Origin of the sequence: Diaminobutyricimonas sp. LJ205, from assembly GCF_009755725.1 — a bacterium.
GTDB lineage: Bacteria > Actinomycetota > Actinomycetes > Actinomycetales > Microbacteriaceae > Ruicaihuangia.
On the sequence record NZ_CP046619.1, the window covers coordinates 2278616 to 2336286 of the forward strand.

49 protein-coding genes and 1 tRNA gene (2 of these 50 running past the window's edge) are annotated in these 57671 nt (G+C 67.1%); 14 read left to right on the forward strand and 36 right to left on the reverse strand.

The window, feature by feature from the left end; translation table 11 throughout:
- The 6 genes from GO591_RS11100 to GO591_RS11125 form a co-directional block, all read right to left on the reverse strand.
- Window positions 1-369: the 5' end (the start) of a dipeptide/oligopeptide/nickel ABC transporter permease/ATP-binding protein gene (locus GO591_RS11100; RefSeq protein ID WP_157156873.1), read on the reverse strand. It extends 1431 nt beyond the left edge of the window; 369 of the gene's 1800 nt are visible here — the first part of the coding sequence; its start codon is at window positions 367-369; the stop codon falls past the left edge of the window.
- On the reverse strand, window positions 366-1307 hold the full coding sequence (locus GO591_RS11105; protein WP_157156874.1) for an ABC transporter permease: 942 nt from the start codon (window positions 1305-1307) through the stop codon (window positions 366-368). Before GO591_RS11105 ends, GO591_RS11100 begins: the two co-directional genes overlap by 4 nt.
- 88 nt (window positions 1308-1395) lie before the next feature.
- Complete coding sequence (locus tag GO591_RS11110; RefSeq protein ID WP_157156875.1) at window positions 1396-2934, reverse strand: ABC transporter substrate-binding protein; 1539 nt, start codon at window positions 2932-2934, stop codon at window positions 1396-1398.
- A gap of 65 nt (window positions 2935-2999) precedes the next feature.
- Window positions 3000-4172, reverse strand: coding sequence for a Gfo/Idh/MocA family protein (locus tag GO591_RS11115; protein ID WP_157156876.1), 1173 nt, complete (start codon window positions 4170-4172; stop codon window positions 3000-3002).
- Complete coding sequence (locus GO591_RS11120; RefSeq protein WP_157156877.1) at window positions 4169-5347, reverse strand: Gfo/Idh/MocA family protein; 1179 nt, start codon at window positions 5345-5347, stop codon at window positions 4169-4171. Before GO591_RS11120 ends, GO591_RS11115 begins: the two co-directional genes overlap by 4 nt.
- A 39-nt stretch (window positions 5348-5386) precedes the next feature.
- The gene (locus GO591_RS11125) at window positions 5387-6238 is read right to left on the reverse strand and encodes a sugar phosphate isomerase/epimerase family protein (protein ID WP_157156878.1); all 852 of its coding nucleotides are present in this window, start codon (window positions 6236-6238) and stop codon (window positions 5387-5389) included.
- Between the two features lie 227 nt (window positions 6239-6465).
- On the opposite strand from GO591_RS11125, the gene GO591_RS11130 reads away from it, so the two are divergent.
- From GO591_RS11130 to gndA, 3 genes are all read left to right on the forward strand, one after another.
- A complete protein-coding gene (locus tag GO591_RS11130; RefSeq protein ID WP_157156879.1) occupies window positions 6466-8202 on the forward strand; it encodes a glycoside hydrolase family 3 protein in 1737 nt (578 codons plus the stop codon).
- Between the two features lie 39 nt (window positions 8203-8241).
- The gene (locus GO591_RS11135) at window positions 8242-8958 is read left to right on the forward strand and encodes a FadR/GntR family transcriptional regulator (protein WP_157156880.1); all 717 of its coding nucleotides are present in this window, start codon (window positions 8242-8244) and stop codon (window positions 8956-8958) included.
- Window positions 8959-9024: 66 nt separating this feature from the next.
- A complete protein-coding gene (gndA, locus tag GO591_RS11140) occupies window positions 9025-10482 on the forward strand; it encodes an NADP-dependent phosphogluconate dehydrogenase (RefSeq protein ID WP_255446907.1) in 1458 nt (485 codons plus the stop codon).
- 98 nt (window positions 10483-10580) lie between these two features.
- Here the strand turns inward: gndA and GO591_RS11145 are convergent, their stop codons facing one another.
- Window positions 10581-11897: an FAD-binding oxidoreductase gene (locus GO591_RS11145; protein ID WP_157156881.1), complete on the reverse strand. Its 1317-nt coding sequence runs from the start codon at window positions 11895-11897 to the stop codon at window positions 10581-10583.
- A 55-nt stretch (window positions 11898-11952) separates the two neighbouring features.
- On the reverse strand, window positions 11953-13176 hold the full coding sequence (locus GO591_RS11150) for an APC family permease (RefSeq protein WP_198295462.1): 1224 nt from the start codon (window positions 13174-13176) through the stop codon (window positions 11953-11955).
- A gap of 63 nt (window positions 13177-13239) precedes the next feature.
- Between GO591_RS11150 and eda the strand changes: the two genes are divergently transcribed.
- Both eda and GO591_RS11160 read left to right on the forward strand, forming a co-directional pair.
- A complete protein-coding gene (gene eda, locus GO591_RS11155) occupies window positions 13240-13863 on the forward strand; it encodes a bifunctional 4-hydroxy-2-oxoglutarate aldolase/2-dehydro-3-deoxy-phosphogluconate aldolase (RefSeq protein ID WP_157156882.1) in 624 nt (207 codons plus the stop codon).
- Window positions 13860-14204 carry a hypothetical protein gene (locus tag GO591_RS11160; RefSeq protein WP_157156883.1) on the forward strand — a complete coding sequence of 115 codons (345 nt, stop codon included), beginning with the start codon at window positions 13860-13862 and terminating at the stop codon, window positions 14202-14204. Before eda ends, GO591_RS11160 begins: the two co-directional genes overlap by 4 nt.
- A 52-nt stretch (window positions 14205-14256) precedes the next feature.
- On the opposite strand, the gene GO591_RS11165 is transcribed toward GO591_RS11160, so the two are convergent.
- From GO591_RS11165 to GO591_RS11180, 4 genes are all read right to left on the reverse strand, one after another.
- Complete coding sequence (locus GO591_RS11165; RefSeq protein ID WP_157156884.1) at window positions 14257-15912, reverse strand: catalase; 1656 nt, start codon at window positions 15910-15912, stop codon at window positions 14257-14259.
- A gap of 113 nt (window positions 15913-16025) precedes the next feature.
- Window positions 16026-17003, reverse strand: coding sequence for a ribose-phosphate diphosphokinase (locus GO591_RS11170; RefSeq protein ID WP_157156885.1), 978 nt, complete (start codon window positions 17001-17003; stop codon window positions 16026-16028).
- A gap of 35 nt (window positions 17004-17038) precedes the next feature.
- Window positions 17039-18469, reverse strand: coding sequence for a bifunctional UDP-N-acetylglucosamine diphosphorylase/glucosamine-1-phosphate N-acetyltransferase GlmU (gene glmU / locus GO591_RS11175; protein WP_157156886.1), 1431 nt, complete (start codon window positions 18467-18469; stop codon window positions 17039-17041).
- Window positions 18470-18491: 22 nt separating this feature from the next.
- Window positions 18492-18563, reverse strand: a tRNA-Gln gene (locus tag GO591_RS11180).
- Between the two features lie 446 nt (window positions 18564-19009).
- Between GO591_RS11180 and GO591_RS11185 the strand changes: the two genes are divergently transcribed.
- Window positions 19010-19516 (forward strand): MarR family winged helix-turn-helix transcriptional regulator, encoded by a 507-nt coding sequence (locus tag GO591_RS11185; protein ID WP_157156887.1) that lies wholly within the window; start codon window positions 19010-19012, stop codon window positions 19514-19516.
- A gap of 2 nt (window positions 19517-19518) precedes the next feature.
- Entirely contained in the window at window positions 19519-20235 is a 717-nt protein-coding gene (locus tag GO591_RS11190; RefSeq protein WP_157156888.1) for a tetratricopeptide repeat protein, read from the forward strand.
- Between the two features lie 78 nt (window positions 20236-20313).
- Here GO591_RS11190 and GO591_RS11195 read toward each other — a convergent pair whose 3' ends face one another.
- The 16 genes from GO591_RS11195 to GO591_RS11270 all read right to left on the reverse strand — a co-directional run bounded on the left by GO591_RS11195 (window position 20314) and on the right by GO591_RS11270 (window position 42196).
- Window positions 20314-21102: a phosphate ABC transporter ATP-binding protein gene (locus GO591_RS11195; protein ID WP_157157898.1), complete on the reverse strand. Its 789-nt coding sequence runs from the start codon at window positions 21100-21102 to the stop codon at window positions 20314-20316.
- Window positions 21103-21372: 270 nt separating this feature from the next.
- On the reverse strand, window positions 21373-22203 hold the full coding sequence (locus GO591_RS11200) for a sortase (RefSeq protein WP_232466156.1): 831 nt from the start codon (window positions 22201-22203) through the stop codon (window positions 21373-21375).
- A 212-nt stretch (window positions 22204-22415) separates the two neighbouring features.
- Window positions 22416-23213 (reverse strand): hypothetical protein, encoded by a 798-nt coding sequence (locus tag GO591_RS11205; RefSeq protein WP_157156889.1) that lies wholly within the window; start codon window positions 23211-23213, stop codon window positions 22416-22418.
- Window positions 23210-24310, reverse strand: coding sequence for a COG1470 family protein (locus GO591_RS11210; protein WP_157156890.1), 1101 nt, complete (start codon window positions 24308-24310; stop codon window positions 23210-23212). The genes GO591_RS11205 and GO591_RS11210 overlap by 4 nt, the downstream gene beginning before the upstream one ends.
- A 192-nt stretch (window positions 24311-24502) precedes the next feature.
- Window positions 24503-26173, reverse strand: coding sequence for a hypothetical protein (locus GO591_RS11215; protein ID WP_157156891.1), 1671 nt, complete (start codon window positions 26171-26173; stop codon window positions 24503-24505).
- 50 nt (window positions 26174-26223) lie between these two features.
- Window positions 26224-27306: a hypothetical protein gene (locus tag GO591_RS11220; RefSeq protein ID WP_157156892.1), complete on the reverse strand. Its 1083-nt coding sequence runs from the start codon at window positions 27304-27306 to the stop codon at window positions 26224-26226.
- A gap of 209 nt (window positions 27307-27515) precedes the next feature.
- Window positions 27516-30080, reverse strand: a complete 2565-nt coding sequence (locus GO591_RS11225) for a hypothetical protein (protein ID WP_157156893.1) — start codon at window positions 30078-30080, stop codon at window positions 27516-27518.
- Between the two features lie 38 nt (window positions 30081-30118).
- Complete coding sequence (gene pstS / locus GO591_RS11230) at window positions 30119-31765, reverse strand: phosphate ABC transporter substrate-binding protein PstS (protein ID WP_157156894.1); 1647 nt, start codon at window positions 31763-31765, stop codon at window positions 30119-30121.
- Window positions 31762-33027, reverse strand: coding sequence for a phosphate ABC transporter permease PstA (gene pstA, locus GO591_RS11235; protein ID WP_232466157.1), 1266 nt, complete (start codon window positions 33025-33027; stop codon window positions 31762-31764). Before pstA ends, pstS begins: the two co-directional genes overlap by 4 nt.
- Window positions 33027-34046 carry a phosphate ABC transporter permease subunit PstC gene (gene pstC, locus GO591_RS11240; protein WP_157156895.1) on the reverse strand — a complete coding sequence of 340 codons (1020 nt, stop codon included), beginning with the start codon at window positions 34044-34046 and terminating at the stop codon, window positions 33027-33029. Before pstC ends, pstA begins: the two co-directional genes overlap by 1 nt.
- A gap of 113 nt (window positions 34047-34159) precedes the next feature.
- A complete protein-coding gene (locus tag GO591_RS11245) occupies window positions 34160-35935 on the reverse strand; it encodes a protein kinase domain-containing protein (RefSeq protein WP_157156896.1) in 1776 nt (591 codons plus the stop codon).
- Window positions 35936-35943: 8 nt separating this feature from the next.
- Window positions 35944-36420: a hypothetical protein gene (locus GO591_RS11250; RefSeq protein WP_157156897.1), complete on the reverse strand. Its 477-nt coding sequence runs from the start codon at window positions 36418-36420 to the stop codon at window positions 35944-35946.
- A gap of 206 nt (window positions 36421-36626) precedes the next feature.
- A complete protein-coding gene (locus GO591_RS11255) occupies window positions 36627-38441 on the reverse strand; it encodes an ABC-F family ATP-binding cassette domain-containing protein (protein WP_157156898.1) in 1815 nt (604 codons plus the stop codon).
- 58 nt (window positions 38442-38499) lie between these two features.
- Window positions 38500-39492: an aldo/keto reductase gene (locus GO591_RS11260; protein WP_157156899.1), complete on the reverse strand. Its 993-nt coding sequence runs from the start codon at window positions 39490-39492 to the stop codon at window positions 38500-38502.
- Window positions 39492-40733 carry an acyl-CoA dehydrogenase family protein gene (locus tag GO591_RS11265; RefSeq protein WP_157156900.1) on the reverse strand — a complete coding sequence of 414 codons (1242 nt, stop codon included), beginning with the start codon at window positions 40731-40733 and terminating at the stop codon, window positions 39492-39494. Before GO591_RS11265 ends, GO591_RS11260 begins: the two co-directional genes overlap by 1 nt.
- Window positions 40730-42196 (reverse strand): LLM class flavin-dependent oxidoreductase, encoded by a 1467-nt coding sequence (locus tag GO591_RS11270; protein ID WP_157156901.1) that lies wholly within the window; start codon window positions 42194-42196, stop codon window positions 40730-40732. The genes GO591_RS11265 and GO591_RS11270 overlap by 4 nt, the downstream gene beginning before the upstream one ends.
- A 158-nt stretch (window positions 42197-42354) precedes the next feature.
- Between GO591_RS11270 and GO591_RS11275 the strand changes: the two genes are divergently transcribed.
- The 4 genes from GO591_RS11275 (at window position 42355) to GO591_RS11290 (ending at window position 46055) form a co-directional block, all read left to right on the forward strand.
- Window positions 42355-43311, forward strand: coding sequence for a MetQ/NlpA family ABC transporter substrate-binding protein (locus GO591_RS11275; protein ID WP_157156902.1), 957 nt, complete (start codon window positions 42355-42357; stop codon window positions 43309-43311).
- 155 nt (window positions 43312-43466) lie between these two features.
- The gene (locus GO591_RS11280) at window positions 43467-44510 is read left to right on the forward strand and encodes a methionine ABC transporter ATP-binding protein (protein ID WP_157156903.1); all 1044 of its coding nucleotides are present in this window, start codon (window positions 43467-43469) and stop codon (window positions 44508-44510) included.
- Window positions 44507-45175, forward strand: coding sequence for a methionine ABC transporter permease (locus GO591_RS11285; protein ID WP_157156904.1), 669 nt, complete (start codon window positions 44507-44509; stop codon window positions 45173-45175). The genes GO591_RS11280 and GO591_RS11285 overlap by 4 nt, the downstream gene beginning before the upstream one ends.
- A gap of 109 nt (window positions 45176-45284) precedes the next feature.
- A complete protein-coding gene (locus GO591_RS11290; protein WP_157156905.1) occupies window positions 45285-46055 on the forward strand; it encodes a hypothetical protein in 771 nt (256 codons plus the stop codon).
- A gap of 137 nt (window positions 46056-46192) precedes the next feature.
- Here GO591_RS11290 and GO591_RS11295 read toward each other — a convergent pair whose 3' ends face one another.
- The 7 genes from GO591_RS11295 to rsmI form a co-directional block, all read right to left on the reverse strand.
- Entirely contained in the window at window positions 46193-47044 is an 852-nt protein-coding gene (locus GO591_RS11295; RefSeq protein WP_157156906.1) for a hypothetical protein, read from the reverse strand.
- 748 nt (window positions 47045-47792) lie between these two features.
- A complete protein-coding gene (locus GO591_RS11300) occupies window positions 47793-48728 on the reverse strand; it encodes a 4-(cytidine 5'-diphospho)-2-C-methyl-D-erythritol kinase (protein WP_157156907.1) in 936 nt (311 codons plus the stop codon).
- A 27-nt stretch (window positions 48729-48755) separates the two neighbouring features.
- A complete protein-coding gene (locus GO591_RS11305; RefSeq protein WP_157156908.1) occupies window positions 48756-49295 on the reverse strand; it encodes a hypothetical protein in 540 nt (179 codons plus the stop codon).
- Window positions 49296-49333: 38 nt separating this feature from the next.
- Window positions 49334-50173 carry a 16S rRNA (adenine(1518)-N(6)/adenine(1519)-N(6))-dimethyltransferase RsmA gene (gene rsmA / locus GO591_RS11310; protein WP_157156909.1) on the reverse strand — a complete coding sequence of 280 codons (840 nt, stop codon included), beginning with the start codon at window positions 50171-50173 and terminating at the stop codon, window positions 49334-49336.
- Window positions 50170-51066 (reverse strand): TatD family hydrolase, encoded by an 897-nt coding sequence (locus GO591_RS11315; RefSeq protein WP_157156910.1) that lies wholly within the window; start codon window positions 51064-51066, stop codon window positions 50170-50172. Before GO591_RS11315 ends, rsmA begins: the two co-directional genes overlap by 4 nt.
- Window positions 51067-51126: 60 nt before the next feature.
- Entirely contained in the window at window positions 51127-52701 is a 1575-nt protein-coding gene (gene metG, locus GO591_RS11320; RefSeq protein ID WP_157156911.1) for a methionine--tRNA ligase, read from the reverse strand.
- A 174-nt stretch (window positions 52702-52875) separates the two neighbouring features.
- Window positions 52876-53685, reverse strand: coding sequence for a 16S rRNA (cytidine(1402)-2'-O)-methyltransferase (gene rsmI / locus GO591_RS11325; RefSeq protein ID WP_157156912.1), 810 nt, complete (start codon window positions 53683-53685; stop codon window positions 52876-52878).
- A gap of 71 nt (window positions 53686-53756) precedes the next feature.
- Between rsmI and GO591_RS11330 the strand changes: the two genes are divergently transcribed.
- The 3 genes from GO591_RS11330 to GO591_RS11340 all read left to right on the forward strand — a co-directional run bounded on the left by GO591_RS11330 (window position 53757) and on the right by GO591_RS11340 (window position 57310).
- Entirely contained in the window at window positions 53757-55328 is a 1572-nt protein-coding gene (locus GO591_RS11330; RefSeq protein ID WP_157156913.1) for a dolichyl-phosphate-mannose--protein mannosyltransferase, read from the forward strand.
- A 75-nt stretch (window positions 55329-55403) separates the two neighbouring features.
- The gene (locus GO591_RS11335; protein WP_157156914.1) at window positions 55404-56717 is read left to right on the forward strand and encodes an O-acetylhomoserine aminocarboxypropyltransferase/cysteine synthase family protein; all 1314 of its coding nucleotides are present in this window, start codon (window positions 55404-55406) and stop codon (window positions 56715-56717) included.
- Window positions 56714-57310 carry a CoA-binding protein gene (locus GO591_RS11340; RefSeq protein ID WP_157156915.1) on the forward strand — a complete coding sequence of 199 codons (597 nt, stop codon included), beginning with the start codon at window positions 56714-56716 and terminating at the stop codon, window positions 57308-57310. Before GO591_RS11335 ends, GO591_RS11340 begins: the two co-directional genes overlap by 4 nt.
- Window positions 57311-57322: 12 nt before the next feature.
- On the opposite strand, the gene GO591_RS11345 is transcribed toward GO591_RS11340, so the two are convergent.
- Window positions 57323-57671, reverse strand: partial view of an RNA polymerase sigma-70 factor gene (locus GO591_RS11345; protein WP_157156916.1) — the 3' portion only. Its footprint extends 575 nt past the window's final position; 349 of the gene's 924 nt are visible here — the last part of the coding sequence; the start codon falls outside the window, past its right edge; the stop codon is at window positions 57323-57325.

Below are 57671 nucleotides of genomic sequence, written 5' to 3' on the forward strand. Positions count from 1 at the left end.
GGAGTCGAAGCTGCCGCCGTAGTACCCGGCGATGAGGCCGGCGGGCAAGCCAATGGCGATGGCAACCGCGGCGCACAACAGTGCGGACAACAGTGTCAGCTGCGTGCCGAAGAGCAGCCGGCTGAACACGTCACGACCGGCGCTGTCAGTACCCAGCAGGTTCTCGCTGCTCGGCTCGCCCAACGTGTTCGTGATGTTGGCGAAGTTCTGGTCGAACGGCGCGAGCATCGGGCCGAACACCGCCGCGAGCAGCATGATGCCAAGCACCACGACCGCGACGATGCCAAGGGGGTTCTTCAGAATCCGCTTGAAGATTGAGGATCGGATGACGACGCCGGACTGGCCGGGGATGTCGATTGGTTCGCTCATGAGACACGCACCTTGGGGTTGAGCCAGCCGTTGACGATGTCGACGACGAGGTTGACGATGATCACGATCACCACGGTGTAGAGCACGACGCCCATCACGATCGGGATGTCGCCGATGGTGGTTGCGTTGACCGCGAGGGCGCCCATGCCCGGCAGGGCGAAGATCTGCTCGAGGATGACAACGCCGCCGAGCAGGCCGACGAACTGCAGGCTGAGCACGGTGAGGCCGGCGGGGGCGGCACTGCGCAGCACGTGCTTGAACAAGATCTCCCGTTCGCCGATGCCGCGACTGCGCAGGGTTCGCACGTAGTCGCGCTCGAGTTGCTTGAGCACAGCGCTGCGGATCTGCTGGGCGCTCGAGGTGACGTAGTTGATGACGATGGCGATCACGGGCAGCGTCATCGACGCGATCCACGCATCGGCACCGACTCCTGGTCCGATGCTGGAGATCGCGGGGAACCACCCGAGCTGGATGGCGAAGATCGAGACGAGGATGATGGCGAGCACGAAGCCGGGGATCGCGTCTCCGATGACCGCTGCCACCTGCACGGTCCGGTCGATCCAGCCGCGCTTCACCGCGGCGGCCATGCCGAGCAGGGTGGCCACGATCGCAACGAGCACGATCGAGACGATCATCAGCGTGAGGGTGACCGGGAGTCGGTTGGTCAGCGCTTGCGCGACGGTCTCGGAGCCGAACCAGGAACGGCCGAGGTCTCCGGTGATCGCGCTTCCGGCCCAGCCGAAGAAGCGCGCGAAGAGGGGCTGGTCGAGGCCGAGTTCGGCTTCTTTCAAGGCGATCTGTTCTTCGGTCGCCAGGTCGCCGAGGATGTTACGGGCGATGTTGGTGCCGGAGAAGAACAGCAGCGTGTAGGTGAGGAAGCTGATTGCGACCAGCATGACGACGCCCGATGCGAGGCGTCTTGAGACGAAAGTGACCACGGCTGCTCCGTTGCATGTGGGTGGATCTGGGTGGGATCCGGGTGACGGATGCTTGGCTCGCATCCGTCACCCGGACGGTGTTACTTCGTTACTTCGCCGGGGCGATGTTGTAGATCGACGGAACCGCCTGCTGGCTGGTCGGCGTCGACGTGATCTTCGTCGGGTCGATCAGCACGAGCTGGTCCAGCCGGTAGATCGGCGCGAACCAGGCGTTCTCGACGACGTACTTGTTGACCTCCTGCGCCAGTTCAGCTGAGTCCTCGCCGCCGAAGCGCACGGCCTCGATCAGTTCCTCCAGCTCAGGCGTGGTGGTCTTGAAGGCGTTGTAGAACGCGGCCTCACCGATGATGCCCTTGATGTTGACCCAGGGGTCGGCCTGCATCTGGAAGAAGTAGACCATCGCGTACTTGCCGGAGACCAGTTCGGACTGCAGGTTTGCCGGCGGGATCGTCTCGAGCTTCAGGGTGATTCCGACGTCAGCGAACTGCTGCACGAGCATTGCGGACTGGGCCTCGATGCCGGTGAAGACCGGGAGCGTGATCTCGAGCCCGCTCTCGTAGCCGGCCTCCTTGAGCAGTGCCTTCGCCTTCTTGGGGTCGTACGGGTACTCCTCGTCGAGTTCGTCGACGTAGGCGCCGCTCTTCGGGCCGAACACCTGGGTGGTCGCGGTGCCGCGTCCAAGCTGGATCTCCTCGAGCATGGTCTCGCGGTCGATCGCGAAGTTGATCGCCTGGCGCACGCGGACATCGCCGAGCGCCGGGTTCAGCTTGCCATCGCGGTCGAGCAGGAAGAGCCCGGTCCAGTCGGCCTGGTTGGCGGAGAGTTCCTTGCCCGCACCTTCGGCCTGAGCCACGTTGCGCTGGTCAAGCAGCGTGATGTCGACCTGGCCGGAGATGAGCGCGTTGAGGCGCGCGGTCGCGTCGGTGAGCACCTTGAAGACGATCTTGTCGAACTTCTGCAGGTCGGGGTTCCAGTAGTCCTCACGCGCGGTGAAGGTGTACTGCGAGCCCGGGGTGGTGCCAGCCGGGTCGATCACGTACGGCCCGGAACCAACCGGTGTCTGCTTGATCTCTTCGGTTCCGAGGGATTCGGGGCTGCCCATGAATCCGGCCGCCTGGCTGAGGAAATAGGTGAATGACGGGTCCGGTTCGGCCAGGTTGATCGTCACGGTGTCGGCGTCGACGACTTCGACCGACTCGAGCGACGACAGTTGCGCCGCCTGGCGGCCGTTTGCGCCCTTGAAGTGCTCAAGGTTCGCCTTGACCGCTTCGGCGTTGAATTCGGCGCCGTCGCTGAAGGTGACGTCGGTGCGAAGGTCGACGGTCAGCGCGGTGGAGTCCTCGTTGTACTCCCACTCGGTGGCGAGCATCGGGCTCAACTTGCCGTCGGGCTCGCGGAGGATGAGGGTGTCGTACGGTGCCTGGTAAGGCTGCAGCAGGTGGCCTACGTGCGCCTGCCCGGGATCCCATGAGGCGACGTCCTGCACCGCTCCGATGGTGAGGGTGCCACCTCGGGGCGCCTCCGTGTTCCCGGTGTTCTCCGCCGGCGCCGAGGCGGCGCAGCCGGCGAGCACCAGGCTCGCGCCGACTACGAGTGCCGCAGCCTTCGTGTAATGGCCAAACTTCATTGTCAGGGTCCTTACTGTGTGGTGATAGGGGGAAGGGTGGTGGTGCAAACCGGGCACGCCCGGGGTCAGTGGGCCGCCCCGGGGACGGCATGGTCGGCTCCGGTTTCGAGCGTGAGTTCGTCGTACGCGCCGCCGAGCACATCCGCGAAGCGCACCGGCTTCCCGGTGGTCTGGGAGACGTAGACCGCGTGCACGAGCGCCAGCGCGTCGGTTGCCTGCGCCACAGTGACGCCAGGCTCGCGACCGGTGAGGATGGCGTCGATGATGTCCTCGTACTGCCGGAGGTGGCCAGGGAACAGGTCGTCCTGCGGCGGGGCGCCGGGCAGGTCGTGTTCCGGTACTTCGAGCGCCGCCTGGTTGCCGAGCCTGCCGAACCCGCGCGGCTCGCCCTCGACGTGCGCGTCATCGGCATGGAAGAACTCGAGCCTGCCGTCCTGCAGGAACGCCGATCCGGTCGAGCCGTGCACCTGCAGGCGCGTGGCGTTCTCGGGGAAGGCATTGGTGGTGGCGAGGAGGGTCGCGAGCGCCCCGTTCTCGAAACGGATGACGGCAGCCGCGACATCCTCGACCTCGATCCGCTCGTGAGCGAGCCGTCCGCTGTAGCCGAAGACGTCGACCGGAGTTCCGAGCAGGTGCAGCAGCAGGTCGACGGTGTGGACGCCCTGGTTCATCAGGGCACCGCCGCCGTCGAACTCCCAGGTTCCCCGCCAGTCGCCGGAGTCGTAGTAGTCCTGCCCGCGCCACCACGCCACGGTTGCGGTCGCCGAGGTGACTCGGCCGAAGCGGCCGGAGTCGATGGCGTTCTTCACCGCGACGATCGCCGGTGCGAACCGGTTCTGGCTGATTACGGTGACCAGTTTTCCCTGCCGCCGGGCGTCGTCGGCGAGTTCAGCGATGCGGCGCGCACGGGACAGGTGCACGTCCACCGGCTTCTCGATGACGACATGCTTGCCCGCGAGGACCGCCTGCTCGGCGATGGCGACGTGGGATCCGCTCGGCGTCGTCACCACGACGACGTCGACGGCCGGGTCAGCGAGTGCTCCGGCGACGCCCACGTACAGGGTGGGACGCTCGCTCTCGAGTTCGGTCTCCACGAAGTCGGCGAGCGCCACGGCGCTGGCCGAGGCGTGATCGGCGATGCCGAGCAGCTTGAGCGCGGGGTGGGCGACGATCACCCGGGCGTGCACCTTGGCGATCATGCCCGCCCCGACGAGCACGACACCCAGTGGTGTGGTCATCCGACCTTCTCCGTTCGCTCTTCGAACTTGCCCTCGTCGCGGATGCGCTTGTTCAACTCGGCGAGGAACTCGTCCTCGTCGAAGTCGAGGGGCACCTCTTTGCCGGTCCAGCTGGACAGGTGGATGGCGTTCGCGAGTCGCACGCCGTTGATTCCGTCGGAGCCGGGGGCCAGCAGCGGGGTTCCGTCGAGGATGTTGGCGGCGAAGTTCTCGAGCACGCCGGAGTGCTGGGATCCCCACACCGAGTCGAACTCGATGGTCTCCTGCTCGTACAGGTCGGCGGCGTTCAGCTGACCGGTGAACAGCTTCTTCACGTCGTCCATGGTCATGTCGGCGCTCAACTCGCGCTCGGGCTTCTTCAGCCGGGTGACGGTCGCGGTCTTGCTGTTCTCGACGACGATCTTGCCGGCGTCGCCGAGGATCTCGAACCGGTCCGTGCCGACCAGGTCGTGGGTGGCGGTGACGAAGACGCCGGTCGCCCCGTTCCCGTAGTCGGCGACTGCGGTGACCTCGTCCTCCACGGCGATGTCGCGCCGGAAGCCATAGGAGACCTTGGAGTACACCGACTTCGGCACGCCGCAGATCCACTGCCACAGGTCGAGCTGGTGCGGTGCCTGGTTGACCAGGACGCCGCCGCCCTCGCCGCCCCAGGTGGCGCGCCACTCGCTCTGGTCGTAGTAACCCTGCGGGCGCCACCAGGTGGTGATGATCCAGTTGGTGCGGAGAATGTTGCCGATCTCGCCGTTCTCGACGATTTCCTTCAGCCGCTTGTACAGCGGGTTGTTGCGCTGGTTGAACATGATCCCGAAGGTCAGCTCGGGCTTTGCGGCTGCGAACTCGTTCAGTTCCTTGACGTGCTTGGTGTAGACACCCGCGGGCTTCTCGACCAGGGCGTGGACGTCGCGCTGCAGGGCTGCGATTCCCATTTCAGGGTGCAGGTAGTGCGGTACGCAGGTGACGACCGCGTCGACATCTCCGGATTCAAGCATGGCGACGTAGTCCTCGTAGAAGGGAACGTCGGGATAGGTCTCGGCCGCGACGCTCGCCTTGGCCGGGTCGATGTCGGCAATCGCGCCGATCACCATGTTCGGCACCATGCCGTCGGCGATGAACTTGGCGTACGTGCCACCCTGAGCGCCGAGGCCGATGATTCCGAGGCGGACCTTGTCTGTCATTGCGTGCGTTTCCGTTCCTGCTGGTTCGTGAATGGTTGGCTACTTGGTGGTGACGCCGATGCGGCCGACCAGGCCGGCGAAGGCGCGGGCCGCCTCGCCGAAGGCGGCGGGTCCGGAGAAGCCGCCGAGTTCGTGCGCGCTGGCGAGATGCGGTTCAAGCGAGGCGAATCCGGTGTAGCCGTCGTCGCGGAGCGCGGTCAGGGTGTCGAGCACCTGGCCGTCGCCCTGGCCGGCCGGAACGACCTCGCCGGTCGCGGCAATCGCGTCCTTGACCTGCAGGTAATCGAGGTAGGGCCGCAGCATCCGGTAGCCGTCATCATGCGGATGCGCGACGCCGACCTGAACGAAGTTGGCGCTGTCCCAGGCCAGCCGCAGCGCGGACGAGCCGACCGACTCGACCAGGTCGAGCACCCGCTCCGGGGTGTCGCCGTAGATGTCCTTCTCGTTCTCGTGGAGCAGCGTGACGCCCTCGCGCTCGGCTTCATCGGCGAGCAGGCGCATGCGGGTGAGCACGTCGTCTCGGATCGACTCGACGGGCACGCCCTCGCCGCGGAAGAACGAGAAGATGCGGATGTTCGGGGTTTCGAGGGCGTGGGCGACGCGGATGATCCGGCGCAGACGCTGCACCTCCAGGTCGGCGTCGAGGGAAACATCCACCTTGCCGATCGGCGAGGCGACCGCGGATGCCGTCATCTTCTGTTCGCGAAGCAGGGCGACGAGCTGGGCGAGCTGGTCGTCGTCGAGGTCGACGACATTCACTCCCCAGGCGCTGCGCACCTCGATGTTGCTGGCGCCGAGTGCTTTGAGCACGGCGATCTGAATGCGGGGATCGGGATCGATCTCATCGCCGAAGCCTGAGAGAGTCCAGGAAACCGGTTGCTGGGTGGCCACGAAGTAACTGTGCCTTCCGTCGTTCGCGTCGTTGGGAACCCTGCCTGAGCGAACTCACGGAGGGCTTGGCGGCAACCTTACGCACACGACACCGTGTATCGCAACCGCTTGCCAATAACTTTTGGCAATCGGTTGACAGCCTCTCGGGAAAGGGTGTCAGTATGGAATGACACCGGGGTCGCAGACCTTGGAACCTGCTTGCCCCCGAACGACAGGAAGTGCGCCCGATGGTCGATCTCACCGCCTCCCCCTTCAACCTCGATGCCGACGGTGTTCGGTGGGTGCGCGACACCATCGACTCGCTCACGCTCGAGGAGAAGATCGGGCAGCTATTCATCAACCTGAACACGTCATTCGCGCCCGAGTACCTCGACCGCATCGTCGGCACCTACGGGGTGGGCGGCATCCGCTACATGGGAGCCGGATCCACCGCGGTGCAGGAGCACATCCGCTACGCGCAGTCCAAGGCGAAGGTGCCGCTGCTCGTCGCGTCGAACCCCGAGATGGGCGGCTTCGGCTCCATCGACGACGGCACCCTGGTGGCCACGCACCTCAGCGCCGGCTCGCACCCGGACAAGTCCATCGCCCGCGACATGGGTCGGGTGGCCGGCCGGGAGACCGCCGCGCTCGGCTGCAACTGGGCGTTCGCGCCAATCGTGGACATCCACTACAACTGGCGCAACACGGTGATCAGCACCCGCTCCTTCGGCAACACCCCCGACGTGGTCATCGAGCGGGCCAAGGAGTACTTCGACGGCCTGAGCGAGTCGAACTCGGTCGCCGCGATGAAGCACTTCCCGGGCGACGGCATCGACGAGCGCGACCAGCACGTGGTCACCACCTACAACACGATGGACTACGACGAGTGGTCCGCGACCTTCGGTCGCGTCTACCGCGAGCTCATCGACCACGGCGTGCAATCGATAATGATCGGCCACATCGGCGCCCCCGAGCTGTCCAGGCACTTCCGGCCGGGAATGACCGACGCCGAGGTGATGCCGGCCACCCTCGCCCCCGAGTTGCTGCAGGACCTGCTGCGCGACGAGCTCGGCTTCAACGGCCTCATCCTGACCGACGCGTCGATGATGGTCGGCATGACCCAGGCGATGCGACGCCGCGACGCGGTCCCGGCTTCGATCGCCGCCGGCTGCGACATGTTCCTGTTCTTCCGCGATCCCGAAGAGGACCTGCGCTACATGCTGGACGGCTACCGTTCCGGGGTGATCACCGATGAGCGCCTGCAGGAAGCGCTCGAGCGCATCCTCGGCCTGAAGGCAACGCTCGGCCTGCACACCACGCCGCGCGAGCAGCTGGTGCCCGGGCCGGAGGCGCTCCAGGTGATCGGCAGCGCCGAGCACCACGCCATCGCCGCCGACATCGCCGACAAGACCGTCACGCTGGTCAAGGACACCCAGGGCAACTTACCGCTGGATCCGGCGAAGCACCGCCGCATCCGCTTGTATGGCGTGTCCGGCCAGGCGGACTTCACCGGCGTCGACCCGAGCGGCTTCCTCGACATCGCCAGGGAAGAACTCGAGGCCGTGGGCTTTGACGTGCACGTCTTCAAGAACGCCCTGCAGCGCGCCGCTGAGGGCGAGGAGCACGTGTACTTCCACACCGTGATGGGTGAAGAGGCGAACGAGAAGTACTCGGAGCAGTACGACGCCGCGATCGTGTTCGCGAACGTCGCGGGCTTCGCCCAGGAGGCGAGCATCCGCATCAAGTGGTCGACGCCGATGGCCGCGGAGATCCCCTGGTATGTGACCGAGGTGCCGACCGTGTTCGTGTCACTGTTCCAGCCGAACCACCTGATCGACGTGCCGATGGTGAAGACGATGGTGCACGCGCACGCCCCGAGTCGCGAGGCGATTCACGCAACCGTCGAGAAGCTGATCGGGAAATCGCAGTTCACGGGCACGTTCAACGAGAACGTCTGGTGCGACACCTTCGGCACTCAGCTCTAAACACTTTTATAGTGGCGGCAGTGCGAGTACCGTTCGGTCATGGCGACCAGCCTTCATTCCCGAGTGGTCGACGAAATCGGCAGACCCATCGTCGATGGGGATACTCCAGCGGGCGCAATCATGCTCGCCGACACGATCGAGAAACGGTTGCTGGTCAGCCGATCGGTGGTGCGCGAAGCGGTGCGGGTGCTGCAGTCGATGGGTTTGGTCGAATCGATCAAGCACCTCGGCATCCGGGTGCTGCCGCAGTCTCGCTGGAACTTCTACGATCCGCTGCTGATCCGCTGGCGGCTGGATGGCACGAACCGTGCCGCCCAGATTCGGTCACTCACCGAAGTGCGCTGCGGTGCGGAGCCGCTCGCCGCCGAGATGGCGGCCAGATATTGCCCGCCGGCGATGGCGAACGAATTGTGCGCGCTGGCCGAGAAGCTGCGCGAAGCGGCAGGCGAGGGCGACATGGATCGCTTTGTGGAGCTCGATTTGCAGTTCCACAGCACCCTGTTTCGGGCATCCGGCAACGAGCTGTTCTCGATGCTTCAAAAGCCGGTGGCAGAGATTTTGGAACGGCGGGTCGAATTGGGGCTCATTCCGGAGAACCCGCTCGATGAATCACTCCAGAAGCATCTGGCAGCCGCCACCGCCATCCGGGACCGAGATCCAGAGCGGGCGCGAGCCGCGATGGCGACGGTGATGCAGCGCGCGATGGACGATCTCGCGCCGATGTGGGAACAAACCCCGCGCGTCTTCACCCTCTGAAACCACCCTTCCCCGGCGGCTACCCTTGATGGTGGTCTGCCATCGACAATCCAAGGAGCAACATACGTGTCCGAAACTGGCGCAGAACAGGCAAACATCGGCGTAGTGGGACTGGCGGTGATGGGCTCGAACCTCGCCCGTAACCTCGCCAGCCGCGAGGGGAACACGGTCGCCGTGTTCAACCGCAGCTACGCCAAAACCGAGACCCTGGTCACCGAGCACCCCGAGGCGGGCTTCATCCCGGCTCAGACCTACGACGAATTCGCCGCATCGCTCTCGAAGCCGCGCACCGCGATCATCATGGTGCAGGCGGGACGAGGCACGGATGCCGTGATCGACGAACTGGTCAAGGTCTTTGAGCCCGGCGACATCATCGTCGACGGCGGCAACGCCCTGTTCACCGACACCATCCGCCGCGAGAAGGCCGTCCGCGAGACGGGCATCAACTTCGTCGGTGCGGGCATCTCCGGCGGCGAAGAGGGCGCGCTGAACGGCCCGTCGATCATGCCCGGCGGCAGCGCCGAGGCGTGGCAGACGCTCGGCCCGATCCTCAAGTCGATCGCCGCGATCGCCGAGGGCGAGCCCTGCGTGACCCACGTCGGCACCGACGGCGCGGGACACTTCGTGAAGATGATCCACAACGGCATCGAGTACGCCGACATGCAGCTGATCGCCGAGGCCTACGACCTGATCCGTCGCGGCACCGGCAAGAGCCCGGCCGAGATCGCCGAGATCTTCGCCGAGTGGAACAAGGGCGAGCTCGAGAGCTACCTGATCGAGATCACCGCCGAGGTGCTGCGCCAGACGGATGCCTCCACCGGCAAGCCGCTCGTCGACGTGATCCTCGACCAGGCCGGCGCCAAGGGCACCGGCGCCTGGACCGTGCAGTCGGCGCTCGACCTCGGCATCCCGGTCTCCGGCATCGCCGAAGCGGTGTTCGCCCGCTCGCTGTCCTCCAAGCCGGCGCAGCGTGCCGCCGCGACCGCCCTGCCCGGACCGTCGACCGCGTTCACCGTCGCCGACGCGGACGCCTTCGTCGAGGACGTGCGCCAGGCGCTGTACGCCTCGAAGATCATCGCCTACTCGCAGGGCTTCGACGCCATCGTGGCCGGCGCCGAGGAGTACGGCTGGGACATCAAGAAGGGCGAGATCGCGAAGATCTGGCGCGCCGGCTGCATCATCCGGGCGCAGTTCCTGAACCGCATCGCCGAGGCCTACGCCGCCGACCCCGAGCTGGTCGCCCTGGTCACCGCGCCGTACTTCACCGAGGCCGTGTCCTCGGCGCAGGACGCCTGGCGTCGTGTCGTGATCGCGGCAACCCAGGCGGGCATCCCGTCGCCGGCGTTCTCGTCGTCGCTCGCGTACTACGACGGCCTGCGTGCCGACCGATTGCCGGCCGCGCTCGTGCAAGGTCAGCGCGACTTCTTCGGCGCGCACACCTACAAGCGCGTCGACCGTGACGGCACCTTCCACACCCTGTGGTCGGGCGACCGCAGCGAGATCCAGGCGGTCGACACCCACTAGTACCCGCTGGTCGAGCTCGTCGAGACCCGCCGAGCCTACGCAAATGGGGGTTATGCAGCCGCATAACCCCCATTTGCGTAGTGTCGCGGGGTGAGAAGTCAGGCGGGTTGCACGTTGTGGTTGCGTGAGAACAGGTTCTGCGGGTCCCACTCGCGCTTCACGGCCGCCAGCCGGCTGTAAATCTCGGGCGGGTAGACCTTCTCGGCGACTGAGGGCTCGGTCGAAGTCGAGAAGTTGCCGTACATCCCGTGCCCGCGCGCTTCGATCGCCTCCCACTGCTGCTCGACAACCTCACGGTTCGGCCCGGGCATGCCGGGGATCTCGAACACCGCGGCCATCGCGAAGAACTCCGCGTCGCGCGCGGGGAAGACTGAGTCGGACTGGGCAACGTCGGCGTACGCTCCCCCGAGGGTGCGCAGGAACAGCACCGACATCGGATACTCCTCACGGAAGCTCGCCAGATCGTCGATCAGGGCATCGTCCAGGTCGCTGGTCAGGATGTTGCCGCCGATGAAGCTTGGCATCGGAGCCCCCGGCTCCGCCGCCGGAGTCTCGAGCAGGATGTCCCGGTAGGGCTTCACCCCGATCTCCGCGACGCTCACGCCATCCAGTTCGATGAGCGGAGCCAGCAGCCGGCCCGCGTGCTCGACGTCGTCACCGATCACGCAGACGCTGACCGTCGCCCCCGCCGGCGCGCTCGGATCCATCGGCGGCACGTCCATGTAGGTGGCGGTGACCTCGCGCGGTGCCGCCCGCATCAGGTCCCGCAAACGGCGCAGCACTGCCCGCTTGTCGCCGTCGAGTGCGAGGGTCGTCCAGACGATCGCGGGAAGCGGATGGGCGGCGAAGTCGAACCGGGTGACGATGCCGAAGTTGCCACCGCCGCCACGCAGGGCCCAGAACAGCTCCGGATGCGACTGCGCCGACACCTCGAGCACCTCACCGTCGGCGGTGACCAGCTGCACGCCGACCAGCTGGTCGGCGGCAAGGCCCCAGGCGCGCACCATCCAGCCGATGCCGCCGCCGAGCGTGAGCCCGCCGACGCCGACCGACGCAGTGTCTCCGGAGCTGATGCCCAGCCGCTGTTCGGCGAGCGTGCTCACGACGGCACCCCAGGTGGCGCCGCCTCCGAGGTGCACGATGGTGCCGTCGAGTTCGATCTGATCGAGGGGGCTGAGGTCGACCAGCACCCCGCCGGGAATGCTCTGCCACGCGCTGTGACCGCCACCGCGGACGGCGACCGGCAGCCCGGCATCAACCGCGTGCCTGACTGCTGCCGAGACATCCGAAACCGATCTCGCCCGCACGATGACGTCAGGCTCGGAAGGTCCCGCATGTGAGTGCCGGGCAGTCTCCCATTCGTCGTCTCCCGGCGTGATGACTTGAGCAACCGATCGCAGTTCGTCCAGAATCATGCGCGCTAGGTTACGCCGCGAGCGATTCGATGTCTGCCCCCTTCTTCGACGGCGATCAACTGCGCGGCGAACGGGCGCGCAGCGACAACGCACGGGCCACGACCCCGAGCAGCAGCACCCCCGCGGCACCCACGATCGCCTGCCACGGCAGGGTGAACGCAAGCACGAAGCATCCGATGATCCCGGCCACCTGAACCGCGCGCGGCAGCCAGGCGCCCTCGGTCTGCCTGAGCGCGGACAGGTGCGCGATGGCGTAGTAGACCAGCACCGCGCAACTCGAGAACGCGACCAGCCGGGCGGGCTCCAGCACGATCACTCCGACGATGGCGATCACCGCGACCGTGACCTCGGCCACGATCGGCGCGTGCGTGCGCTGGGAGACCCGCGCGAGCGGCCCGGGCAGGTCGCGCTGGCCGGCCATGGCCAGGCTAGTGCGGCTGAGGCCGGCGAGGATTCCCATCAGCGAGCCCAGGCAGGCAAGCGCCGCGAGCAGCCGCACCGGAACCTCCCAGCCGCTTCCGACAAGGTCGGCGAGCGGGGAGTCGGATGCCGCGAGCTGTTCCGCTCCGAGGACGCTGAGGCTCAGCCATCCGACGATTCCGTAGACCACCAGCGCAATGGCCAGCGCGCCGATGATCGCCCGCGGCAGGGTGCGCCGCGGGTCGCGCACCTCTTCGCCGAGGGTGGCCATGCGTGCGTACCCGGCGAAGGCGAAGAAGATCAGGCCTGCCGACTGCAGTACGCCGTACCAGCCGGCATCCAGGTCCGGCAGGGCCGGGGTCGGAACCGAGCCCTGCCCGAGAACGCTCACCACGATGAACGCCAGGCCGGCCAGCACGATCGTGACGATGACGGTGCTCACCCGGGCGGTGCTGCGGATGCCGGCCGCGTTCAGGGTGGCGAACAGCACGATCGCGGCCACCGCGACCGCCCTGGCGTACTCCGGCCAGAGGTAGCTGCCGGCGATCAGCGCGATCGCTCCGGCCGACGCGGTCTTTCCTGCCAGGAACAGCCAGCCGGCGGCGAAGCCCCACCACGGCCCGAGTTCGGCGCGGCCATAGGCGTAGGTGCCGCCGGAGACCGGATGCCGCATCGCCAGCTGTGCTGAGCTGAGTGCGTTCAGCGTGGCGATAACGCCGGCGAGGACGAGCCCGATCAGCAGGCCGTTGCCTGCGACCTCCGCCGCCGGAGCCCAGACGAAGAAGACGCCGGCTCCCATCATCGAGGCGAGCCCGATGGCGATCGCGTGGCCGGTACCGAGGTGACGCTGAAGTTGCACGCCCAAACGCTAGCGAAGCCGGGTGAACACCGCGGACTGCAGCCCCCGGTTTAGGGTTGAGGGGTGGACTCGCTCACCGAACTCGCCCGTATCGGAATCGTCCCGGTGGTGACCGTGGACGACGCGGCCACCGCACCGGACCTGGCCGCCGCCCTCGCCGCCGGCGGCATCGGCGCCGCCGAGATCGCACTGCGCACTCCGGACGGGCTCGAGGCGATCAAACGCGCCGCGGACGTGCCCGGCGTGATCGTCGGCGCCGGCACGGTACTCACGCCCGAGCAGGTCGACCAAGCCGTCGATGTCGGCGCCCGGTTCATCGTCAGCCCGGGGCTGAATCCCGCCGTCGTCGAACGTGCGCAGGAACTGCTGGTGCCGGTGCTGCCCGGGGTGGCGACGGCGTCCGAGGTGCAGGCGGCGCTCCGGCTGGGCGTCAACCAGTTGAAGCTGTTCCCGGCTTCCGTGCTCGGCGGCACCAGGCTGCTCGACGCGCTGCGCGGGCCGTTCCCGGATGTCTCGTTCCTGCCGAGCGGCGGAGTGAGTATCCAGAACGCGGTGGAGTATGCGCGGCATCCGTCCGTCTTCGCCATCGGCGGCAGCTGGATGGTCGAGCGCAGCCTGATCGCCGGCGGCCGGTTCGATGAGGTGACCCGGCTCTCGGCCGAGGCCGTCGCCCTCATCCGCGGGTGAGCATGCAGCCGGAGCTCGACGGGTACGAGCCGCATCAGCCCCGCCGTCGTCGCCCCTGGGTGATGCGCGGGATTGTCATTCTCGCGCTCGCGGCGCTCGTGCTCCCCGGCATCCTGATCACCGCCGGGACCGCGTCGCGTACGGCGCACGCCGCCTGTGCCGCGTATGTCGGTTCGCTCGGCGTTGCCGACTACGACGTGCGCTTCGAGTGGTTCACCGCCGCCGGCACCGGCTGGCACTGCTTCGCGGTGCAGGGCGATCGGGAAGTCCTCGTCTGGCAGATGGGACTGATCCCGGGCGCCCCGCCATCGCAGCCGTTGAAGCGTCCGCAGGAGACCTAGGGTCTCGACAGGCTCGACCAGCGGATGGGCCTGGGCTCGACCCGCGGATCGGCTAGGCCGCCGCGAGCACCCGCTGGTTCGGCACGCAGTGGGTCATCGTCAGCCCCTGCACGTCGCGCGGACCGTTGCTGCCGAGGTTCTCCAGCCGACGCTTGTCCTCGTCGGTGAGGGTCTGGCCCGGCAGCGGCGGGAGCGAGCGGATCTCGTCGACCCGGATGCCGAGGCCTTCACCCACCCGGGCGCCGAGGTCGTCGTCGGCCAGGTAGAAATGCCACAGCATCCGCTCCTGGACCGCACGCGTGGCCTGGGAGATCAGGGTGACGAAGTTGAGCACGAGATCGTCTTGCTCCCACGTCTCCATGAGCTGGAACCGCTGGCCGGGCTGCAGGTAGTCGTTGGTGCGCGGGATGCGCGCCCGGGTGAGCCGGCCGTGCAGCTCGGGGCCCTCGATGTCTTCGGTGCGGTAGTGGTCCTCGCGGAGTCCGCCCGTGATCGACGGCTCGTAGTTGACGTGCGGGTTCTGCCCCTCGCCGAGGTCGAGCAGATGCGACATCTGCCCGCCGCGCTGGTTGGTGGACACCCTCGCCTTCGGCGAGTTCACCGGCAGTTGCAGGTAGTTCGGGCCGACCCGGTAGCGCTGGGTGTCGCTGTAGCTGAAGGTGCGGCCGACCAGCATCTTGTCATCGGAGAAGTCCAGCCCGTCGACCAGCACGCCGGTGCCGAACGCGATCTGCTCGTTCTCGTTGTGGTGGTCGGAGACGTTCCGGTTCAACGTCATGGTGCCGATCAGCTTGGGCTCGAAATCCTGTTCCGGCCAGGTCTTGGTGTCATCCAGCGGATCCCAGTCGAGTTCCGGATGCTCGTCGTCGCTCATCATCTGCACGTACAGGTCCCACTGCGGGTAGTCGCCGTTCTCGATCGCCTCGAACAGGTCCTTCGAGGCATGCCCGGTCTCGGTTGCCTGAATCCGGGCAGCGTCGGCCGCAGTCATGCTCTTCACGCCCTGCCGAGGCTGCCAGTGGTACTTCACGAGCACGGTCTCGCCGGCGGCGTTGCACCATTTGTAGGTGTTCACCCCGAAGCCCTGCATGTGCCGGTAGTCGGCGGGGATGCCGCGCGGGCTGAACAGGTTGACGAGCATGTGCATCGACTCGGGGGTCTGCGACATGAAGTCGAAGATGCGGCCGGGCTCTTGGCGGAAGGTGACAGGGTCTGGCTTCAGCGAGTGGATGACATCCGGGAACTTGATCGCATCGCGGATGAAGAATACGCCCAGGTTGTTGCCGACCAGGTCCCAGTTGCCGTCTTCGGTGTAGAACTTCACCGCGAACCCGCGTGGGTCGCGGGCGGTCTCGGCGGAGTCGCGGCCGCCGATCACGGTCGAGAAGCGGATGGCGAGATCCGTCTTCTTGCCTGCCTCCTGGAAGAGCCGTGCGCGCGTGTACTTGGCAATCGGTTCGTCGCCCCATTTGCCGGTCGCCTCGAACTCGCCGTAGGCGACGAAGCCGCGCGCGTGCACGACGCGTTCCGGGATGCGTTCGCGGTCGAAGTGGCTGATCTTCTCGAGGAACTGGTAGTTCTCCAGCGTTGCCGGGCCGCGGGGTCCGACCGTGCGCTGGTTCTGGTTGTCGTAGACCGGATGTCCCTGCCTGTTGGTCAGGATGGCGCGGTCTTCACCGGTGGCGTAGTCGCCCTGCTCGTCGGGCATGGTCTTGCTCCCTTGCCGTGTCGGTGGCGCCGAGGATGATCGGCTCCATCAAGCAGTCCAACAAGGCGGAAGGGAGGTGTCAACGCTCCGGCCGCTGGGAAGTTCCCGAAAGGTTAGGCGGCGCCGTCGAACATCGAGGTCACCGAACCGTCTTCGAACACCTCGCGGATCGCGCGGGCGATCAGCGGCGCGATCGGCAGCACGGTAAGGCGATCCCAATGCTTCTCCTCTGGCACGCGCAGGGTGTCGGTGACGACGACCTCGTCGATGAAGTCGCTCTGCAGCAGCTCCGTGGCCGGGTCACTGAACACGGCGTGCGTGGCGGCCACGACGACACCGGTGGCACCGGCGTTCTTCAGTGCCTCCGCGGCCTTGACGATGGTGCGGCCGGTGTCGATCAGGTCGTCGACGAGCAGGCAGACGCGTCCCTCGACCTGGCCGACGATCTCATGCACCGAAACCTGGTTCGGCACCAGCGGGTCGCGGCGCTTGTGGATGATGGCGAGCGGGGCGCCAAGCTTGTCGCTCCAGATGTCGGCGACGCGCACCCGACCCATGTCGGGCGACACCACGGTCAGGTTCGACGGGTCGAGCTTGGCCTTGAAGTGCTTGAGCAGCACCGGCATGGCGAACAGGTGGTCGACTGGACCGTCGAAGAAGCCCTGGATCTGCGCGGCGTGCAGGTCGACGCTCATGATGCGGTCCGCGCCGGCGGCCTTGAACAGGTCGGCGACCAGGCGGGCGGAGATCGGCTCGCGGCCGCGACCCTTCTTGTCCTGCCGGGCGTACGGGTAGAACGGTGCGACGACGGTGATGCGCTTGGCCGAGGCACGCTTGAGAGCGTCGACCATGATCAGCTGCTCCATGATCGCCTCGTTGATCGGTGCGCCGTGCGACTGGATCACGAACGCGTCGCAGCCGCGAACGCTTTCGTCGTAGCGGGCGTAGATCTCGCCGTTGGCGAATGTGCGGGCATCCGTCGGCACCAGCTCTGATCCGAGTTCACTCGCGATGTCCTCTGCGAGCTGCGGATGGGCGCGGCCGCTGACGAGGACGAGTCTCTTCTCACCGCTGACTTTGATGCCGGACACGTATCCCGCTTCCTGCCGGTTGTCCGGCGATTTGGTTAGGAGTCACCCCGTGCGGCTGCCGCGGCCCGGGCCGCGGCGGTTCCCGCACGATTGGCCTCGACCCAGCCAGTCATGTTGCGCTGTGGAGCCACGTTGATCGCCAGGTCCCCCGCGCCGACGTCTTTGCGGACGACGGTGCCGGCGCCCGTATAGGCTCCGTCGGCAATTCTAACCGGGGCGACGAAGACGTTGTGCGACCCGGTGCGCACGTGCGAACCGACGCTCGTGCGGTGCTTGTTCACGCCGTCGTAGTTGGCGGTGATGGTGCCCGCGCCGATGTTCGAGCCCACGCCGACCTCGGTGTCGCCGATGTAGCTGAGGTGGGGCACCTTGCTGCCGACGCCGATTCGGGTGTTCTTGGTCTCCACGAAGGTGCCGATCTTGCCGTCGGCGTCCAGGTAGGTGCCGGGGCGCAGGTATGCGAACGGGCCAACGGATGCCCCGGCGCCGATCACGGCGAGGGTGGCGTCGGTGCGCTTGACGGTGGCGTTCTCGCCGATCTCGCAGTCCACCAGGGTGGTGTCCGGGCCGATGGTGGCGCCGCGTTCGATCACCGTGGCACCCTTGATCTGGGTGCCGGGCAGGATTTCGACATCCTCAGCCAGCTTCGCCTTCAGGTCGATCCAGGTTGATGCCGGGTCGACAACGGTGACCCCGGCGCGTTGCCAGCCGCGCACGATCATCCGGTTCAGGCGCAGCGCCGCGTCGCCGAGCTGCACCCGGTCGTTGATGCCCTCGACCAGCCAGGCTTCGCTGACCGGCACCGCGGTGATCGGGTCGCCGTCGCCGCGGAGCAGGCCGACGACGTCGGTGAGGTACTTCTCGGCCTGGGCGTTGTCGGTGCCGATTCGCGGCAGCGTGCGGCGCAGCGCCGCGGTGGCGAAGACGTAGGTGCCGGAGTTGATCTCGGTGACGGAGAGTTCGTCGTCCGAGGCATCCTTCTGCTCGACGATGCGATCGAGCGCGCCGTCCGCGGTGCGGATCACGCGGCCGTACCCGGTGGCGTCGTCGAGGATCGCCGAGAGCAGGGTCGCGGATGCCGCGGCCTGCCGGTGTGCCTCGATCAGTCCGGCGACCGTGGCGGCGTCGAGGAGGGGCACGTCCCCGCTGACCACGACCACGTCACCCTCGAACTGGTCGGGCAGTGCGGTGAGGCCGAGTTCGACGGCCCGTCCGGTGCCGGGGACCTCGTCCTGGTCGACGATCACGGTTTCCGGGCTGAGCTCGGTGATGGTGGTGGCGACTGCCTCGCGCTCGTGCCGCACCACGGCGACGACGTGCGCCGGGTCGAGTTCGCGCACGGTGGCAAGCACGTGGCCCACCAGCGGAACACCGGCCAGCTCGTGCAGGATCTTCGGCTTGGCCGACTTCATGCGGGTGCCCTGGCCGGCAGCGAGGACAATGATGGCGAGGTTGGTGTCGGTCACTGGTTCTCCCTCATACGACAAGCTCCGCCCCCAGGACTCGAACCTGGACCTAACAGCTCCAAAGGCTGTCGTGCTGCCATTACACCAAGGCGGATCGCGCGGATTCGCGCGCGTCAAGTCTGCCAGATGCTGGTGTGTGCGCTTGTCCGCCGGCTGGTCGAGCTTGTCCCCCGTTGGTCTCCCGCTGGTCGAGCCTGTCTCCCGCTGGTCGAGCCTGTCTCCCGCTGGTCGAGCCTGTCGAGACCCGCACACAGTCTCGGGAAGCGCGACCAGCGGTTCGTCCAGACCGGCAAGCGACCGACTCGCCAAAGTATGCCTATGCTTCCGCGCGTGATGGGCGCATTTTGGCGAGTCGATCCCAAGCGGAGTGGTGCGAGGCATCCGCTCCCCCACCGACTCGCCAAGTAATGCCCATGCCTCCACGCGGGATAGGCGTTTTTCGGCGAGTCGATGCCGGCAGCGTTCCCCGTCAGGGAGTCTCGCGCCCAAACGGCAGTCTCGCGGATGCTCGTTGGCGTCTCGGCGCACGATAATGGTGGGATGCCCGCTCACGATGAGGTCGACCGGATCGTCGACGCCTGGTTGCGCGAGCGCCCGGATCTCGACTTTTCCCCGCTCAGGGTGCTCAGCCGAGTCGCCCGGCTCTCGAAGCACCTGGACCGCGCGCGCCGTGCCGCGTTCGGCGAGTCCGGCCTGGACTCGTGGGAGTTCGACGTGCTCTCCGCGCTGCGGCGGGCGGGCAGCCCGTACCGGCTCAGCCCGAAGGCGCTGCTGCAGCAGACTCTGGTCTCCAGCGGCACCATGACGAACCGCATCGACCGCCTCGTCGAACGTGGGCTGGTTGAGCGTCGCACCGATCCGAACGATGGTCGTGGCATCCTCGTCGAAATGACTCCGCTCGGCCGTGACCTGGCCGACAAGGCGATCAGCACCCTGCTGGTCTCGGAGCGGGAGCTGCTCGACGGTCTCTCCCCCGCCGACCAGGAGCGTCTGGCCGGCCTGCTGCGCAAGCTCAGCCTCGACTTCGACGAGCCCGACGCGGAGTAGTCATGCTCGACCAGGCCACGCTCGACGCCCTCTGGGACTTCGACGATCCGGCCGGGTCGGAACGTCGGTTCGCGGATGCCGCGGCCTTCGCCGCAGCGGAGGATCGCGCCGAACTGCTCACCCAGCAGGCCCGTGCGCTCGGCCTGCAGAAACAGTTCGGCGAGGCCGACGCGCTGCTTGACACCGTCGAGGGCGTTTCGAGCGCTGCGCGCACCCGCGTGTTGCTCGAGCGTGGACGCATCCGGAACAGCGCAATGGAACCGGATGCCGCGGTTTCCCTGTTCCGTGCGGCGGTGGATGCGGCCTGCGCTGCGCACCTGACCTTCCTGGCGATCGACGGCTACCACATGCTCGCGATTGCGGATCCGGAGCGAGCCGAGCAGCGGACGCGCGCGGGCCTTGCTGATCTGCGGCATGCGACGGACGACCGCACCCGACGCTGGGCGGTGGCGCTGCACAACATCCTCGGCTGGCACCGGCATGACGCCGGTCGGTTCGAGGAAGCCCTCAGCGAGTTCCAGCTCGCCCTTGAGGCTGCCGAGCAATACGGCACGCACGATCAGGTGATCTTCGCGCGATGGGCTGTCGGGCGCTGCCTGCGATCGCTCGGCCGGACGGACGAGGCGATAGAAGTTCAGCGGCAGCTCCTCCGCGAGCGGCCGGATGATCCGGATGTCGCGGAGGAACTCTCGTTGCTCAAGGGATCGGAACCCGGGTAGGCACGGCTCCGAACTCCATCCCGCTGATTGAGCCGATCCCGCTAATCGAGAGCAGCCGCTGGTCGAGCTTGCCGAGACCTACCCGAACCGCCCGTTCACGTAGTCGTACGTGCGCGGGTCGATTGGGTCGCCGAACATCGCCTCAGTGTCACCGTGCTCGACGATCGCTCCCGGTGTGCCTTGCGCTGCGAGGAAGAACGCGCACTGCTGCGACACTCGTTGAGCCTGTTGCATGTTGTGCGTGACAATGACGATCGTCACCTCCTGCGCGAGCTCGAGCATGGTCTCTTCGATCACGCGGGTCGAGGTCGGGTCAAGCGCGGAACAGGGCTCATCCATCAACAGCACCCGCGGCTTGACCGCCAGCGAGCGGGCGATGCACAGGCGCTGCTGCTGACCGCCGGAAAGTCCGGCCCCCGGGGCGCGCAGCCGGTCCTTGACCTCTTTCCACAGCCCGGCCTTGGTGAGGCAGGATTCGACCAGCTCGTCCTTCTCGTCGCGCGATGCGCGCGTGCCGGTCAGCTTCAGCCCGGCGATCACATTGTCGTAGATCGACTGGGCCGGGAACGGGTTCGGCTTCTGGAACACCATCCCGATGTCCTTGCGCGCATCGACCAGCTTGCGGGTCGGATCGTAGATGTCGACACTGTCCAGCAGCACCTCGCCGGCCAGCGACGCCGACGGCACCAGCTCGTGCATGCGGTTCAGGATGCGCAGGAAGGTCGACTTGCCGCAGCCGGAGGGGCCGATCAGCGACGTGATCACGCCGGCCTCCATGGTCAGCGACACCCGGTCGAGCACCTGGTGGTCACCGAACCACGCGGAGATGTTACGACCTTCGAGGCTCGCCAGGGGTTCCGGTGTCATTTCACTAGGGGCGGATGCCTCGGCACGACGTCCTCCGCGGAACCAACCGCGTGCGCCGCGGTCCGTCTCGGAGTGAGGCGCCGTTGCGAGGCCGGAAGTGACGGGCGACGTGTAGATGGGCTGCGCCGACGCGTCCACCGTCGGCAGGGCGGTTGGAGTCATGGTCGGCGTCGGTTCGACCAGCGGAACCGGAGGAAGCACCTCGGTCACAGTGGTGGCGCCGGGGGCTGGCTCGTAACGCGGCTCGTTCTCATTCATGGGTTGAGTCCTTTACAGCAGATTCGGGAGAAGTCTGACCAGCTCGCCCGTGACCCACAGTCCGGCGAGCACGGTGAGGGGGACGAAGACGATCCAGGTGCGCCGCGGACCGACCGTGCGGAAGGCCCAGACTGCGGCGATCTCGACGACGAGAAGGAACTGCAGCGTGAACACGAGTGCCCAGACCCGTGAGATGTCACCGCTCAGTGCGTCGTCTGCTTCTGAGAGGGTCACGAAATTCGTCAGTCGGGCACCCGCGGGTTGTGCTTCGCTGGTGAGCCGCGCGTCGACGCGGGCGACTCCGGATGGTGCGAACGGCAATCCGCGGGCGGTGACAAGCGTCACCCGGCTTTCGCCTGGCTTGATCTGGGGCGGCGCAGGGTCACCGGCATACCGCAAACCGAGCACCTCAAAGGTGTGTTCGCCCTGGCCGGTGATGATCGTGAACTCGTCACCGGGAGCCAGTTCCTGGATCCGGGCGAACGGCGCACCGTACGCCGCGGCTCGTCCGTGGATGACGCTCACGCCGGCCTGCCCCGGCAACACGGTGTCGCGCCGATGGCCAGGTCCGGCCTGCGTGGTTTCGGAATCGGTTCCCTCGACCACGATCTCGGTGACGCCGAGCTGGGGGATCTCGATCCGCGCAACCGGAGCGCCGTCGGGCAGCAGCACATTGTGCACGTCGCCTTCGCTGACCGGCGCTACGCCTTCCTCGAGCTGCTCACGGAATTTGTCAGTGAGCTGCTGCTGCCACACCAGATGCCTCACCTGACCGACCAGGGCGATGTTCACGACAACCGTCAGCAGCAGGGCGGCGATCAGGACCAGGATGCCGCGGATCAAACGCCTCCGCGGCGATAGCACCACGGGCCGGCGTGTTGGCTTCGGCATCCGCCGGGGCGGTTGCGGTGGCCTCTCCCCCTTGGGAGGACGCGGCGGCTTCGGTGGCTGGGGAAAGGACGCGCGCGGCGGCCGGCCGAGGTTCGCCCGGGCCTGTCGCCGGGTTTCGGCTTGGCCGGTGTGCATGTCACTCCGTCTGTCATTGCGCAGGAGGCTCATGCGTGGCCCCCCAGCGGCCTCAGCCGAGCGGGGCCGTGCGGGGTTGCGCCGAATGCCCACCACACCAGTCCGCCGAGAGCGCCGACGCCTCCCGCGACCGACATCCCGAACAGCGGCGGGAAGAAGACGAGCGTGTCGCGCGTGAATGACGACAGCTTGGTCTTCTCGACCTGCGCCGGTGGCGTGAGCTGCACGTGCCCGGTGAGCATGGCATGCTGGGCCAGCCCTGCGAACGTGACACTCACCCGGCGGGTTTCATCGGGCTCGAGGTCGTCCACGCGAACGTGCCGTTCCTCGGCGATGCGGGCACCGAGTGCGTTAGTGATCCAGAACCGAGCGCGCGAATTGAACTGGGTCGATGAGGTGTTCCGCAGCGTGAAGGTGAGCTGTACGGTTCCGTTCTCCGGTGCGAACGACGGCTCGCCAACCGCAGTCAGCCCGCTCACCCAGAGGATGCCGCCCAGGTCGGACGGATCGTCACCGAGGGCCTCGTCTGCCTCGCCCGGGTTGGTCATTGTCTCCTGCTCGACCACCGGCGAGGGCTGGTTCTTCTTGTCCTGCCCGGGCGGCGTGATCGGCCGGTTCGGCGGGCTAGGAGGAGTGGTCGGAGGCGCGGACCCGCTCGGTGTGGGGGTCGGCGTCGTGCCGTCGTCGACCACGACAGACAGGTTGCCATTCACTTCGTCGTCCGCGCGGGCCGAACCGCTGCTGAGAGCGACCCCGAGCACCGCGACAACGAGCACCGCGGCCGTGCCGGCGGCGCACCGGGCAACGACCGGATGCGCCGTGGTCACGTGGTGCTCTCGCCTGCGCCGGCGCCGACCGGTTCCTTGGCCTGCTCAGCTTCGGCCTTGCGTCGTGCTTCGTCCTCGGTGTGCTTGATCCATTCGGCGGCGCGTCGAGCATCCACGCTCTGGCGCCAGCGGCGGAAGACGAACGCGAGCGCGACTAGGCCGAGTACGATAACCAGCACCCATGGAAGGGCGATCAGCACTGTGTCGCGCGAGGTTTCGGCGACGGGCATGTACCTACTTGGGTCGGAACCATCGACGAATGGCTTGAGGGTTACGCCGGGGTTCAGATAGCCCCACGCGGCGACGGCAGGAATCTCGGTCTCGACGGTGCGCGTGAACCCGGGCAACAGCTCAGGGATGCTCTCTCCCTTTGGAGCCGATGCTGGTGCACCAAACCAGGTGCGTACGTCCAGCGACACGTTTGAGGCGAGCGCGATGTTGCCACTGTTCTTGACCGTGTAATTGACGCGGACGGCACCGTTGAATGGGTTCCACCAATCCCCGACGTACGAGCTCTCGATGCCGCTCACAGTAAGCGCGGGCTGCAACTGCCCCGAAACCCTGGCGTACACGCGGGTGCCGACGCGCCGGTCGACCTCGACCTGATCGCCGCCGGTGACCACCGAGGCGACGAGTCCGCCGACATGGTCGCCCGGCGTCGCCTCGCCTGGGAGTTCGAGGCTGAACCGCAGCAGCCGGGTCTGACCGGGAGTGAGCGCGAACTCGATACGGTTCGCACCGTTTTCGAAACGCACCCACTGGCCAATGGCCTTCGGCTGGTCGTCTGTTGGCAGCAGTGCGAACTCGCCGTCCTCAGCGTTGAACGCGTCGGTGCCCGCGATAGTGAAGCTCTGCTCAGTGGAACCGGTGTTCGCGACGAGCAGGTGGTCATCGATCCGCTGGCCGGGATCGACCTTGTAGCTGAACGCTGTTCGTCCGTCCGGGGCGCCGTCGGCATTCGCGGGACGGGCGGAGACGCCGATCTTGTCCTCGGCGTAGGCGGGTGCAGCGCCTAGCGCGACCGCGGCAGCGATGAGCAGAGCGGCGAGCGCGACAAGGGCTGCGCGACCGCGCGTGAGTTCGGGTGAAGTGGGCACGTCCAATTTCCGCATTCATCGGTAACCGACGGGCTGCTCATACTTTGCCGGCACCTTAACGACGACTGGACGCGGCCGCCCAGCCTGTCCCGATGACTACAGTCGTGCTCTAACGACAGTGCGGGAGGCCGCGAACGACCTCCCGCACCGGGTGTACGTTTTGCTGTCGAGCGGACTACCCGACCAGAAGCACTACTTCTGGAGAAGGGTCAGGGTCAGCTTCGAGGTGTAGGTGCCCTTCTTGGCCGACGCGGGAACCGCGAAGGTCAGGCCGGCGTCGAACTGGACGCCTGCTTCGAGGGTGGATACACCGGCAGGACCCTCGGCGAACAGGGCGGAGCCTGCACCCTTACCGGCGACCTGCGCCGGCGCCAGCGTGACCGTTACACCGTCGGGCAGAGTGCCGACCTGCTTGGGCGCGATTCCCAGGGCAGAATTGGCAATGGTGTCGCTCGCCGGAGTGTTGACGAAGTCCTCGACATCGGCAGTCAGGGTCCACCCAGACAGGTTCGTGTCCCGGTCGTCAATCACGGTGAAGGCGCCGAGGTCAACCTCGGTGGTGGTGGTGCCGCGCTTTGTTGCACCGAGGTTTGCAGCAGCGTTAACGCCCTCGAGCGCGAACTTGTCGCTGGTGAGGGCCTCGGCCGTCAGCGTTGCGGCGCCCTTGGTGGTCGAGGACAGCGCGAAGGTACCCCACGCAACAATGTTGTCGCCGTTGTCGTACAGCGCGATCGTGTGGTCGCCGATGCTGAGGGCCGAGACATCCACGTCGACGTCACCGTTTGCGTCGGTGGTGACGTTGCCGAGTTGGGTGGGGGTCGACCAAGCGACGGCGCGGAACGTCTGGTTGGCGTTCACGAGCCCAGCGGGGATGGTGACGACCGTGGAGCCCTCTGTCGGGTTGGCAACGGTCACATTGTTCGGGTCGGTTCCGGTCGGCTCGACGTCCACGTAGTCCTTCGCGGTTGCCCAGCTGAGGACAGTCTCGCCCTCGGCGATCGCGACGCGCTCGCCGTCGGCGATCGCCGCCGTCTGGATGGTCTTCTCGCCGTTCGCGTCGAGCACCACGTCGGTGAGCACCTTGCGGTCGTCCACAGTCGGACCCTCGGCCCACACATCGACGGTCTTGCCAGCGTTACCAACGCCCGCGTTGATCTCGATGTTGCCGTTGCGGAGCTTGTACTCCGAGGTGCCGGTGAAGGCCGTGAAGTCGGGAGACCACGCGGGAGCCTGCACGAGCATGAATGGGCTGATCGTGTAGTCACCCGTGCCCTTGGTGATATTGATCTGGCGGTACACCGCACCCACGGTGGTGACACCGGCGTTCGTGGTGTAGGCGATGCCGTACCAGTACGAACCACCCGCCGCGACGACGTCGCCGATGCCCGTGGTGAAGCTGTCGAGCGTGAAGTCCGGCTGCGCGGTACCCCCGTTGGGGCCGGCCGCGGAGTCGGCCGCGTAGGCCTTCCAGGTGTTGAGGCCGCCCGCAACCGCCGCTGGCGTGCGATCAGAGATGAAGCGCCAGACCTGGTCGAACTGGGCACTACCAGTTACCGGACGGATGTCACTCGGGTTGGTCTCTGCGTTGTAGTCGGTCGGGCTGGCGGCTGCCATGTACCATTCGTCGCTCTTGAAGACGCGATTCGGGTCGAGGTCGGCGCGCTCGGCGTTCTCGTCGTAGAGGAAGAATCCACCCATAGAGCCGGGCTGCGCAGATTCGGCCGGCTGCGGATGGACGGGGAAGCCCGGCTGCGGGTTGACCGGGTCACCGGGGGCAGCGCTCGCCATCGACGTTCCGCCAGCCACGAGGGCAAGGCTGAGCAAACCGGCCGCGGCCGAGCTCCATTTCTTGCGATTATTCATCAGTTTTCCTTCTTCTTAAGAATGAGTTCTAAGGGATGGTGTTTGGACCGTTACTGGAGTGCAGCCCGGAAGGGCGTCGTGTTTGACGGGGGAAGGAATCCGAACTTCTTCTTTACCGACCCGGCTTGGCTAATGAGAGTGGTCGATGTGTTGCCCAGCTTCGAGGTCGCGGTGCTCACTAGGTTGGCGAGATCGGCGCTGTACTTCGCGTCACCAACGGTCACACGGGCGTTCTCGACGACGAGATAGGTGTCGCGACCCCAGTGTGAGTCGTCGTAGTACGCCTTGTTCGGTTCGGTCGAGCCGCCCACGCCGGAGGTCGGTGAGACACCGATCGGCGAGCCAATCTTGACGCCCGCACCAATGCGGTTGATGCCAGCGCCGGTGTTCTGCGCAACCCACTGCGCCGCCGACATCGCCGTCACACCGTTAGTGGGGAAGAGCGTGCCATCGGACAGCTTCTGGGTGTCGTGCTCCTGACCAACCTTCACGCAGGCGCCGAGAGTCTGCTCGGTCACACCGATCTTGCCAAGGAAGTCCTTGCGCGTGCCGGAGCCGGCCTGCGGAATCACGGGCACAGCGGTGGTCGTCCCGATGGTGGTCGTAGTGCACTCGAACAGTGACTTCAGCTGCGCCTCGGTGATGTGCTCGAAGGCTACATCCGTGCTCTTGTACGCGTACGAGAGTGCGTCGCGGCCGAACGGGATGTAGCGAAGCGCACCGTTGGTGACCTCGGTTGCCCCCGACGAGGACCGGGCGATGTCGACCTGGTTGAGGATCTTCACCGTCGGCGATCCGGGACTGCCCGCCTTGTAGTCTCCGTTGTCGATGGACCGGCTCAGCGCCTTGACGCCGTCGCCGGAGCCGTTCGGGCGACCGAACAGCGGACCGCCCGTCTTGGTCTGGATGAGCACGGATCCCGTTGCGTCGTACGAGGCGACGTTGTTCTTGCCCGCGGTGGAGCGCACGCTGGAACCGGTGACACTGGTGCCATTGGTGAGTGCGTTCACGACGTCCTGCAGCGTGTCGGAACCAACGATGACATAGCTCGGCGACACAGGCTCGGCGTACGCCGGAGCGACGGTTGCCAGCAGCGATGCGGTCACGCCGAAGGCGGCAGCCGCTGCTACCATTTTCTTCTTGTTCACAGTTTCCTTTTTCTCGAGGGGGTTGTGTGCAACAAACGCCTGCTCGATCAAGCGGGCGTCTTGGCGACTCCTGACAGGGGGTCGCCAAGTTTGTGTGGGGACCTCATCAATCCCAAGGAAAGGCTGCGCAGTCTCGGTGAACATCACGGGTCCGCTGGGCGAAGAAGCACTGTCCACCGCCTTGTCCAGCACGGTCACGTTCGGCGCCGGATGCGAGAGAGCACCGGAACGGCCAGCGCTGCCGCCAGACCGGAGAGTAAACCTGCCGGTACTGCGGCTCCTGCAGGCCCAAGCTCCGGATCATCCGGCGTCGTAGTCCCTGCGAGAGCTCCTGCAGACTCGCCGGTGGCGTTGGGGCTCGTCGATGTAGCTGGCGCCGCTGCCACCGGCGGTGTCACCGGCTTCGCGCTGCTGCGCTCCATAGCCAAATTGGCTGCCGGCGCATCGACCGGTGCAACTGGAGCGACCGCGTTGGGATCAATGCCGTGCTCGATTGTGTCTGCCGCGAGCAGCGCCTGGTTAACCCAGCTTTTGGGGAGGGGAGCATAGCCGGGCGGCAGTTCACCAACATCACTGCCCGGGGTCTGTCCTTCGCCAACCGCATACCGGATGAGGTTCGCATAGACAGCGCGCTGCGCGGCGTCGGTCTGCTGCGGGTTCAACGCCGCATACACGGGCATCGCGAGCGGGTACGCAGTGGGCGCCGCCTTTGCGGACGCGGACTCGAAGTCGAGGGCCAGCACCTTCGGTTGTGCCGTCGGAGTCATCGCCGCCGCTGCTGCTGCCAGACCATCCTGAGTGGGCGCGACGAATTGACCCGCGGGGTTGCGCAATTGCGCGGTTACCGTCTCATAGAGGCGAGCCGCTGGACTGCTGGTTACCCCGATCACCTTTTGGCTACCGAACAACTCGGGCACGGACTTGCCGTACTTCGGGGGGACGGAGAACTTGTCCCATGCCCCCAGGATCTGGCCGTCGCCACGGAGCACCCGGTGGGCGGAATCGGCGAAATCGGTCGTGTACGGGCGCCACGTTACGAGGTTGACAGGGCCTGTGCCGTTCGCCGGGTCCAACTGCGTGCTATCCGGCTTCTCGACCGGATCGGCTTTGGGGAAGGAATCAGCCGGGAGTCCAAGTGCGAGCCCCGTCGGGTTGATGTCCGGATTAGTCGAGTAATACGGGTTGACAATCATGCCCCAAGGATCCGGATTGCCCGCAAGCCAGTCAGTCGCCTCCGCGTCTGAGAGAACGTACTCCCACACTCGCACCGCCAGATCGGACCTGCCGGAGGGTGTGACGGCGTCCGCGACCGATGCCCCGATCATGTTCTGCGCCGCCCATTCGCTGTCGTTGAACTGCAGAAAATCGGGATCCTGAACGATCGTCCGCGGGTTCTCACCCGGCTCCTCAAAACTCTCGTATCCAATGTGCGACTTGTCGGAGTCCCTGGGGAGTGCGTCCACGTACGACGCCGTCAGCAGCTTGGCCACCAGCCGTGGCGTCAGCTTCATTTCGGTGAGCGGCAGTCCCGCACGCGCTTCGTACTCCGTCCCTGCCCCAAACTTGGGCTGTCGATCGATCGCAAATGAGATCGCAACGCTTGAAACCGATACCGCCGCATAGGCGAGAGGATCCGTGGTTCCGCTGATAACTTCAGGGTCAAGTGGACGCGAGGTGAACGCGAGAGGGCTGGGTGCGGTGCCTGCAGCACGCCGAAGTGCATCGGCCTCATTGCCCTTACTGAGCACGAACGGCGATCCGTTCTCGCCGAGGCAGAGAGCTGGCTGCCATGACGCCATCGCTTCAGCTATGAGTTCACTTCCGGCGAGCTGACGCTCCGCTGCGCCGATCTGGCACCTCACGCCGAGCGGCTTGAACTCGAGTTTCACAGCGACGTGATGCTGCCAAGCGTCCCACCACAAGCCCGACTTGTTGATAAGAGACTGGCCTGAATCCCCAGTGCCACGTGGGATAACGACAAGCCAGCACGACTCCCCGACCGTCGCACCGCCAGGCGATGTTACCGGCGTTCCACACCCGAGCCCGGGTGATTGCATGGCGGTCTGGACCTCAAATGGGACGGACCCCGACCCGTCCACGCCGGCTGGTGCCCACTTCACCTCGTTGGTCATAAGCGCCGTGAAGAACGGGTTCATATTCAGATCGACGAACTCGTTGTCGGGCTTGACGATCGGCTGTCCGTCCGACCCGGTCTTCAGGTTGGTTAGCACGCGATCGGCGGGCGCTTTCTCCTCATCCACCTCCCGCGCGGCGTTGTATGCCACGAAGGGTATCCCTGTGTACGCGGCATACCCGAGGTCGGCAGAGTACTTCGCGTCTCGCTCAGCAATGTGTTCCACGAGCGTGGTTCCGTCACGCTTGGCGCCCCAGCCCAGAGTGCCACCGTACTGACAGGTGCGCCGGTCGGGATGGCCCGGATTGTCCGGGTCCTCTCCCCAGCACTGCGCGATCTGCAGGAAGTTGGTTCCACCCACGGTTCCGCTCGGCGGCGTCGACTTCTTTCCCCCAGTCCAGCTCAGCCGGATGCCCTGCGACACCAGATCCTTAGTCTGCGAGATCGTGACTTCGAGATCAGGGAAAGGTGTTCCGACTGGGTTCAGCGCGTCGTCCTTGCTGGCGAGAGTCACCGCACTCGAGGTGAGCATGTCCTCCGCGGCATGGGCGGGATCCGCAGGCACCGTCGCGGCGGTACCGCCGACGATCATCGCGACCAAGAGTCCGACGGCGACGCCCGACACACTCGCGAGCCCCCACTCGGACCGCCGCCTCATCCGGCTCACTTCGCGCTTCCCGCGGTTGGCGCAACAGTCGAAGCAGCGGGTTTGATGCGGCGCGCCAGTAACGGCGGCACACCGATCGCCAGCAACAGCAGAACGACCGCGCCAAGCATCACCGATTGCTGCCACCCCCAACCGTCGTCATCGAGCGTGAACGGTGAGGCGATCGCCGTGCCGACGATTCCGCCGGTGCCACCCGAGATCAGGTTGCCGTTCTCGTCATACACGGGTGCCGCCGCGACCCCGTCGACAGCAGCGGCGTCACCGCCAGCGGCTCCACCAGCCGCAGCGCCCCCTCCAGCACCCGCCGCGGATCCGCCCGAACCTGAACCGGTAACGGCGGTTTCCTGCTTGGCACCGGCGGTACCGGTGACGCACTGGTTCGGCCCCTTCTTGTCGCATTCGGCGGGCTGCGCCGCGGTTAGCGCCAGCTGGTTGTTGTTTGGCGAGTCACCGGGCTTGAAGGTCGGGTTATTGCACTTGTTCGGGTCGACGCTCGCGCCGCCAGCACCGGGGATGCGCTTGATCTGATCGAAGCCTGCGAGCACCAGGTTCATCGGCAGCGGCGAGTACCCGAGGTCCTCGGCTTGCTGCTGGCCTTCGCACAGCATGTAACTGGCGAAGGCGCCGAGCGTCGCACCCTTGGGTTCGGTGAACACGCCGCCAACCTCGGTCGGCACGATCATGTACGAGTAGCTCGACAGCGGGTAGGTTCGCGGGTCCGTGCTGTTGTAGACGCCGTCAAGGATCTGCGTCAGGTAGTCGGCCGAGCCCGCGTTCGTGTTGATCTGAGCTTGGAGCAGCGCCACTGCCACCGAGTCTGCGGTGGGCTCAACATAGTGGTCGGACGCGTTCAGCACCTTGGCGACAGGGAAGCCCGACTCAAGCGCGTAGGAGTACTCGACGTAGGTGATCGCACCCTCGCCGTAGTTCTGGCTGACATAGCCGGCGACGCCGGATGAGCCGCTCTGCCCCTTCGCGTTCCCGAAGAGCGGATACTGCGACGTCAACCCACACGGGTTGGGCCGGTTCACCGACGCGCAGAACTCGTTCCAGAGCGACGGATGCTGCTTCGACATCCACAACGAGAATTGGGCCGTCGATCCCGAGCCGTCCGAGCGGACAACCGGCACTATTCCTTTATCGGGCATGGCCAGGCCCGGGTTGTCAGCGGCGATCGCCGCATCGTTCCATTTGGTGATCTTGCCGGTGAAGATCTTGGTGATCGTCTCCCCCGACAGTCGCAGGTTGGTCACCCGCTTGCCGCCGATGTTCAGGTGGTACATGAAGGCCGTACCACCCGCGACGATCGGCATGTACGCGTACCCGCGCGGCGGCGTCTCGGGTGCGGAGTTATCCTCGGGACGGGATTGGAAAGGGATCTCACTGACTGCGTAGTCGATGCTGCCCTGAATGAAGTCACGGCGACCCGCCGACGAGCCGACGCCGGAGTAGTTCACCGTCATGCCGTAGTTCGACGCCACGTTGCTGCGCCACTGATCGAGGGCGTTCTGTGACCACGTGGATCCGGTGCCGGTGATAACCTCCCAGGTCGCGGCGTGCGACGGCATGGCAACCCCGACGGCCATCAGCGCGACGCCGAATGCGGCAATCAGGCGGGAGAGTCGACGCTTGCGCGGGGTCATTGTGGTTCCTCCATGGGTCGAGCGGATGCCGCGCGACGGGGCGAGCTCATGCGTTCGGCGTCGCGCGCCGAGGCAGCCCGCGCCGCGCGCTGCTGTCGGGGGGTCAGGTTGCCCGCCCCGCGGCCACCGATCAGGCGGGCGATCGCGAACAGAGCGAGCACCAGCAGCAGCAGCACGGCGGCCGTGCCGAAGCCGCGGGCCACGATGTTCGGCTCGGGTGACCGCACGAAGTCGAACACCTGCAGCGGCAGCGAAATCATCGGGCCGTGGAACGGGTTCGTGTTCATCACGTTGGTGATGCCCGAGGTGAGCAGCACGGGCGAGGTCTCGCCGATGCCACGCGCGGTTCCGAGAATCACGGCGGTGACTAGGCCCGACCGGGCCGTCGGCAGCACCACGTGCCACACGGTGCGCCAGCGGCTCGCGCCCAGCGCATACGACGCCTCGCGGAGGTTGCCGGCGACCAGTCGCAGAACCACATCGGATGCGCGCACGACGATCGGGAGCATCATCACGGTGATTGCGAGCGCGGCGGCGAACCCGGAGCGCTGGTTGGTGAACATCAGGATGATCGCGGAGTAGACGAACAGGCCGGCGACGATCGAGGGCAGCGCGGTCATCGCGTCGACAATCGTCCGCACGAACCGGGCGAAGCGGCCGCCGAGCTCGTTCAGGAACAGTGCCGTGACGATGCCGAGCGGAATCGAGATCGCGAGGGCGATGCCGATCTGGATCAGAGTGCCGACGATCGCGTGCGCGACACCGCCGACATCGAGTCCGTCGAGCGGGCCGGCGAACTCCATGTCCTGGTAGAAGAAGTTGAAGTTCAGCAGCGCCTCTTGCCCGCGCAGCAGCGTGAAGATCACGACGAAGAGCAGCGAGCCGAAGAGGATCATGCCGGCGCTGGCGAGCACCACCGTCATGACCCGGTCGGTGACCTCACGGCCGTCCGAGGTGGTACTGACCAGCAGTGCGTAGATGCCGATGAAGCCCAGGAATGCGACCACGACGAAGCCGACGATTCCGCTAAGTGGGGCGATCCAACCGAACAGCAGGATGGCGATCGCGAGCGCTCCGGATGCCGCGCCGAGCAGCGCATACCGATCATCGACGCGTGCGGAGCGCACTCGACGGCGTGCGCCGACCTCGACGCCGTCCTTGGTTGGAAGGCTCGTACGGGCTGGCGCGGCAGCGAGTTCGTCACCGGACGGGGTTGCTGTGGCGGTGACCGTGGCCATGGAAGTGTCCAGCGTCAGGGTCATCATGCCTCGCTTTCCGCGCCCGAGCGCGAGCGCGCGACAATCGACGAAGCGGTGAAGTTGATCACCAGGGTGATGAGGAAGAGCACCAGGCCAGCGGCCATGAGCGCCGACAGGGCGAACTCGCTCGCTTCGCCATAACGCAGCGCGATGAGCGCGGACACTGAGTTGCTGCCGGTTTTCAGCACCTGCCAGTTGATCGTGAAGATCGGCGAAATGATCATGTACACCGCGATGGTTTCCCCGAGGGCACGACCGAGGCCGAGCATGGTGCCACCGATGATGCCGCCGCGACCGAATGGCACGACGACCGCGGTGATCATTCCCCAGCGAGTGGATCCCAGGGCGAACGCGGCCTCACGCTCGCCAGGTGGCGCCTGCATGAACGCCTCACGCATGATCGAGGTCTGCGTCGGCACCACCATCAGGCCGACAACGATGCCTGCGATGAACGCCGAAGAGGTGAAGGCGGATGCGTCGCTCATAGCGCCGCCATCCTGATCAGTCACGGCGAAGAACGGGATCCAACCGAAGTAGGTGGAGATCCAGCTCGACACCGGAATGATGCTTTCCTGCAGGAAGAACACACCCCAGAGGCCGAACACCACGCTGGGTACCGCGGCCATCAGGTCGACCAGGGTGATCGCCCACTGCTTGACGCGGCCCATCAGCACCTCGGAGATGAGCAGGGAGGTTCCGAGCGCCAACGGGACGGACACGCACATCGCGATGATGGCGATCGTCACGGTGCCGAACAACACCGCCGCGATACCGAACACCTGGGTCTCAGGCGACCACTGCTGCTCCGTGAGGAAGCCGAATCCTGCGACACTCACCGCATCGCCGGCGCGCAGCGACAAGAACAGCCCGACGGCGAGCATGATGCCGACGGTTACGCCACCGGCCGAAGTGGCGATAGTACGGAATGCCGAGTCGGATGACGAAGGCTTGGCCTTCAGCGACCGCCTCTGCGGTACGGCTGCATCTACCTCAAGCGAGGCTGAGGGCAGCGTGGTAGGCATCGAGTTCCTCTAGGGGTAGCGAGGGCAGAGCGGGGAGTTGGTTTCAGCCTCGGAGCGCCAAGTGAACAACAGGCGCCAATTTGGCGACGCCCGCGTTTACGAGCCCTGTGGCATCAGTCCCCGGGCTGCTTTTCGGCCGCGCCCTGAGTGGGGGCGGGGTTAGGGTCGCCGCCGGTTGATGGGGCTGTCGGGCTCGGGCTCGGGTTTGCCGTCGCCCGAGCCACGACCATCGTCACCTCGGAGCCCAGGCGAAGGATGGACTGCTCCGTCGGCATGACGACGATCACGCTGCCGGGTGTGGCCGTGCCATCCGCCCGTTCGGTGAGATTCGGAGCGAAGCCCGCCGCCTGCACCTGGGCGACCGCCTGATCTTTCGGCAGCCCGGTGACGGTCGGCACGCTGTTTGAGCCGGATGCCACGGTCAGGCTCACGGTGCCGCCCAGTGGAATCGCCGATCCTGCGCCGGGCGAGAAGGCGAGCACGGTGTCGCCGGGCAGTGCCGAGTTCTGGATCGTGATGTCGCCGACGAGCAGTCCAGCATGCTCGAGCGTTCGACGGGCTTCGTCGAGCATGAGCGCATCGAGGGCCGGGACGCTGGCCGCCGCCGGTTCGGTCTGAGCTGGCGGGCGGACCGTCGGCTGCCGCGTGGGCGCCTGGCTGGCCGAGGGTTGCGGTTCGGCGGGTGCGGGTGCGGGGGCTTCCGAGGCATCCGTCGCTGGCGGAGCAAGCGATGCCAGCGCCCACGACGACCCGATCAGCGCGGTGACGACAAGGCCGGCGATCCAGCCCCCAGCCGGCCCCGACCCGGATCTGCCGCCGGGGCGGCGCTTCGTTCGCGACGGGATGGCGCGGGGCTGGACTGCGGATGTCACTGCCGCAGTGATCAGCTCGGTACGCGCTTCGGGCACTTGTGTGCTGACGCTGGGAAGCACTCGAGTTGCGCCATCACCTCCTGCAACGCCACCCGCGACGTTATCGCCCAGGGCGCTGCGGGCTGCGGCGACCTCGACTGCCATGTCGACGGCGGAGGCGAAACGGGTGTCCGGGTTCTTCAGCATCGCTTTGACGACCAGGCGATCAATACGCCGCGGGATTCCTGGACGACGGGCCGACGGCGCAGGCGGCGGCGCGCTGACATGCGCCTGGAGCACCGCCGCAACTTCGCCGAACGGGAACGGTGGGGTGCCGGTGAGCGCGAAGTGCAGCACGCCGCCGACCTGGTAGAGGTCGCCTCGAGGGTCGATCGACTCGCCACGCGCGTGCTCCGGTGAGACGTAATGGGCACTGCCGAGCACGCCGGTTCGTCCCGGTTGCGTGGGGTCGGCGGCGAGCGCCGGGAGTCCGGATACCGCCGCCAGGCCGAAGTCGAGCAGTCTCACGCCGTCGGCTTGCACCTCGCCGTGCTCGTTGACCGAGACCATCACATTGCGCGGCGATACGTCGCGGTGCACGAGACCGAGCTCGTGCGCGGCGTCGAGCGCACGCAGTACGGCTTCAGCGATGGTCAACGCAACGTCGAGGGACAGCGGTCCCGAGGCATCCACCAACTCCTGAAGGGTCTGTCCCGGTGCCAGGTCCAGCGCCACCCAGCAGACCTCGGGCGCTGCGGATCTTTGGCCGCCGGATGGGCCGTTGCCGGATGCTTGGACCCCGAAGTCACGCACCGCGGCGATCCCGAGGTGGGCGATCCCTTGCGCCAGGCGCGCTTCGGCGAACAGCGCCTCGCGGGCACCGGACGAGGCGGCCACGTGCTGGTGCAGCACCTTGACCGCCACGGCCTCGCCGGTGAGTCGGTCGGTCGCCGCGTAAACGGACGCGGTTCCACCGACCCCGAGCAGGTCGCTCAACTCGTACCGGTCGGCGATGAGCCCGCTGGAGTCAGGGTGCATGGCGCGGATCAGACGAGGTGGCGTTGACCCTGCGTCTGCACTTCCACGTACTGGCGAGCGCCCGCCGTGATGCTGGCGATCGGCAGAGATTTTAGGGTGAGGGCGACCGCGTGGCGGCGTTCGCGTTCCGCGAGATACCAGCGCGAGCAGACCACTGCGGGCAGGTCGAACAATGTGATGTACCAGCCATAGGAGCCGTGCCGCTCGTCACTCACCTGGACGACAGAGCCGTCGGTGGCGATCAGTTCGACGGCTTCGGTCGCAGAGGACACCGCGTCCTGGAAGTCGTCGTACACGTCAGCACTGCGCGCGAGTTCGCGGTTGTTCGCGGAGATCAGTTGCCAGACGACGCTCAGCGGTTCCAGGCTCTGCCGACCGGACTGTCCGGCTGAGCCGACGACCCGGCGCCGGTGGTCGCGCCATGGCGCGAGCTTGGGGCTGCTGCTGTCAGCGAACCGCGTGAAGATGATGCGAGGACCACCCATGGAAGCGTCTGCGCCATTCTCTATGGTGCCGGCCGGGTACCGACACGCCACAAAAGCTAAGGATTGGCTGTGAATTTGCAAGCGCAGCCGCTTGTACGCCGACTGGCGCGCACATGAACGGCTGGTGAAAAGGGGGGTAGAAGCACGTGTCTACGCGCGTTCCTGGGGGTAACGCGAACTCCGCGCTCACACCGATCCCCCGCGCGCTACCCCTCGAGCAGCTCGGTGAGCTCCAGCCAGCGGGTTTCGAGATCGGCCACCTGCTGGTCGAGATCACGCTGGACATCCTGCAGCGCACCGAGTCCGACATAGTCGCCCTGGTCGTGCGCGGCGAACACAGCGTGCTGCTTCTCGATCTCGGCGGCCAGCTTGGTGAGCTTGCGGTTGATCGCGGCAAGCTCCTTCTCGGCGTTGCGGCGTTCGGCGCCACCCAGAGAGAGACCACCGCCGGTCGAGCCCCCACCGCTGGTCGAACCGGCCGAGGCCACCGGGGACGGAGCCTCCGGCTTCGTCCGCACCTTCAGGTACTCCTCCACCCCGCCGGGCAGGTGCCGCAGGTGCCCGTGCAGCACGGCGTACTGCTGGTCGGTGATCCGCTCGATCAGGTAACGGTCGTGGCTGACCACGATCAGGGTGCCCGCGAACGAGTCGAGCAGGTCCTCCATCGCGGCGAGCATGTCGGTGTCGAGGTCGTTGGTCGGCTCGTCCAGGATCAGCACGTTCGGCTCATCGAGCAGGATCAGCAGCAGCTGCAGCCGCCGCTTCTGCCCACCGCTGAGGTCCTTCACCGGCGTGCTCAGCTGGGCGCTCGTGAACCCGAGCCGCTCCAGCAGCTGCCCCGGAGTGACTTCCTTGCCGCCGGACACGTAGCTGGACTTCTGCCGCCCGATGACCACGCGCACCGGGTCATCCTGAATCTCGGTGAGTTCGCGCAACTGCTGGTCCAGGATTGCGATCTTCACGGTCTTGCCGCGCTTCACCCGGCCGGCGGTCGGCTGCACACTGCCGGCGATCAGGCCGAGCAGCGTGGACTTGCCTGCACCATTCACTCCCAGGATTCCGGTGCGCTCCCCCGGCGCGATCCGCCACTCGATATCGCGCAGCACGACCTTCTCGCCGCCGTCCGCGGCCGGGTAGGTCACGCCGACGTCGAGCAGGTCGACGACATCCTTGCCGAGTCGCTGCATCGCCATCGACTGCAGCGACACCGTGTCGCGGGGCGGCGGCTCGTTCTCAATCAGCTCGTACGCGGCATCCATCCGGAACTTCGGCTTGGTGGTGCGCGCCGGCGCCCCGCGGCGCAGCCAGGCCAGCTCCTTGCGCAGCAGGTTCTGCCGTTTGGCTTCGGATGCCGCGGCCATCCGGTCGCGTTCGACACGTTGCAGGATGTACGCCGCATAGCCACCCTCGAACGGCTCGATGATGCGGTCGTGCACCTCCCAGGTGTCGGTGGAGACCTCGTCGAGGAACCACCGGTCGTGGGTGACGGCGACGAGCGCGCCCTGGTTCGCCGGCCAGCGGCGCTTCAGGTGCTCGGCCAGCCAGGCGATGCCTTCGACGTCGAGGTGGTTGGTGGGCTCGTCGAGGAAGATGACATCCCAGTCGCCGACGAGCAGGGCGGCGAGCGCGACCCGGCGACGCTGGCCACCGCTGAGGTCGCCGATGCGGGCGTCCCAGCCGATGTCGCCGGCGAGGCCGGCGATCACGTCGCGGATCTTCGCGTCGCCAGCCCACTCGTACTCGGGAGTGTCGCCGACGATCGCCTGGGAGACGATGAGGTCGGGGTCCAGTTCGTCGGCCTGGTCGAGCATGCCGAGGCGCACGTCGCCGCGTCGGGTGACCCGTCCGGCATCCGGCTGGATGCGGCCGGCGAGAAGCTTCATGAGCGTGGACTTGCCATCACCGTTGCGGCCGACGACGCCGATCCGGTCGCCCTCGTTCAGCCCGACCGTCACCGAATCAAAGACGATGCGGGTAGGGAATTCGAGGTGGAGCGCTTCGGCTCCCAGCAGATGGGCCACGGATACCGAGGCTACCGTGGTGCGGCTGGGCGCTCGCCCATCGTGCCGGCGCCGGAGGTCAGCGCTGCGCCTGCTCTCTGCCCTGCGAGATCCAGTTCAGGTCGGATGCCCGGTCGCCCACCACTCCGGCGGCAAGCGCGTCCAGCCGGCCGACGACGGAGTCACCGAGTTCGATGAACGCGGCCGCCGCATTCTCTTCGACGCGGGACGCCCGGCGCGTGCCCGGAATCGGCACCACCGGAAGCCCGAACGCGCGCCCCTTGGCGTACAACCAGGCGAGCGCCAGCTGCGCGGGAGTGACCTGAAGGCCAGAGGCCTCGGACAGCAGCGCCTCGATCAGCGCCCGGTTGCGGCTGAGCCGTTCCGGCGTGAACCGCGGGAACTTGCGGCGGAGGTCGTCCGGGGCAAGGTCCGCGCTGGTCCAGCCGGTGAAGAAGCCGCGTCCGAGCGGTGAGTACGGGACGAAGCCGATCCCGAGCGCCGCGGCGGTCGGGACAACGGATGCCTCGACATCACGACTCCACAGCGACCACTCGCTCTGCACTGCCGCGATCGGGTGCACCGCGTGCGCCCGGCGCAGCTCTTCGGCGGTCACCTCGGACAGGCCGATGTGCCGGATGGCGCCGGCCTGCACCAACTCGGCGAGCGCCCCGACGGTCTCCTCGATCGGCACGCGGGGGTCGACCCGGTGGTAGTAGTACAGGTCGATCACGTCGGTGCGGAGCCGGGTGAGGCTTTCGCGCACGCTGCTGTGCACGTAGGCGGCGTCACCCCGCGCCCGGTACGGGTCGGGCTCGGTCGGGATGCCGAACTTGGTCGCCAGCACCACCTCGTCGCGGCGGGTGCGCAGCACCTTGCCGATCAGCTTCTCGTTCTCGCCGTTGCCGTAGACGTTCGCCGAGTCGATCAGGCGTACCCCGATGTCGATGGCGTGATGGATGGTGCGGGCAGCGTCCGAGGCATCCGTCTGACCGTAAACGCCGGAGACCGCCATCGCGCCGAATCCCTGCGCGGAGGTGTGCAGGCCATCGCCGAGCAGTACGCAACCCATCAGCCGACCGGCGCCGGCTTGAACGATGAACGGGTGTGCCGGGCGGACCCGCTCGCCGTGCGCAGCACCTGCGCCGGCGTCTTCGGCAGCGTGCCGTTCAGGTGGTAGTCGCCGATCGCCTGCTCCCGGTAGATTGCCGGGTTGTGCGACGCGATGGTGCGCGCGTTCCGCCAGAACCGGTCAAGCGACCGCTCGATGCTGGTCGCGGATGCCCCACCGACCTCGAACAGCAACGTCGTCGCCTGCAGCACCAGGTCGATCACCACCTGTTGCGCCTCAAACACCGCGATCAGCGCCTCGGAGTAGCGGGCCTCATCGCCCTCGTCGAAGGCGCGGCCGGTGTCGGCATCCTCGAGCCGACGAATCGCCTCGAGCGTCACCGCCTCGGCCGCGAAGCGCAGGCTTCCCAGCCGGCCGACGACCCGCTGCACCAGCGGATCCTCGCGCGGCAGCGAATTGCCCGGGACGCCGAACGTCCGGGTGCGCGGCCGCACGAACTCCACCGCCTCCCGCAGCACGCGCCGGGCGATCCCGGTGAGCGCGGCGAGCAGGATGCCCTGGTACAGCCCTGTCGTGTACGCGAGCGGACGGTGCCCATCGTTCTCATCCCAGGGCAGCACGTGCGCCGGGTCGATCGCGACGTTATCGAAGATGGTCGTGCCGCTGCCGGTCAGGCGCTGGCCGAAGCCGTCCCAGTCGTCGATGCGGGTGACCCCTGGCGCGGTGGCGGAGACCGCGAACGCCACAAAATCCTCACCGAGCTTGCCGCCCGACCAGATCCAGTCGGCGAACAGGGTGCCGGTGCTGTAGTACTTACGTCCATTGAGCCGCAGTGTGCCGTCAACCTCCGACAATGTCGTCTGCTGTGTGCTGGAATCACTGCGCTCGGCCTGGGCGTTGCCGAACAGGATCTCCCGCCCCGCGATCCGTCGGAACCACTCGGTGCGCTGCGGAGAGTCCGGCAGCGCGCGTTGCGTCTCGACGAAGGCGACATGCCCGCGCAGCAGTTGCGGCAGGTTGGAGTCCGCCTCGCCCAGCTCGATCAGCAACCGGAACAGCTCCTCGAGCCGGATGCCCTGACCGCCGAACTCGACCGGCACCCGCAGCGCCCCGAAACCGGCATCCTTCAACCAGCGCACCGCCTCGAACGGCAGCGCCCCATCCTGTTCGCGCTCCACCGCCGCGTCGCCGATGCGCCCGATGATCGACCGGAACTCGGCCGCAATCGTCTCGTAGCTCATGATGCCCTCTCCTCGCTGATTTCCCCGTTGCCTGTGCCAGTGCGCGTGCCAGTGCCATCGCCGGCCACGCCGACCACGTCCTGCAGATGTGCGCCGCCGCGGTAGCGGGCGCCGTGGTGTTCGTCGAACAGCCGGGTGTTCCCGGCGCCGAACAGCCGCTCCCGGAACGTCGACTCCGCATACGCGGTGCGGTACAGCCCGCGCCGCTGCAGTTCAGGCACCACGTATTCGATGAAGTCCTCGGCGGTGCCCGGGGTGAGGAACTGGCGCAGGTTGAACCCGTCGATGTCCGTGGCATCCACCCACCCCTCGATCGCATCGGCCACCTCGATCGGCGAGCCGACCACGTGGAAGGCGTCGCGATCGAACCGGGTGACCGCATCCAGCGCCTGGCCGACGGTCGCGTCATCCGGGTAGAACCGGCGACCGGACTGCGCATTGTCGCGCCCGGCGCGAGCCTCGGCACGCAGGATGTCGCTCACCTTCGCCTCCCGCGGATACGCCGCCAGATCGATGCCACCGCCGCCCGCGTGCGCCAGGTACCCCTCCGCGCGGGACAGCTCGCGGAACTGCTCAGCCTTGCGTTCGGCGGCCGCCCGATCCTTGCCGACGATGATCACCGCGCTGCCGTAGGTCTTCACATGCGCGGGGTCGCGGCCCTGCAGCGCGGCCTGCCGGCGGATGTCGGCGATGTTCTCGCGGTAAACCTCGAGTGAGCGGCCGCCGACGAACACGCCCTCGGCGTGCTTGGCGGCGAACGCGCGGCCGCGGTCTGAGGATCCGGCCTGGAAGATCACCGGGGTGCGCTGCGGTGACGGCTGCGACAGGTGCGGGCCGGCGACCTTGAAGTGCTCGCCGACGTGGTCGATGTAGCGCACCTTCGACGGATCGGTGTAGACGCGGGCCTCCCGGTCCTGGATCACCGCGTCGTCATCCCAGGAGCCTTCCCACAGCTTGTAGAGCACGTCGAGGTACTCGTCGGCGATGCCGTACCGGTCGTCGTGGGCGACCTCGTCGTCCAGGCCGAAGTTGCGGGCCGCGTTCGGCAGGTAGGAGGTGACCACGTTCCAGCCGAACCGGCCCTTGGTCAGGTGATCGAGGGTGCTGGCGCGGCGGGCGAACGCGAACGGCGGCTCGTAGGTGGTCGAGAAGGTCGCCGCGAAGGCCAGATGCTTCGTCACGGCTGCCATCGCCGGGATCAGCAGCAGAGGGTCATTCGACGGGATCTGCACCGCCTCCCGCAGTGCCGTCTCGGGTCCCGCCCGGTAGCCGTCGTAGGTGCCGATCACATCGGCGAGGAACACCGCGTCGAACAGGCCTTCCTCGAGCAGCTTGGCGTGCTCGGTCCAGAAGTCGAGGTCGTTGAAGCGGTGCCGGTTGTTCTCCGGGTGCACCCAGAGGCCGTGGGAGATGTGTCCCACGGTGTTCATCTCGAACAGGTTGAACCCGATTTGCTTCGTCATGGATTCAGAGACTGCCTCCGGGTGCGGGCACCGGGCAATTGTTACGTCACCGTTCGTCACACCGGGAAACAGTGGTCGCGACATCCGCTCGCCCGTCGCTACCTTCGCATTCACGCCAACCCGGCGGCCCAGCATTCACCACTCACGAAGGCACAGACATGGCAAACACCAAGGCGGACGCTCCGGTCCTCCCCGAGCGCAAGAAGAGCAAGACCGGCCTGATTGTCGGCGTCGCGGTCGCCGCGGTCGCGGTCATCATCGCCGCGATCCTGATCGTCCCGAGCGTGTTCGGCAACAAGGCCGAACCGGCCGCCGCCGGCGACGCCCCGCTCACGACCGTCAAGATCGGCACCACCGACGCGAGCCAGCCGCACTGGCAGATCCTCAGCGAGCTGCTGCTCGAGGAGGGCATCGAGCTCGAGCTGGTGAACTTCACCGAGTACCCGCTGCCGAACCCGGCACTCGCGGCCGGTGAAACCGACCTGAACGCGTTCCAGCACCTGGACTACCTGTCCAACCACAATGTGGCCACCGGCGATGACCTGCAGCCGATCGGCTCGACCATCATCGTGCCACTGCCGCTGTACTCCGAGAAGTGGGATTCGGTTGAGGAGATTCCGGATGGCGCGCAGATCGCGATCCCGAACGACCCGAGCAACCAGGCGCGTGCGCTGGGCGTGCTCGAATCCGCCGGACTGATCACGCTCGACGGCAAGGAGCAGGTTCCCACACCGGCGAACATCGACGCCGCCAAGTCTCGCGTCACCGTGATCCCGATCGAGGCGTCGCAGACCCCGGCCGCACTGCAGTCTGCCGACGGTGCGATCATCAACAACAACTTCTCGCGTGACGCCGGTCTCGACCCACAGACCGCGCTGTTCTCGGTGGACCCCAACGACCCGAAGAGCTGGCCGTACCTGAACGTGATCGCCGCCCGCGCGGACGACATCGACAACCCGACCTACCTCAGGGTCGCCAAGCTGTACCACTCGCCCGCGGTCGTCGACTCGGTCGTCGAGTCCTCCGGCGGCACCGCCGTGGTGATCGAACTCGACCCCGAAGAGCTGCGCGACCGCCTCGCCAGCATCGAGGAAGACAAGCGCGCCGCCAAGTAGCGCACCGGGTGGTGCGGGCTCGGATCCGCTGATCGAGCGACACCCGCTGATCGAACCGGGCCCGCTGATCGAACCGGACCCGCTGATCGAGCTTGTCGAGATCCCGCACCACCCCGCACACCGCACGCATCACCCGCCCACGAAGGAGACCCTCCATGGCGATCATCGAATTCGAGAACGTGAGCAAGACGTTCGACACCCCGAGCGGCCCGGTCACGGCCGTCGACGCGGTCGACCTCACGATCAACGCCGGCGAGATCTTCGGCATCATCGGTTACTCCGGTGCGGGCAAGAGCACCCTGGTGCGGCTGATCAATGGACTCGAACGGCCCACCAGCGGCCGAGTCACCGTGGACGGCGTCGATATCCAGTCCCTGCCCGAACGGAGCCTGCGCCCGGTCCGCGCCCGGATTGGCATGATCTTCCAGCAGTTCAACCTGTTCCGTTCGCGCACGGTCGCGGGCAACGTGGCCTATCCGCTGCGCGTCGCCGGCTGGCCGAAGGCCAGGCGCGACGCCCGGGTCGCCGAGCTCTTGCACTTCGTCGGCCTACTCGATCGGGCGCACTCCTACCCCGACCAGCTTTCCGGCGGACAGAAGCAACGGGTCGGCGTCGCCCGCGCGCTCGCTACGTCACCTCGGATCCTGCTCGCCGACGAATCGACGAGCGCCCTCGATCCTGAAACCACGCAGGACGTGCTCGCCCTGCTGCAGAAGGTCAACCGCGAATTCGGCGTGACCATCGTCGTGATCACCCACGAGATGGAAGTCGTCCGACGCATCGCCGACCGAGTTGCCGTGCTCGACGCCGGACGCATCGTCGAAGAGGGCAGCGTATTCGACGTCTTCTCCTCTCCCGCTACCGCTACCGCGCATCGCTTCGTCAGTACCGTGCTACACGACACCCCCGACACCGACGATCTCCACCGGCTGCGGGCCGCGCACTCCGGGCGGATCATCAGCGCCGCCATCGCGGACGGCAACCGGGTCGGCTCGGTGCTCTCGGATGCCGGAGCCCACGACGTTCGATTCGAGATCATCTTCGGCGGCATCTCGTCGCTGCAGGGCCGGTCGTTCGGCTCGCTGACCATTGAGCTGACCGGTCCGGATGCCGGCATCGACGCGGTCATCGCCGAATTGTCGCAGGTCACCGAGGTCACCGAACTGGCGACGCCGATCCGGGAAGGGGCCATCGCATGACCGAGGGTTGGGAGTGGGACTGGCACACGCCGCTGCTGTTTGAGGCAATCACCGACACGCTGTACATGGTCGCCGTGACCATGCTCGTCGGAGGCGCCCTCGGCATCGCACTCGGGGTCGCGCTGTACGTCACCCGACCGGGCGCGATCCTAGCGAACCGCTGGGTCTTCGGCATCCTGAACATCGGCGTGAACATCGTGCGGCCGATCCCGTTCGTGATCCTGCTGGTGGCGGCCACGCCGCTCACCGTGACCCTGGTCGGCACGTTCCTGGGCACCACCGCGGCCATCGTCCCGTTGTCGATCGCGACCGCGTTCGGCGTCTCGCGGATCGTCGAGCAGAACCTGGTCACGATCGACCCGGGCGTGATCGAGGCAGCGCGGGCAGTCGGGTCGGGGCCGTGGCGGATCATCCTGACCCTGCTCGTGCCGGAAGCCCTCGGCCCGCTCATCCTCGGTTACACGTTCGTGTTCGTCGCCGTGATCGATGCAACGGCGGTGGCCGGCATCGTCGGCGGCGGCGGTCTCGGCGACTTCGCGCTCACTTACGGGCACCACCGCTGGAACAGCGCCGTCGTCTGGATCACCGTGGGTGTGATCATCCTGCTGGTGCAGTTGGTGCAGCTGCTGGGTAATCACCTCGCGCGGAAGGCGCTGCGGCACTAGGTCCGGCCCGACGCGACGCGGACCGGCCAGGTCGTTGCCCCAGCGCCGGTCCTCGTCCATGCTCGTAACCATGCGCTTTAGTGAATCCCGCCCACAAATCGGCGCTGGTGTGCTTGTCATCCTTGTTGCGGGCACGCTGACCGGATGCACGGGCGGCATTCTGCCAGCGAGTGACACGCGGTCGCAATCCTCTGCTCGCGCCGCCGTCGCCGACGTCTCGCGTGACCTCTACCGTGTCGCCACCGACACCATCGACGATTACGCCCGCTGGGCGGACGCAGCCACCGCGCAGTCGTCAATGGTCGAGCTGATCGGGTACGAGCCCTACCCTGACGCAGTTCACGGCGATCCGTTCGGGGCCCTCCAGTTCCGGGCGACGTTGCAGCTCTCGGAGTACGGGGACCCCTACGTGGCCTGCTTCGAGTCCGAGTTCGACTTCTGGGGCGTCGCCACCGAAGACTTCGGCGACGACAGGGCAGTCGCTCGGGACATCCAGTGCCCAGCCGATGCGCAGCGGATCGCTCCGCCCGTGGACACGCGAATTGTCGAGGTCGTCCCTGAGGGCACCGAGGCGCTTGTCATCGAGGTGCTCACGAACGCTCCCGCCACGATGACCGCCGACGAGATCGTCGCCGAGGTGACCGCGCGGATGCCGCAACCGACCGGTGATCGGGAGGTGCCGTTCGAGCCCGCGGCGACCGTGGATGGCGGTGACATCGGATTCGCGATGGGCGACGCTGGCGACTGCCTGCTCGTGAAGCGCACCTCCACGGGCGTCAACGTGTTGTATGTACCACGCATCCTTTTGCAGCCCGGGGAGCTCGGGTGCCAAGCCAAGACGGCGCTACTACCCGCCGATCAGTTGCGTCCTCCGCACTGAGCATGGGTCGGGCTACCGCAGGTTGATGCCATGCTGACGCCGTTGTCTCTCCCCGCCGAGCCGTGCGGGCCGGCGCGGGCGACCGGCAGCGACCTGCGGCGACCAGCGGCGACCAGCGGCGACCAGCGGCGAGCCACCTAGCGCCCTTCCAGCGCGGCAAGGATGCGCCGGATGAGGATCGGCGGTCGGATGAAGATGTCATCCGACACCACCTTCACCACGCGCCATCCGACCTGCTCGAATCGCTCGGTTCGGCTGATGTCGTCAACAAACGTCGCCCGGTCTGTACGGTGACCGTCCCCGAGGTACTCAAGCCCCACCCGCTCTTTCGGGTACGCCAGATCCGGTGTGCCGACGAAGTCTCCGTTCGAGTCGCGCACCGTGTAACCCACAAGCGGCTCAGGCAAGCCCGCCCGCACGATGAGCAGCCGCAGAAGCGTTTCTGGCCGAGAGTCCGTCCTGGCGCGAATCTGAGGTACGGCCTGCGTCAGGTTCCGGATGCCGCGGAATCCAGACGCGCGGTCGACCCGTTCGAGCACGTCGTCGAGCGTCGCGGGAGGAATCTTGCGACGAACCAAGGAGTCCCCGCAAACAATCAGTTCGTCGAGTGTGAGCAGCGGCGCGAGTTGCATCCACGCGGTGATCGGGTCGATGACCGGCAGCCCGCTCCACGTCTGGCCATGAGACATCCCGTTGCTGATCTCGTGGCCGAGGATCCCAGTTGTTCTCGGCGGTCGGGCGGGGTGCCGCACCGCGACGTGCAGGTTGCGTTCCTCTTCAATGCGCCGTGGCAGCCTGAGCCCGTAGATCATGGCGGCCGTGCCATGGCTGAAGACCTGACCCGGACGTAGACGGGGAACGTACTCACGGCATCGGCCCACGACATCCGTGGCCGCCTCAGCCGAACTGCGGACCCCGTGGAACGGCGCAGCGAGGTCGGCCGCTCGAAGTCGTTTCGCTGGAACTCCGGCGTCCCGGGCAGTCGCCACAGTGAACACAGTTCGGGCGAGCGTTGGAGGGAGATCCCGTCGCTGCATGCAGACAAACTGCCCGGTTTCCGCGTCGACGGCACGAGTTGTCCACAAGGGGCACCTTCCCCACCCAATTCGCACCAGAACACCGACGAACTCCTCGCCAAAACGCCACGGAAGCGCACTCGACTCGCCAAGAATGGCCCATGCACTCGCCGAGCATGGGCACCATTTGGCGAGTCAGTCCGAACGGATGCCGCCGCCAGACCCGCGCTTTCAATCGACTCGCCAGAAAAGGCCCATGCACCCGCCGAGCACTGGCACCTTTTGGCGAGTCGGTGGAGCGAGGGGTTGATGGAGCATTCGTGAAACGTGCAGACGCAATCGACTCGCCAGAAATGGCCCATGCTTCCGCTGACGATGGGCGCTTTCTGGCGAGTCAAAGGCGAGGACCAGCCGCTCGGAGACGCGCACCTTGGATCGACTCGCCAAGAATTGCCCATGCAGTCGCCGCGCATGGGCACTTTTTAGCGAGTCGCCTTCGGCGAGTCGGCGAGTCAGCGAGTCGGCGAGTCAGCGAGTCAGCGAGTCAGCGAGTCAGCGAGTCAGCGAGTCAGCGAGTCAGCTTCGGTGGAGTCAGCTTCTAGCGAGTCTGGCTAATCGGCGAGACGAAAGTCGGCGAGACGGATCTTGCGCGCGAGTGATCCAGGGGTGTCTTAGGAGCAGCAGAAACCCGGGCGTCCCGGCGGTCTGACCGCGCCGGCCCCTACTCCCCCAGCACGCGCGCGCCGTGCACGGGACCCGTCGCCCGGACCACGTTCAACCGCGCGGCGGAGAGCGCCACCTGCAACTCCAGCGCACTGTCGACATCTGCCACCAGGAACGCCACCGTTGGACCCGAGCCTGAGACGATGCCGGCCAGCGCGCCGTTCGCTTCCCCGAGCTCGAGGATGCCCGTGAGCGACGGCGCCAGGTGCAGCGCCGCGGCTTGCAGGTCGTTGTGCAGGGTGTCCGCGAGCATGTGCGGGTCGCCGGCGCGTAGGGCGTGCAGCACGGCCATGTCCACGGTGGGCGTCGGCGTCGTCGGCAGCAGCTGGGTGCCGTTGCGGTCGCGGTGGGCGTCGAGTTCCCGGTAGACCTCCGGTGTCGAGAGGCCGAATTCCGCGGGAACCAGCACCCAGTGGAAGTGCCCCTTCGCCAGCGCCGGGCTCAGCTGGTCGCCGCGCCCGGTGCCGATCGCGGTGCCGCCGGTCAGGGCGAAGGGCACATCCGCGCCGAGCTGCGCCGCGAGGGCGATCATCTCGTCACGCGGCAGTTCGGTGCCCCAGAGCGTGTCACAGGCCAGCAGTGTGGCCGCGGCATCCGCCGACCCGCCGCCCATGCCGCCGGTGACCGGCACGTGCTTCTCCAGTTCCAGCCGCACGCCGCCGCTGTAGCCGGTGCGATCGGCGAGCAGCCGCGCCGCCTTCAGGGCGATGTTGGTCTCGTCGGCCGGCACCCGGGACAGGTCGACCGACCCGCTCACCGACACCGAGAAGTCGTTCGCCGGGTACGCCCGGACATCCTCGTACAGCGACACCGCCTGGTACGCGATGGCCACATCGTGGTAGCCGTCGTCCTGCAGCGACCCCACCTTGAGGAAGACGTTGATCTTGCCGGGCGCTCTGGTGTGCACCATCCGAGGGGTGGGACCGGCCGTCATGGATTCCAACCTAGCGGCAGGCGAGCGTCAGAGAGACGAAGCCAGTTCCGTCAGCAGCCGGGCGAGTTCCGGTTTCGCATGCTCGACCCGGGTGCCGTCGATGATCCCGGAGTGCGTCAGGTTGACCATCGTCTTCGCGCCGCGGTCCTCACAGGTGGCCAGCACGCTCTCGCCGTTGATCTTCCAGCGCGCGTAGGGACGCTTCGCGGCACGATTCGCGGATGCCGCGTCCTGCCCGTACTCGGCGGTGAGCAGTTCGATCATCCGGCCGTAGACGGTGTCGATCGGCGCCGCGACGGTCTTGGTCGACCCGACCGAAAAGGTCCCGTCACCCTGCTGGCCGGGCAGGCGCATGCCGCGCTCCTGCTCGTAGCGCACGGTCACGCTCTGCGCCCACCACGGATCCACGGACTGGTCTTCGACCAGCCAGCGGGCGATCTCGGTGTGTGTCCAGTTGGTGGCCGTCTCGGCATCGAGAGCTTCGAACCACTCCGACGGGTGCTTGCCGGTGGCCTTCTGCATGGCCTCGTCGCTCAGGTTGCTCTTGTGGTGGGAGACGCCAGTCATGTGGTCCAGTCTGTCACTCGCGGCGCTCGCGGCGCTCCTCAACCAGCGGTTTCGCCAACGCGCGCGATCGCCAGGAAGTCGTCGATGGTCAGCTCCTCGCCGCGGGCGGTCGGCTTGAGCCCCGCCGCCTCCAGTCGCGCCGATGCCGCGGACGAGTCCCCCAGCACCACCGACAACGCCTGCCGGAGCATCTTCCGCCGCTGCTGGAACGCGGCGTCCACCAGTGCGAAGGTCGCCAGCCGTTCCGCCTCGGTGCCGGGCGCGACACCGCGCTCGAAACCGACCAGGATGGAGTCCACGTTCGGCACCGGCCAGAACACCTGTCGGCTGACCAATCCCGAGGTCTTCCACTTCCCGTACCAGGCGGCCTTGATGCTCGGCGCCCCGTAGACCTTCGAGCCAGGACCGGCCGCGAGCCGCTGACCGACCTCGGCCTGCACCATCACCAGCCCGTGATCCAGCGTCGGGAAGTGCTCGAGGAAATGCAGCAGCACCGGCACCGAGATGTTGTACGGCAGGTTCGCCACGAGCGCGGTCGGCGTTTCGGGAAGCGACCTCACGGTCATCGCGTCCTGGGTCACCACCGTGAGCGGCGCACCCGGATGCAGCAATTCCACCGTCTTCGGCAGCTGCTCGGCCAGGCGCTTGTCGATTTCCACGGCGATGACGGATGCCCCGACCTCGAGCAGGCCGAGGGTGAGCGACCCGAGTCCCGGCCCGATCTCAACCACCGTCTGGCCCGGCGCGACATGCGCGGCGGCGACGATCCGGCGCACCGTGTTGCCGTCGTGGACGAAGTTCTGGCCGAGCTTCTTAGTCGGCTGGATGCCGAGCAGCTCGGCGAGGTCGCGGATCTCCGCCGGCCCGAGGAGGCTCATCGCGCCTCGACCGGTTCGGACTCCCACGAGCCGTACACGGCCTCGGTGTTCGACGACACCTGCGCGGCGAGCATCGACACGTCGGTGCCGAGGTGCGCGGCCATCGCCCGCAGGGTGTGCGGAATCAGGTACGGCGCGTTCGGCCGGCCGCGGTACGGCTCGGGCGTCAGGTACGGGGCATCCGTCTCCACCAGCAGCAGGTTGCGCGGGGCAGTATCCAGCGCCTCGCGCAGGGTGCCCGCGTTCTTGAACGACACCGTTCCGGCGAAGGACATGTACCAGCCGTTCTCGGTGCAGATGCGGGCGAGCTCGGCGTCGCCGCTGAAACAGTGGAACACCGTGCGCTCGGGAGCGCCGACCCGCTTCAGCGTCGCGATCACGTCGGCGTGCGCGTCGCGGTCGTGGATCTGCAGCGCCAGGTCGTGCTGCTTGGCGATCTCGATGTGCGCCTCGAACGCGCGGAATTGCGCCGCCCGCCCATCCTCGCCGGTGCGGAAGAAGTCCAACCCGGTCTCGCCGACGGCGCGCACTCGCGGCCGGCCGGCGAGTTCGTCGATCGCCGCCAGGGCGTCATCGAGGTCTCCGGATGCCGCCAGCTCGGGTGTGTCGTTCGGGTGCAGCGCGACCGCGGCGAGTACTCGCGGCTCACGGCTCGCGATCTCCGCCGACCAGGTTGAGGTGGCGACATCCGTGCCCACCTGCACGACGCCGCGCACGCCGACGCTGGATGCCCGGTCGAGGTGCTCCCGGTAGTCCATCGGGTTCTCGCCGTCGGCGATCTCAAGGTGGGTGTGGTTGTCGTACACCGGCACCACGAGCGCTTCAGGCAACGGCGGGTACTCGAGGTTGCGGCCCTCGTCGGCGTACCGCGTGCGCAGGTGGTTGTCGGTCAAGGTCGCTGCTCCTCAGTCGTTCGGTGGTGTGGTTTCGAGACGCTCGCTGGCGCTCGCTCCTCAACCAGCGACTACGGGTTCGTGCTCGATCCGCGGGAACAGGGTGCCCTCGAGCGCCGAGACTCGAGCGCCGCCGACCCAGTCCGGGGCATCCGTGATCGTGACATCCTGCACATCGCCCTCGCCGCCGAGCGCGGTCCAGAGCTTCTGGCTGGCGATCGGAATCACCGGTGACAGCAGCACCGCGAGCGTGCCGAGGCCGCGCACCGCGGTGTGCAGCACGGTGCCGAGCCGCTCGCGGGTCTCGTCGTTCTTGGCCAGCTGCCAGGGCTCCTGCTCGGTGATGTAGCCGTTCAGGGCGTCGACGAGCTCCCAGATCGAGGCGAGCGCGTCGTGGATTGCCAGCTTCTCGATCGCGGCATCCGCCGCGTCCGTCGTCGCGCGCTCGCGCACGCGGATCGCCCGGTCGGAGTCGCTCAGCTCGCCCGCGGCCGGGATCTCGCCGTCGAAGTAGCGGTTCACCATGGCGATCACGCGCGAGGCGAGGTTGCCGAAACCGTTGGCGAGTTCGGCCTGGTAGCGGGCGGCGAGGTCTTCCCAGCTGAACGAGCCGTCCTGGCCGAAGTTGATCGCGCGCATGAAGTAATAGCGGAACGCGTCCGAGCCGAAGGTGTCGGTGATGTCGGTCGGCGCGATACCGGTGAGCTTGGACTTGGACATCTTCTCGCCGCCGACCAGCAGCCAGCCGTGGCCGAACACCCGCTGTGACACCGGCAGACCGGCGGCCATCAGCATCGCCGGCCAGATCACCGCGTGGAAGCGGGCGATGTCCTTGCCGACCAGCTGCACGGCGGGCCAACGGCGCCGGAATTCCTCGTCGTCGACGCCGTAGCCGATCGCGGTCACGTAGTTCAGCAGCGCGTCGAACCAGACGTAGAGCACGTGCTTGTCATCCCAGGGGATCTGGATGCCCCAGTCGAAGCTCGACCGTGAGATGGACAGGTCGCGCAGGCCCTGCTTGACGAACTGCACGATCTCGTTGCGCACGCTCTCGGGCTGCACGAAGTCGGGCCGCTGCTCGTACAGGTCGAGCAGTCGCTGCTCGAACTCGCTCATGCGGAAGAAGTAGTTGGTCTCCTTGAGCACCTCGACCGGCTTGGAGTGGATGGCGCAGACCTGCTGCCCCTCGTACTCGCCGGTTCCGGGCACCAGGTCGCTGGGCTGCTTGTACTCCTCGCAGCCGACACAGTAGTGACCCTCGAATTCGCCCTGGTAGATGTAACCGTCGTTGTAGAGCTTCTCGAGGAAGACCTTGACGCCGGCCTCGTGGCGCTTCTCGGTGGTGCGGATGAAGTCGTCGTTCTTGATGTTGATGGTCTCGAGCAGCGGCTTCCACGCGGACTCGACCAGCTCGTCGGCCCACTCCTGCGGGGTGGTGTTGTTCGCCACCGCGGTGCGCAGGATCTTCTGGCCGTGCTCATCGGTGCCGGTGAGCAGCCAGGTGTCATCACCACGCTGCCGGTGCCAGCGGGCAAGCACATCGGCCGCCACCTCGGTGTACGCGTGCCCGATGTGGGGCACGTCGTTCACATAGAAGATGGGCGTGGCGATATAGAACGGCTTGCCAGCAGACATGCCTAATATCCTACGGTTCCGCCGTCGGCCGTTACGCGAGGCCCCGCTGCTGATGGCGCCTGCGCGCTCCTCCGCTGGTCGAGCCCGCCGAGACCCGCTCGCTCCCGGCGCCCGTTTGCCCCACTGGCCCGCGGTAGGTCGAGCGCCGCCGCGCGAATCGCGCGCCGCGGCGCGCTAGCGTCCGGAGAGCGCACCCTCGTACAGCGCCCGCTTGGACAGCCCGGTGGCCTCGGCCACTTCTGCTGCGGCATCCTTCAATCGGATGCCGCCGGCCTGCAGTTCCCGCACCTGGGCGATGCCCTGCTCCAGGTCGACGGTGGCGGGCGTCGCTCCATCGACGACGATCACGATCTCACCCTTCACGCCGGCAGCTGCCCACTCGGCGAGTTCGGCGGCGGTGCCGCGACGCACTTCCTCGAACTTCTTGGTGAGCTCACGGGCGACCACCACGCGACGGTCGGCGCCGAGCGCGGCGGCCAGGTCGGAGAGGGTGTCGGCGAGCCGGTTCGGCGACTCGAAGAACACCATCGTGCGTTCCTCGTGCGCGAGCTTGCTGAAGTAGGCGATCCGGCTCTTGCGCGGCACGAAGCCCTCGAAGGTGAACCGGTCGGTCGGCAGCCCGCTCACGGCAAGCGCCATCAGCACGGCGCTCGGGCCGGGCAGAGCCGTCACGGTGACTCCGGCGCGCGCTGCTTCCGCGACGAGCGGGAAACCCGGGTCGCTGATTGCGGGCATTCCGGCATCCGTCAGCACCAGCACGTCCGCGTCCCGGGCGAGTTCGACGATCTCGGCGGCCTTCTCGACCTCGTTGTGCTCGTGCATGGCGATCAGCCGCGGACGGTTCTCGACGCCGAGGGCACGCATCAGGTGCACGGCGGTGCGGGTGTCTTCCGCGGCGATGGTCTCCGCGTTCTCCAGCGCCTCGACCAGCCGGCGGCTCGCGTCGCCAAGATTGCCGATCGGGGTCGCCGCGAGGATGATCACCCGTTCATCCTCCCACCCGCGCAGTTGCCGTGGCTCCGCCCGCAGGCGGCCCGCCACGTGGCCGGACTAGCATGGGCGACGTGTCGACCGAGGTGAGCGCTGCCCCCCGCGGCAGCCGCCTCGACGAGTGGTACGCCGGCAACCCGGCCGCCCGGCGCGTCTGGCGGTGGGGCGTCCCGGCCGCAGTGCTCGGTGTCGCGGCGGCCACCCGACTGTGGAACCTCGGCCATCCCGACAGCCTGGTCTTCGACGAGACCTATTACGTCAAAGACGCCTGGACGCTGACGAACCTCGGTTACGAGTCCCGCTGGCCGGAAGGTGCGGACACGGCATTCAACGCCGGGGAGGTGAACGGGTACACCATCGAGCCGAGCTTCGTCGTGCATCCTCCGCTCGGCAAATGGATCATCGGCGCCGGCCTCGCCCTGGTCGGCGCGGACAACCCGGTCGGCTGGCGGATCGGCACCGCGGTCTGCGGCATCCTGCTGGTCGCCGTGCTGATGCTGATCGCCTGGTTCCTGTTCCGCTCGACCGCGCTCACCGCCATCGCCGGCTTCCTGCTCGCGATCGACGGCAACGCGATCGTGATGAGCCGGGTCGCGCTGCTCGACGGCATCCTCGCCTTATTCGTGCTGCTCGGCTTCGGCGCGATTCTGCTCGACCGCGGCTGGACCGCACGCCGATTACGGCTCTGGCTGGCCAGCAGAACGGATGCCTCGCGGCCCACCGACTGGGGACCGGTTCTGTGGTGGCGTCCCTGGCTGCTCGTCGCGGGGCTGACCCTTGGCTTCGCCGCCGCAGTGAAGTGGAACGGACTGTACTTCCTGGCCTTCTTCGCGGTGTACACCCTCGTGGTCGACGCGCTCGATCGGCGTCGGCTGGGCATCCCGTTCTGGATCTCCGGAACCCTGCTCAAGCAGGCCCCCGCCAGCTTCCTGCTCACCGTGCCGGTCGCGCTGGTCGCCTACCTGATCACCTGGGCTGGCTGGTTCGCCACCGATGACGGCTTCTACCGGCACTGGGTCGAAGACGGGAACCTTGCTTGGACCGGACCGCTGGCCTGGGTGCCGGTCGACTGGCAGAACTTCTGGCACTACCAGGTGTCGGTGTACAACTACCACGTCGGCGAGACCCGGCCGCACAGCTACCAGGCGAATCCGCTGACCTGGCTGCTGCTGATCCGGCCGACCAGCATGTACTACGCCGGCACCGAGCACGGCGGCACCACCTACGGCTCGACGATCCTCGATCTGGCGAACCCCATCATCTGGTGGGCGTCGGTCGCGGCAGCCCTGTATCTCGTCTACCGGCTGATCCGCTTCCGTGACTGGCGGCACGGGGCGATCCTGATGGGACTGCTCGCCGGCTACCTGCCGTGGCTGATGTACCTCGAGCGCACCGTGTTCCAGTTCTATACGATCGCGTTCCAGTCGTTCCTGATCCTGGCGCTCACCGCGGTGTTCGGGTTGATGCTGGGCACCCCGGCGGATCCGCGGTGGCGGCGGGATGGCGGCATCCGGCTGATTGCCGTGATCCTCGCGGTCGCGACCGCGGTCAGCGTGTTCTTCTGGCCGATCTGGACCGCCCTCGAGGTGCCCTGGTCGTTCATCCAGCTGCACTACTGGCTGCCGAACTGGCGCTGAGCCACAGCACACGGACTGTTACGGCAGGTTGCTCGCCGGCGCATCCGGGCCCGAAGACCCGGCTAAATTGGGCGCATGGCTGATCGCGACAGTTCTGACAGAAGCTACGGGTTCAAGACGCGGGCAATTCACGCGGGCAATATTCCGGATGCCACCACCGGCGCTCGTGCGCTGCCGATCTACCAGTCGAGTGCCTTCGTCTTCGACAGCACCGCGGACGCGGCAGCCCGATTCGCGTTGCAGAAGTACGGCAACATCTACAGCCGGGTGGCGAACCCCACGGTCGCCGCATTCGAGGAGCGCATCGCCAGCCTCGAGGGCGGGCTCGGTGCCGTCGCCACCGCCAGCGGGCTGTCGGCGCAGTTCATCACCTTCGCTTCGCTCGCCGGGGCGGGCGACCACATCGTCGCCTCCGCCAGCCTGTACGGCGGCTCGGTCACCCAGCTGGATGTCACCCTGCGCCGGTTCGGCGTGGAGACCACATTCGTGCACTCCTCCGACCCGGCCGACTACGCCGCCGCGATCACCGACAAGACCAAGCTGATCTTCGCCGAGATCGTCGCGAACCCGTCCGGCGAGGTCGCCGACCTCGAGGGCCTCGCCGAGGTGGCGCACGCGCATGACCTCCCGCTGATCATCGACTCGACGATCGCCACCCCCTACCTGAACCGGCCGATCGAGTGGGGCGCCGACGTGGTCATCCACAGCGCCACCAAGTTCCTCGGCGGGCACGGCACCACCCTCGGCGGTGTGGTCGTCGAATCCGGTCGGTTCAACTGGGCGAACGACCGCTTCCCGCTGTTCGACGAGGACGTCCCGCATTACGGCGGCCTGAACTGGCACGGCAACTTCGGCGAGTACGCCTTCCTCACCCGGTTGCGCGCCGAGCAGCTGCGCGACATCGGCCCGACCCTGGCGCCGCACTCGGCGTTCCTGCTCGCGCAGGGCGTCGAGACGCTGCCGTACCGGATCCAGGCGCACGTCGACAACGCGCGTCAGGTCGCCAGCTGGCTTGAGGCCGACCCGCGCATCGAGTACGTCAACTGGGCGGGTCTGGAATCACACCCGCACTTCGATCGGGCGAAGAAGTACCTGCCGAACGGTCCCGGTTCGGTGTTCAGCTTCGGTGTCAAGGGCGGCCGCGCGGCCGGCCAGAAGCTGATCGAATCGGTGAACCTGGCCAGCCACCTCGCCAACATCGGCGACGCGAAGACCCTGATCATCCACCCCGGTTCCACTACGCACGCCCAGCTGACCGAGCAGCAGCTCGCCGAGGCGGGCGTTGGCGCGGGGCTTGTGCGGTTGAGCGTCGGCATCGAGGATGTCGATGACATCATCTACGACCTCGATCAGGCCCTCGACCAGGCGGCAGGAGCAGCGGCAGCATGACCGACACGACAACCTACAACACCACCAGCTCGGATACCGAGATCGTCCAGTTGGCGAACGGCCTGACCTGCGGGTTGCCGGCGAACTCGCCGCTCGCGAAGCTGCTGAAGTCACAGCGCACCTGGATCGGCCCGTCCGCGCAAGAGCGGCTCGGCATCCTGCGTCGCGCCAAGTCGGTCGCCATCGTCGGCGCCTCGCCGAACCCGGCGCGCTCCAGCTACTTCGTGGCCACCTACCTGCAGCAGTCGAGCAACTTCCGGCTGTACTTCGTGAACCCGAACGCCACCGAGATCCTCGGCCAGAAGGCGTATCCGGATTTGAAGTCGCTGCCCGAGGTGCCCGACATCGTCGATGTGTTCCGCAAGGCCGGTGACATCCCGCAGGTCATCGACGACGCGCTCGAGATCGGCGCCAAGACGGTGTGGGTGCAACTCGGCATCTGGAACGAGGAAGCCGCCTACTACGGCGAGTCCAAGGGACTGACCGTGGTGATGGACCGGTGCATCAAGGTCGAGCACGCCCGCTTCGGCGGCGGCCTCAAGCTGTTCGGCTTCGACACCGGAGTGATCACTGCGCACAAGGCGGCGAGCTAGCAGGCCGGCGATTCACCGCGTTCGCCGTCGCGCCTCTTTCGCTTCGGCGGCTACGGCCCAGGCATCCGCGACCAGTCCAACATGCGCGAGCTTGTCGGGGTTGATCACCGCGCGGATCGTCTGGATCCGACCGTCGAGCACGTCGAGCGCCCAGGTCGCGAGCACTTTCTGCTCCCGGTCGCGGAAGATCGCACCAGGCTGGCCGTTGATTTCGTGGAACTCCAGCTGGCCCCCGACCTGGAAGAGCGTGGGGAGGAAGGCGGCGAGGGTTCGCGCGACGTTGTCGGCACCGAAGATACCCCTGGGCAGGTTCGGAGCCTTGCCACCACCGTCCGCGACCATCTGAACGTCAGCGGCGAGC

What these genes read in the sequence shown, in the direction of transcription:
- GO591_RS11300 (WP_157156907.1), bottom strand. Translation starts at nt 48,728, where the DNA reads ATGACGGCCGGTCCCACCCCTCGGATGGTGCACACCAGAGCGCCCGGC.
- GO591_RS11260 (WP_157156899.1), bottom strand. Translation starts at nt 39,492, where the DNA reads ATGGGTTGCGTACTGCTCGGCGATGGCCTGCACACCTCCGCGCAGGGA.
- GO591_RS11265 (WP_157156900.1), bottom strand. Translation starts at nt 40,733, where the DNA reads ATGAGCTACGAGACGATTGCGGCCGAGTTCCGGTCGATCATCGGGCGC.
- GO591_RS11270 (WP_157156901.1), bottom strand. Translation starts at nt 42,196, where the DNA reads ATGACGAAGCAAATCGGGTTCAACCTGTTCGAGATGAACACCGTGGGA.
- GO591_RS11115 (WP_157156876.1), bottom strand. Translation starts at nt 4,172, where the DNA reads ATGACCACACCACTGGGTGTCGTGCTCGTCGGGGCGGGCATGATCGCC.
- rsmA (WP_157156909.1), bottom strand. Translation starts at nt 50,173, where the DNA reads ATGAGCCTCCTCGGGCCGGCGGAGATCCGCGACCTCGCCGAGCTGCTC.
- GO591_RS11120 (WP_157156877.1), bottom strand. Translation starts at nt 5,347, where the DNA reads ATGACAGACAAGGTCCGCCTCGGAATCATCGGCCTCGGCGCTCAGGGT.
- GO591_RS11165 (WP_157156884.1), bottom strand. Translation starts at nt 15,912, where the DNA reads ATGCCCGACGAGCAGGGCGACTACGCCACCGGTGAAGACCGCGCCATC.
- GO591_RS11110 (WP_157156875.1), bottom strand. Translation starts at nt 2,934, where the DNA reads ATGAAGTTTGGCCATTACACGAAGGCTGCGGCACTCGTAGTCGGCGCG.
- GO591_RS11195 (WP_157157898.1), bottom strand. Translation starts at nt 21,102, where the DNA reads ATGACACCGGAACCCCTGGCGAGCCTCGAAGGTCGTAACATCTCCGCG.
- GO591_RS11145 (WP_157156881.1), bottom strand. Translation starts at nt 11,897, where the DNA reads ATGATTCTGGACGAACTGCGATCGGTTGCTCAAGTCATCACGCCGGGA.
- GO591_RS11330 (WP_157156913.1), top strand. Translation starts at nt 53,757, where the DNA reads ATGGGCGACGTGTCGACCGAGGTGAGCGCTGCCCCCCGCGGCAGCCGC.
- GO591_RS11215 (WP_157156891.1), bottom strand. Translation starts at nt 26,173, where the DNA reads ATGAATAATCGCAAGAAATGGAGCTCGGCCGCGGCCGGTTTGCTCAGC.
- GO591_RS11340 (WP_157156915.1), top strand. Translation starts at nt 56,714, where the DNA reads ATGACCGACACGACAACCTACAACACCACCAGCTCGGATACCGAGATC.
- GO591_RS11285 (WP_157156904.1), top strand. Translation starts at nt 44,507, where the DNA reads ATGACCGAGGGTTGGGAGTGGGACTGGCACACGCCGCTGCTGTTTGAG.
- pstA (WP_232466157.1), bottom strand. Translation starts at nt 33,027, where the DNA reads ATGACCCTGACGCTGGACACTTCCATGGCCACGGTCACCGCCACAGCA.
- GO591_RS11280 (WP_157156903.1), top strand. Translation starts at nt 43,467, where the DNA reads ATGGCGATCATCGAATTCGAGAACGTGAGCAAGACGTTCGACACCCCG.
- GO591_RS11275 (WP_157156902.1), top strand. Translation starts at nt 42,355, where the DNA reads ATGGCAAACACCAAGGCGGACGCTCCGGTCCTCCCCGAGCGCAAGAAG.
- GO591_RS11305 (WP_157156908.1), bottom strand. Translation starts at nt 49,295, where the DNA reads ATGACTGGCGTCTCCCACCACAAGAGCAACCTGAGCGACGAGGCCATG.
- pstC (WP_157156895.1), bottom strand. Translation starts at nt 34,046, where the DNA reads ATGCCTACCACGCTGCCCTCAGCCTCGCTTGAGGTAGATGCAGCCGTA.
- GO591_RS11220 (WP_157156892.1), bottom strand. Translation starts at nt 27,306, where the DNA reads ATGGTAGCAGCGGCTGCCGCCTTCGGCGTGACCGCATCGCTGCTGGCA.
- GO591_RS11250 (WP_157156897.1), bottom strand. Translation starts at nt 36,420, where the DNA reads ATGGGTGGTCCTCGCATCATCTTCACGCGGTTCGCTGACAGCAGCAGC.
- metG (WP_157156911.1), bottom strand. Translation starts at nt 52,701, where the DNA reads ATGTCTGCTGGCAAGCCGTTCTATATCGCCACGCCCATCTTCTATGTG.
- GO591_RS11245 (WP_157156896.1), bottom strand. Translation starts at nt 35,935, where the DNA reads ATGCACCCTGACTCCAGCGGGCTCATCGCCGACCGGTACGAGTTGAGC.
- GO591_RS11135 (WP_157156880.1), top strand. Translation starts at nt 8,242, where the DNA reads ATGGCGACCAGCCTTCATTCCCGAGTGGTCGACGAAATCGGCAGACCC.
- GO591_RS11335 (WP_157156914.1), top strand. Translation starts at nt 55,404, where the DNA reads ATGGCTGATCGCGACAGTTCTGACAGAAGCTACGGGTTCAAGACGCGG.
- pstS (WP_157156894.1), bottom strand. Translation starts at nt 31,765, where the DNA reads ATGACCCCGCGCAAGCGTCGACTCTCCCGCCTGATTGCCGCATTCGGC.
- GO591_RS11130 (WP_157156879.1), top strand. Translation starts at nt 6,466, where the DNA reads ATGGTCGATCTCACCGCCTCCCCCTTCAACCTCGATGCCGACGGTGTT.
- GO591_RS11190 (WP_157156888.1), top strand. Translation starts at nt 19,519, where the DNA reads ATGCTCGACCAGGCCACGCTCGACGCCCTCTGGGACTTCGACGATCCG.
- GO591_RS11185 (WP_157156887.1), top strand. Translation starts at nt 19,010, where the DNA reads ATGCCCGCTCACGATGAGGTCGACCGGATCGTCGACGCCTGGTTGCGC.